The organism is Geoanaerobacter pelophilus (genome assembly GCF_018476885.1).
Lineage (GTDB): Bacteria > Desulfobacterota > Desulfuromonadia > Geobacterales > DSM-12255 > Geoanaerobacter > Geoanaerobacter pelophilus.
Genome location: NZ_JAHCVJ010000003.1, coordinates 345,658 through 403,328 on the forward strand (window position 1 = coordinate 345,658; position 57,671 = coordinate 403,328).

Genomic DNA, 57,671 nt, shown 5'->3' on the forward strand with positions numbered 1-57,671 from the left:
CCGTCGCGGGTAAAGGTGTCTCCTACCGGGATCACCGCACCGCCGGTCCAGCTGCTCACCTCGCCGTCCGGGGTAAAGGCAATCTTCAGCTTGCCAAGCAGATCGCCCCACTGCCATGCCTGCGGTACCAGCACCCGCTTGCCGTCCGGCGCCAGCACCTCCGTAGGATACAGACCGTCAGAGGCCAATCCGATGGAGGAGAGTCGAGGCGCATCACCTAGCAGAGTGTGGCTGTGCCCGCCGACTATGACATCCACCCCTGAGACCTGGGCAGCGAGCGCCATGTCCTGCCGGTACCCCAAATGCGAGAGCAGCACAATCTTGTTGATCCCTTGGGCAGTCAGTGACGCCACCTGCCGGCGGGTACTCGATACGGCATCCTTAAAAACTGCCTTGCCCGGATTGATGGTGGTTTGCGGCGTCGTCTCTGTGGTGACCCCAATGATCGCCACCTGTTCCCCGTTGATCTTCTTGAGCAGATACGGCTTTACCAGCGGTGCAATGCCCGGCTCCAGCGAAAAATCGATATTGGCCGAAAGCCAGGGAAACCGGCTGCGCTGTATCCAACCCGGAATTGCGGCAACGCCGCGATCGAATTCATGGTTGCCGAATGTCATGGCATCCACTCCCAGCAGGTTAAGAAAATCGTACTCCACCGTGCCGTTGAAACGGGTAAAGTAAAGGGTTCCCTGCACCGCATCACCAGCATGCAGCAGCAGGAGATCGGGCTCTTCGAGCCGCATCTGGTCAAGAGCTGTCTTGAGCCGGGCGAACCCACCCAGCTGTGCCGTAGTTTTCTCACCGCCTAGGGTCAGGTTGACCGCAGCCGGTTCGAGGTGCGAATGGGTATCATTCAGGTGGGCAATGGTGAGGTTGAAATTTGCGCTCTTGCTGTAGCAGGCCGGCGTCAGAAGCGATAGTAGCAGCAGAAATACCGGCATGGCCGACCGCTGCATTTTTCCGATCATTGTGCTCCCCTTCATCAAATGTCCTTACTGGAACCGCAATAAAATTGAATACGGGACTCTTGGCAAGGCCGGAGTCCTTTTCAAGCTAGTATCTCACATCCGGAGCAAATTACCATTCCTAAACAGCTCGGGTCTGCCCCCCATAAACTGTGCTCATCACGCTTTTACGGGGTTTTCCCGGCAATCAATCGATAATTAGACCTTCACAATAAACCGGGTTGCATTACAAAACTGCAGCGATACAATTTAATATAATTTCTTTAAATAGAAATAATTAATTAAATAATTTCACAAGGAGGCTGAATATGAGAAAAATATGCTGTCTCTGGATGCTCCTGCTTGTGTCAGGTTGCGGTGGAGGGGGGGGAGGTTCCCCCAGTCAGAATGTCGGAGTTGACACGACTAAGCCGGCAATAACATATGCCGCTCCTGCCAATCGCGATACCAGCGTGGGTACAAATAGTACCATTACCGTCAGTTTCAGCGAAGCGATGAATCCTGCGACCATCAATAGTAATACCTTTACCGTTTCGGCACCGGATGGCAGCAAAGTTTCCGCAGCCGTGGTCTATGACGCGGATAACCGGATTGCCCAATTTAAACCGGCTGCAGCCATGAATCCCAATACCGTTTATACGGTGGCTGTGGACCACGAAGTAACCGACCAGGCAGGCAATGCCATGGGCACCAGTTATTCATGGGCCTTTACTACCGAATCCGCAGCCGACACTACAGCCCCGATGGTTATTTCCCATAGTCCCCAGGGCAATGACGTGCCGGTAAACTCTCAGATTGCAGCAGTTTTAAGCGAGGCGGTAGACCCGGCAACGCTCACCGCTGCCACTTTTACCATCAGCGGCAATGGCAATGCCATCACAGGAAACGTCACCCTTGTAGGCACGACAGCCATATTTACTCCGGGATCAAGCCTGACTGCTAATACCAGCTACACAGCCACCTTGACGACTGGCGTAAAAGATCTCGCCGGAAACGGCATGACAGCTGGTTACTCCTGGAGCTTCACTACCAGAAGCAGCGCAGCCCCGGATACGGTGGCACCTCGAATCATATCGACCAATCCCGCCGATGATGCGCAGAACGTACCATTAAATGCCAGTATTGTCATTCTGTTCGACAAACCGATCTACCCGATCCTGCTCGGGCTGGTGGACGGTATCCCTACCAAAACGGTGATCACCTACAACCCTGACCTTACCACGGAAATTCGGATTATCCCCACTCAGGACCTTAGACCTGGTGGAACCTACAGATCGCGAATCGCGCCAAAAGACCTGTCCGGGAATCAGATAGCAACCTACACCTGGGAATTCTCAACCGTACCTTGAGAATTCAGCTGCCCCTGAACGCCCGCTGAAAGTGATTTGATGCGGTTCAGTTAGGCGCTCCAGCTGACCCGCTATTATAAAAGGTAAAGGCCACCACTCAATGGAGTGATGGCCTTTACCTTTGGTGCTTCCCGGCAATAGACTTCTAAGTCGTCATCATTGCTGCAAACCTGCAAATGCTATCCACTAACAATGGCCAACTGGATGTCAGTCCTTTACTCCGTGCAGCACAAGCTGTTTTCGCGTGAAATTTCTCGTTGCAGCCAGTTCTGCGGCAAAGTCGGCGGCACAAAGCGCCATTGCCTGCTGGATGCCGAACGCCGCAAGCGGGGTCAGATTAACGCCATCAGGGAGAGTAACACCGTACGCCCGAAGGAAAGCAGCTGCAAATGAAGACAACTGTTCGGCTAAAATCTGTACTGCTGCCTCCTCATTGTTACTAAGGGCAATGCCGTACTGAAGGGTCAGATGCCTGAAATCGGATTCCGTTCCTATAATGAAATCTGTTGCTTCTTTTTTGCTGATCCCGAATGTTGTTGCCAGTTCGCCGGCATATTCACTGTTTAAAAGCATGGCGAACTCCGGGCTTCTGAAAATAGCTGCGGCTGCCACCTTTTTGCCGATCTGCGGTTCCAGTTTCTTGACAAGGATATCGATCCCATATTCCACCATGGAATGGGACATCTCGAGCAGAACCGGATCAGGAAGATTCAAGGCGGCAAGTTCCGGCACCTGGATCAGAACCCCCTTCAGCAAATGAGCCTTGTCAACCACGTATCCCAGCCCTTGGCCAGAGGTAAGGCCATCGGTGTGCGCTGTGAGGTCTGCCCCCCATACCCCATTATGGCTGACAAACCCATAGCCAAGTGCTTTTGCATACGGAGTCCTGGCCTTTTCCCAGATGCCCATGAAGTCAGTGTGGGTCTTCTGATAGAGGTAGGCCATATACGAGGGGTGAGCAAAGGAAAAGTTGAAGACATCCGCAGCCATGCTGCCGTAGAGTTCCTGACTGTTAAAAACCATCCCGGAGCGACCGATTCGGTCGTCTAGGTAGGCGTGAGTTGCAGACCCCCAAGCAAGCGCCACCCCACTCCAGCAAACCGTTACCAAGCATGCCGCAGCAAACAAGCCGGAAATTCTTTTCATGATCTCCCTCCTTAATCTGTGCAGGCTGAACAGAACAATCCGTGAAAACATATATGAATTCTCTAACTATTCTTGTACATCATGTTTTGCAAATGGCAAGCGACTGCGTCCGGCTCACGGTAACAGCCTGTTCAGCAGACAAATTGAATAGGTAACGTCTTGGTATTTACTCTGTGGGAGATAGAGAATGAATGACGGCTCAAGAGCACAAGAATTTCCAAACAGTGAATCAAGTGGTAAACTGCACCAATGGCTCATTCCATTTCAGGAGGGATCATGTCAACACCGCTTATTATTCTGGCTGCCATTCTTGCGATTTTAGCATTCATCCTCATTCCTCTTATGATGTACAAGGGCGACAAACAAAACCAAGACCAGCATGCCCACGGCAATCAGGGCAAAAAACAACACAAGAAGAAAAAGAAGCGATGACCAGGTTCAAACTATATTTGATGAGCTACGCAGAACAGAGAGTCAAAGCAAAAATTGCCGCTACTCCGCCGTAAACTGCCGGCGCATAGCCATTACCCAAATGATTCTTCCGAAACGCGAAGCGCTTATTTCCCAACCTGCAACTCGCAAGGAAAGGTAAAACTGAAAGAACTGCTTTACCTTGCTCACTGGAAACACCCCTTTTATACTCAGTAGAGTTTTGGGGTTATTCAACCATTTTGTGCTAATTCTCATTGAACGCGATGACAACCATGAACCAGTCGTCATCTGTAGCAAAACGCACAGCAAGCTGCTTCGGATTATTACCCAATGCAATAAAATATTCCTTACCGAAGATCACTGAAGGTGTTGACAGCTGAATATCGAGGCCGCTTTTAGACAAACGAAGCTTGAACGACCCGGCTATCATATTTGCCATCTCGCCGATAGCATCGTTTACATCGTCATTAAGCTCAGTAATAGCAGTACCAAGCATGCTGCTCGTGGCCCTCATTGCCAGTTCCGTAGGCATATGGATGCTGGCCAGTCCATTATAGGTACCGGCCATTCCAACCATGCCGCTGATACAGTCCTTGAAATCCGAGACCGGATCCACTTTAATCGGCAGATGCAAGAGATTGTCAAGCCCTACCATGGTGCTGAAAATCTCTTTCACATCGTGCTTAAGCTGGTTGGTGAGCAGTTCTTCGCTGAGGTTTACTGTTTGTTCAAGGCTTGGTGAAATTGACATATGGCACTCCTCGTTAATGAATTTATCGATTTCTAACGGCAATCCCGCATTAACGTTCTAGTTACGCCTTATTGCATCATCAAGAGTGGCGCCGACATAGCTGAACAGCCTAAAATCCAGTTTTTCAAGATGCTCGAATTCCGGTGCCGAAAGCAGGTATCCTTCGCTGATGCAAGATTGTTCGATGCCGGCCTTGGCACGCTCTCGAAACCGTTCATCCGTGATGATCCTACCCAAGAACCGTTCAACTGCTTCCTGAGACATGGTGTACCTCGCGTATTATGTGACTTTTTGGAACAGTCCGCTTTAAGATCAACTACTGATACTGATTAAATTACAGGAAGGGTGCCAAAGATAATAATGCAATAATATCGAGGTGTTACCATAGAGGGGCGTTAAGACAGTGGGGCAAAATGGAACAGAGTGTGGCTGGATGGTACAGTGGGATTATCGATAGAAGCGCTTGCGGTCAACCTTGAGCAGGGCTGCGGCTTGTGATTTGTTGCCGCCGCAACGCTGGAGTGCCATTTGAAGCACCTGACCGGTTATGGCCTCCAGGGAGACCCCCTCTTCCGGAAGAGTGATATTGAAGTTGACTCCAGGCAACGGTGTGTCTGAAGGGTTGTTCTCTATTGCATTTATTCTGAGATGTTCCGGACGGATAAGCTCGTCAGACACGAGAATTGCGGCATATTCAAGAATATTACGCAGTTCTCGGATATTACCGGGCCAGTGATACGAGGTCAACTGCTCGATGGCTTTCCTGGATATGCCTGGCAATGACTTCCCGTGGTGCCGGCGGAACTGATCAAGAAAATGGTCGGTAAGCTGGGGGATATCGGCAAGACGCTCCCGCAAAGGCGGAACTAGGAGGGGTACAACATTGATCCTATGGTACAGGTCTTCGCGAAAGGTCCCTTTTCGGACCATCTCGGCAAGATCTCGGTGAGTGGCGACTATTACCCGGAAATCTGCCGGCAGCGAGCGGTTTGAGCCCACTTTCTCAAAAGTCCTTTCTTCCAAGACCCGTAGCAGCTTGGTCTGAAGCAGCAGAGGCATGTCGCCGATCTCGTCAAGAAAAAGCGTTCCACCGCAAGCAAGGGAAAATTTCCCCTCACGATCCTTGTCAGCACCGGTAAATGCGCCGCGAACATGGCCGAACAGTTCACTTTCCAGCAGTGATTCAGGGATCGCCGCACAATTGACCGCCACAAAGCCAGATGGCACCCCGGTGCTGGCAAAATGAATGGCCTTGGCAAGCACCTCTTTGCCAGTGCCGCTCTCGCCATAAATGGCCACGGTGGTCTGGTGCGATGCCGCCACTTTTGCCGCAATCTCAAGCGTCGCTTTCATGGCAGGGCAAACAGTAACGATATTCAGAGGGGTAAAATTCTCTTTCAGGTATTCCTTGATCTGACGATTTTCCGATAAGGCCCGGTGATGCTCGATGGCCCGATTGACGGTAAATTTAAGGGTCTCAGGATTGTATGGTTTTTCAAGATAGTCGCAGGCGCCTTTGCGCATGGCATCCACTGCACTGCCAATGCTGCCGCTGGCAGTAACGATAATGAACGGGGTATTCAGTTCGTGCCGGCGCATCTCTTCCAGCAGTTTAATCCCATCCATCTGCGGCATGTATAGATCTGATATAACAAGGTCGAATTTCCTCTGCCCCAGAAACTCAAGCGCTTGCTGGGCACCGGTTGCAGGGAATACCATGAACCCGATTTTCTTAAGAATGCGTTCGATTAAATGCAACGAAACCGGCTCATCATCGACGACAAGTACTGTCGCCGGTGAATTCTCTCGGTCTTCGGTGTTACTGCCTGGAATCATGAGTTTCCTTCATGAAATAAAAGGGGCTGATCAGTTGAAGTTGTATTACATTATGTTGTAAAAATCTTTATATGCAACCGGCTCCCCAATTCACCCCCCGCCAGCAATCTTTGCCGCAGATACTTTGGGCTCCATAATGCTCTCGCAAAAAACATTTGCTTAGCAAAAGTGTCGCTGCCCATGGGCATTGAAGCAGTCACTTTAAGCTGATGCCAGCTTCACCCAGGACGTAAACTTGAAGCGACAAGCGATCAGTAGCAACAAGAGCCTCACCAAGCTTCAGGGATTTCACAGTGCCGGAGAGGTCCACATGCTCGGCAAGCTTGATTCTGGCTAAAGCTGCCGACGCTTTAGCGCGGGCAGTTTCGAGCTGGTCAATGATTGTCGTATTGAGCTTTTCTTTAATGGCATTGCGGATAGTGCTGTTGAACAACCAACTGCCGACACCAACCAGTACACCGGCATTCCTGGTATCAAAATCAATATCGTCAAAGGTAAGAGAATTGCGTTGCGAGTCGTAGACCGGTTTGGCAATGAGCGTCAGCTCGCCGTCAAAGTCTCCGGTGGCAGCTAAATCGATAACAAGTCTACCTTCATCGCTTTTCAAACTGAAGCTGCGAACGGTTATTTTCTTGTCATCGCCGAAGGTTTTGTTAATCAGAATCGGATTCAGCGCAGTTATCAGGTCCGCAAAGTAAATATTGGTTGCTAGCTGAATATGGAACTGGTTATCGAAGGTTGCGAGTTGCTGCAGTTGCGGCAGCGGTCTGACCGGCGGGGCAACCGGTTTCGGCCCAATAACTATTTCTGCAGCTGTAATGAGCCCTATTGATAAGCGGAGCCGATTATTGCTTGCCGACAATGGACTCATGACTATCTTTTCCGGGGCCAATTTCAACCAGGCATTGAAGTTTTTATCGACCAGGACCGGGTTAAAGGCATTGCGCCACAATGGGGCAATTTTATCCCGGAGCTTCACAGCATCATTAATTTTACTATCGATGACCGGAGCCAGCAGTTTTTGCACCGGCTGCGTAACGCCTTCGACGAGACTTTTCGGCTTCAACGTAACCACCCCCAGTCGAACATTGTCAGCAAGCCCATCTGAAAGCCCGGTGTAGTAAAGCTCCGTTACCAGACGCCAGTCAGGGGAAACATTAACTTTTACCTTGAACCGCAGGTCAGTCTTGAGTGGCCCCGTAGTAAACATGCCATAACCGAATGTCAGCTGAACTGGGATTGACAGGTAAATTAGATCATTTGCAGCAGTTACTCCTACCGCCCCGGCACGTAAGATTTCCACGGAAGTCCCTAAACTCCCCTGGCCTTTATATAGCTCCTTTTTGATCGACTGGTTCAAAATGTTCCCAAGATCAGCTGCTGAAGTCTCAATTTTAAGATTGATCGTCGAGGGAGGTGCACCGTTAGCGGCAGCCTCGCAGATGGTTGCGGTCACCAGAAGTATTGCCAGCAAACTTAAAAAGCAACGAATCAGCCTCATATAATTCTAGACCTCCTGAAAGAAAATGGCCGATTTCTTGATGAAATCGGCCATTTTGATTTATGGCGTCCCCGAGACGATTCGAACGTCCGGCCCCTTCCTTAGGAGGGAAGTGCTCTATCCTGCTGAGCTACGGGGACAAGAAATTTGTTTATACCGTACAGAACCGTTAAATGCAAGATCCTTGTACTTAATCGGTCGTGCCTTAGAACTGGAGCAAAGAGAACACTTTTCCTTCCGGCAGCCGTTTCTTGCCGTCAAGAAACTCAAGCTCAACCATGAAACAGCACTCCACGATTTCGCCACCCATTTTCTGCACCATATCCACTACGGCAGCGGTAGTGCCGCCGGTGGCCAGCAGGTCGTCGGCAATGAGGATCTTCTCTCCCGGCTTGATCGCATCGGTATGTATTTCCAGGGTATCGGTACCATACTCAAGGTCGTAAGTCTTGCTGAAGGTCTCTGAAGGGAGCTTGCCCGGCTTGCGGACCAGCACCACCCCGGCGCCCAGTTTGTAGGCCAGGGCCGAGCCAATGATGAAACCGCGCGCTTCCACACCAACTACCTTGTCGATATGCTGCCCGACGTAGCGGTGCGAAATAAGATCTATCATCCGCTGGTACGACTTGGCGTCGGCCAGCAGTGTCGTTATATCCTTGAAGATGATCCCTTTTTTCGGGAAGTCAGGAATGTCCCTGATGATGCTCTTCAATTCATCCATTTGATCGGCTCCTTTAGGAATTACGCTTTATATTCAGTGGCTTCTGCCATCTTACGTAGCTTTTCCAGCGATTTTGCCTCAATCTGCCTGATCCGCTCCCTGGTGACACCGACACTCCTGCCGATGGTGTCCAGCGTCTCCGGCTCTTTGTCGTCAAGGCCGAACCGCTTGGCCAGGATGCTCTTTTCATTTTCGGAAAGGGTTTCGAACCATTCCAGCACCAGGGCGTGCTTGTTCTTGTCCTCAAGCAGGGCCGAAGGAGAGATGGTGGAAGTGTCTTCGATGGTGTCGATCAGGAAGTAATCACTATTCTCCCCCATGGGACGCTCGATCGAGTAGGTCTTCTTGAGCAGGACCATCAGCCGCCGGACATAGGCGGAATTGACTTCCATCACCGTGGCGACCTCTTTGACTGACGGTTCGCGGTTCATCTTCTGCATCAGCTCCCGGGTAATCCTGAGCATCTTGTTGATGTCGTCGGAGACGTGTACCGGAAGCCTGATGGTGCGCGACTGGTTCACCAGCGCCCGCTCGATCGACTGCCTGATCCACCAAGTGGCATAGGTGGAAAACCGGCACTCCTTGGAGAGCTTAAACCGCTCGACCGCCTTGATCAGACCCATGTTTCCCTCTTCAATGAGATCGAGAAACGGCAGTCCCCGGTTGATGTAACGCTTGGCGATTTTGACGACCAGCCGGAGATTCGATTCAATCATCCGGTCGCGGGCCGCCTTGTCACCCTTGGCAATACGTGCTGCCAACTCCTTCTCTTCGTCAGCAGTCAACAGCTTGGTCTTCTGAATTTCGCGCAAGTAAAGCTTGATGGCATCGTCAAAATGCTCAACCTCGGGGACTTTTATCTCCTCCTCAGCTTCTTCGGCCTCTTCAGCTTCCTCTGCCTCGAATTCCAGCGAGTCCGGCTCAGGTTCCAGAAATATGTCCGGAGTACCGGTTGTCTCGTCGTCTATATCTTTGATCATGTCATCTCTGTCCATGTCCCTACCTCCGATAAAGCCCGTGTCATGCAGATCTTTAGTCATCAATACCCCAACCTGCCCTTCCCACAAGCTTTACAAATCTGCAACCGACAGATTGCTCACTCTGAAACCCATCGGCAGTTCTGGTCACCCGCTTTAGCACTTGTTCAAACTGGGTTCCGACCGGAATCACCAGCCTGCCGCCAACAGCCAGTTGCTGAAGCAGCTGGGCCGGGACTTCAGGGGCCCCGGCAGTGACGATTATCGCATCAAACGGCGCTTCCTCCGGCCACCCTTCGCTGCCGTCACCGATCTTGAGGTTCACATTCAACAGGTGCAGGCTGTCCAGCACCCGCCTGGCCTGCAAGGCAAGCGGTCTGAACCGCTCTACCGTATAGACTCGATCTACCAGTGTTGCCAGGATGGCGGCCTGGTAGCCGGAACCGGTGCCGATTTCCAAGACCCGCTCTCTACCGGAAAGCTCCAGCAGTTCGGTCATCAGGGCAACCATGAAAGGCTGGGAAATGGTCTGTTTCTCTCCGATCGGCAGGGGGGTATCGCTGTAGGCATTGGCAGCCATGGCCTCCTGTACGAACAGGTGGCGCGGGACCTTGAGCATGGCATCAATGACTCGCTGGTCCTTGATCCCGCGGGCAAGAAGCTGGGATTCAACCATCCGCTTTCTGGCTATCTCGAAATTAATCACTAAGACACTCGCAAAATTCAAATTAAAAGAATGGCGCGGCAAAGGCACCATAGGCAAGGATTGCAAAACTTGACAGGCGAGTCATAGCCACTCCCAGCGCGGCCATTATATATCAGAGGCAGGGGAAAAAGTCCAGCAGAAGCGGGCTACAACAAGCATATTCGGTCAACCGGAGAACCAGGAAGCTATCTTCGGCATGGAAGAATGGTTGGTGAGGTCAAGGTGTAGCGGCGTTACCGAGACATGACCCCTGGAAACCGCATGAAAGTCGCTCCCCTCGATATCCTGAAATCGGAGATCCGCAGTCCCAATCCAGTAGTAATTGCGCCCCCTGGGATCAACCTTGTCCACGATGGTTCCTTCATAGCGCCGCTTCCCCTGGGTGGTGACCAGAGGCTTGCCGATCTGTTCCAACGGGAGGTCAGGAACATTGACATTGAGAAAGGTATCAACCGGCAGACCGTTGCCTATCAGATGGCGAGCCAGGTCAAGCGCCACCTGGGCGGCTGACCGGTAATGCTCGCCGTCGTTCATGGTCACTAACGATATTGCGATGGCCGGGATCCCCATGAGGGTCGCCTCCATGGCTGCAGAGACAGTGCCGGAATAGGTAACGTCATCGCCCAGGTTGCCGCCACGGTTGATCCCGGAGACCACCAGATCCGGCTTGAACCCGAGCAGGCTGTGAATCCCCAGGTTCACGCAGTCAGTGGGGGTGCCGTCCACAGCAAACCGCCTCTCGCCAACACAGGATGCCCGCAGCGGGTGATGCAGGGTAAGGGCATGGCCGACAGCGCTCATCTCGCGATCAGGGGCAACCACTGCCACCTCGCCCAACTCAGCCATCGCTTCTGCCAAACGAGCCAGACCGACGGCATTGATGCCGTCATCATTGGTTACGAGAATCTTCATGTCAATTGACAACCTCTCGAATTCGGAAAAAGCTCCATATGCAAGGCTTGCGAGTCCTGAGAAATGAGGCGTACCTGGAAGGTACGTGCAACGACGAGGGATGAGCGTAACGCCGCAGATGGACTTTTACCGGATTCGTCATGAGTACTGGATCAAGGCGACCATATCGCGAACAGCCCGATCCAAGCCGACCAGCACGGCCCTGGAGATTATCGAATGGCCGATATTGTATTCCTCGATGCCTCCGATTGCAGCAATCCGCTTGATATTTGAATAGTTGAGACCATGGCCGGCATTGATGCCGAGCCCCAGCTTCTGCCCGAGTTTGATGGCATTCTCGATCCTGGTCAGCTCCTGGTCCTCTTTTTTCCAATCAGGAGCGTCGGCATAGCTGCCGGTGTGGATCTCGATGTAATCGGCGCCGCATTTACTTGCCGCCTTTACCTGGTCCGGATCGGGATCGATGAACAGGCTGACCGTTATTCCCCCCTGCTGCAGCTTTTCTATCGCCTCGCTGATCTGGTCCATGGCGAGCCGCACGTCTAGCCCGCCTTCTGTAGTCAACTCCTGGCGTTTTTCCGGCACCAGGGTGCAACAGTCAGGCTTGACCGCAAGCGCTATCGACACCATCTCCTGAGTCACAGCCATCTCCATGTTGAGCCTGGTCTTGACCGTCTGACGGATGATCTTCAGGTCACGGTCCTGGATGTGCCGCCGGTCTTCCCGCAGGTGAATGGTGATGCCGTCGGCGCCGGCAAGTTCGGCAATGGCCGCTGCGGCCACCGGATCAGGCTCGATCCCCCCCCGTGCCTGGCGAATAGTCGCAACATGATCGATATTAACACCAAGACGCGCCATCTAATCAATTACCTCCGAGCTTTTTTTCCACCAGGGCAGCAATTTCCTTGGCCCAAGAGGTTATCTGATACTTATCCTGACCTTCCATCATGATCCGGAGCAGCGGTTCGGTGCCGGAATAGCGGATCAGGATCCGCCCTTCTTCACCCAGCTTTGCCTCGATGCCATTGACCAGGGCAGCGATTTCCGGGATGGTCATGATGTCTTTTCTTTCGGCAACCCTGACATTCACCAGCACCTGCGGTAACGGAATCATGACCTGGGCCAGTTCGGAAAGGGTTTTTTCGGTGCGTCTCATGATCGCCAGTACCTGCAGCGCTGTCAGTGTGCCGTCGCCGGTGGTATTGTGGTCAAGGAAGATCATATGCCCGGACTGCTCGCCGCCGAGGTTATAGCCACCTTTGCGCATCTCCTCCACCACGTAGCGGTCGCCGACCGCGGTCTTGACGATCTTGCCCCCCGCCTTTTTCACGGCGATATCCAGCCCCATGTTGCTCATGACCGTAGCAACAACTGTAGACTTTCTCAGCTTTTTCTGCTTCAGCATGTCGCTAGCGCAGATGGCCATGATATGATCGCCATCGACCTCGTTGCCGAATTCGTCAACGAAAATAACCCGGTCGGCATCGCCGTCCAAGGCAATGCCCAGATCGGCGCGATGCTCCTTGACTGCCTCGCTGATGATCTCCGGGTGCAGCGAGCCGCAGCCGTCATTGATGTTGGTGCCGTTCGGCTTGACCCCGAACGGGATCACTTCTGCCCCAAGTTCACTCAGCACGGCCGGCGCCACCTTGTAGGCCGCCCCGTTGGCGCAGTCGAGAACGATCTTCATGCCGGCCAGATCAAGTTCTTTGGGAAAGGTGCTTTTCAGAAAAACCACGTAGCGCCCGATGGCATCCTCGATCCGGTAAGCCTTGCCGACCTCGGTGGCAATCGGGCGCAGCGAGTCGATCTTCTTGGAAAATATCAGCTCTTCCATCTTCAGCTCCATGGCATCCGGGAGCTTGAAGCCATCCTTGAAAAAGAACTTGATGCCGTTGTCCTGAAACGGGTTGTGCGAGGCAGAGATGACAACCCCGGCATCGGCCCTCATCGAAGAGGTGATATAGGCAATGCCGGGAGTCGGCAACGGTCCGACCTGCAGCACGTCAACCCCCATTGAGCAGATCCCGGCCATCAGGGCGTTCTCAATCATATAGCCGGAGAGCCTGGTATCCTTGCCGATCACGATCCGGTGCCGGCGCTGGCCGTTCTTAAAGATATAAGCCGCTGCCCGTCCCAGTTGCATGGCCATTTCCGATGTCATGGGATAGACATTGGCAACTCCCCGCACGCCATCAGTACCGAATAGCTTTTTCATCGTGATACCTCCAGTTGGAAAACCTGGCGCAGGTCAGTCGGCGACCTTTGCCAGGGTTAATTCTATGTGCGCCGGAGAGATGCGGGTAACCCGTACTCTGCTATCGGCAATCAGGGCTTTGTCCAGGTTGGAAAACGAAACGCTCCCCTCCTTGACCCCATCCATATCGAGAACCAGGCGTAACGACTCTTTCCTTAAAGCCAACAAGGCCAGCCTGCTGCCGTGAAGCTCCACGTCAAGTGAGACAGGGGGCTTGTCGACAATGGTCAGGTTATTGCCAAGATTGACCAGGACCACCGGCACCTGCACTCTGAGCTCCGCATCCTTGCCGGCCATTACATAGAGCCAGAACAGCGATGCCATCACTACCGAGACGATCTTTAACAACAGGTTATTGGCTATGAACGGAGGAAGATTCATAGTGCCCGCCTGGATGTCAGATGACGCTTGAGTTCCTTGCGAATTGTGGCGAGGGGGATATCCTCATGAATCTTGCCATTGCCGGCAATGGCGATCCGGCCGGTTTCCTCGGAAACGATTATGACCACGGCATCGACAATCTCGGTAAGCCCGATTGCCGCCCGGTGCCTGGTGCCCAGGCTCTTGCCGAGCTCATGATTCTGGGAAAGAGGCAGAAAACAGCCGGCCTTGGTCAGCTTCCCTCCCTGGATGATGACGGCGCCATCATGAATCGGTGAATACGGAAGAAATATCGAAGTGATCAGTTCGCTGGTAACCTTTGCGTCAATGTCGGTCCCCACGGCCAGGAAATTATCCAGGGACATCCCCCGCTCAAGCACGATCAGGGCGCCGATCTGCCTGGCGGAGAGCGAGTCCACGGCAGTGACCAGCTCGTCAATCAGCTCGCTGGTATCATCCTCCCGGGACAACTGGCGATCACGGTCACGGCTGAGACTGACCAGAGCCCGCCTGATATCATGCTGGAAAATGATTGCCACAATCAGCAGCGATACAGAGAAAAAATTGTCTAGCAGCCACCCCAGAGACTCAAGGCCGATGAAGCTGGCGCCGAGGTAGACTAAAAAAGCGACCGCAAGCCACAAAAGAAGACGAAGCGCCATCCCTCCGCCGCGGAGCAGCAGGAGGAAATGGTAAATCAAAACCGATACGAGCATTATGTCAAGGAGGTGCAGCAACCAGCTGAAGCCTCCCAGGGTCTCGGTCATAGAGCCCTCAATAATGGGTATTGCATAAGAATCTACAAACGAAGATAACTGTGGTTAGGCTGCCTGCGGAGGGGCGTATCCGTCACGTATCGCCTGTGCCATGATCGCAACATCACGCATCTGACTGACGTCATGAACCCGTATGATTGATGCTCCATGCAAAACTGCAGCGGCAACCGTAGCGGCAGTCCCGAAGATACGCGCATCAACCTTCCGGTCAAGAACAGCTCCGATGAACGATTTCCGGGAGGTGCCCACCAACAGGGGGCAGTCAAATCCAGAGAACTCGGCGAGGCGTCGCAAAATTTCCAGATTCCCCTGGATATCCTTGCCAAAACCGATGCCGGGATCCAGGGCAACTCTGGCACGGGCTATCCCTGCCTTATCACAACGCTCCAGGGCATCCTCAAAAAAAACGGTAATTTCTTTAACCAGGTCGGCGTAGACAGTATTGGTCTGCATTGCATCGGGTCTGCCCCGGGTGTGCATCAACACGACCCCGGCATCGGCAGCGGCAACTACCCCGGCCATCTCAGGGTCAAAGGTCAGGGAACTGATGTCGTTGACGATCTCAGCACCGGCATCCAAGGCTGCTCGTGCCACGCCAGCCTTGTAGGTATCAACGGAAATCGGCACTGACAACCGGGGTGCCAACTTCTCGATAACCGGCAGCACCCGGCTTAGTTCATCTGCTTCCGACAGCGCCTCGGCAAAGGGGCGAGTGCTCTCGCCACCGATGTCGATAATGCCGGCGCCTTCATCGACCATGGCCAAGGCACGATCAACGGCGCGATCGATTGCGAGAAAACTCCCGCCATCCGAGAACGAATCCGGAGTTATATTCAGCACCCCCATGATGCATGGGGGTGCCAGCTCAATAGAGCGGCCAGCAAGTCTCCAGCTTTGCTGAATACCGGAGATCATGCCTCTTGGGGAGCCTCGTCTGCCGGAGCCGCCGGCTGGGTCAGTGGCGTAATCACCGGATTGACGATCTTTTCGACCTCGTCTCCAGTCAGATTCTCTTTCTCGATCAGCTCTTTCGACAGCTTGTGCAGCAGATCGACATGCTCGCTGAGCATCTTCACCACGCGGGAGTAGTTCTCGTCAACGATGCGCCTGATCTCGTTGTCGATCTCCACGGCAGTGGCCTCGCTGAAGTTCTTGTGCATCGCCATGTCGCGGCCGAGGAAAATCGATTCGTCTTTCTTGCCAAAGGTGACCGGCCCCATCTTATCGCTCATCCCCCACTCGCACACCATCTTCCGGGCGATCTCGGTGGCACGTTCAATATCGTTGCCAGCGCCGGTGGTCTTGCTGTTGAAGATGATCTCCTCGGCAGCGCGCCCGCCCATAAGCACGGCGATGCGGTCCAGGAGCGACTCCTTGGTGTAGCTGTGCTTGTCTTCTATCGGCAGCTGCATGGTGACGCCCAGCGCCCTGCCACGCGGAATGATCGAGACCTTGTGGACCGGGTCGGTCCCGGGAATCAGCTTGGCTACAAGGGTGTGGCCGGCCTCGTGATAGGCAGTGTTCTTCTTTTCTTCATCGGAGATCACCATACTGCGGCGCTCCACGCCCATCAGGACCTTGTCCTTGGCATCGTCGAAGTCGATCATCTCGACCACGGTCTTGTTCTTGCGTGCCGCCAGCAGTGCAGCCTCATTGACCACGTTCGAAAGGTCGGCGCCGGAAAATCCGGGGGTTCCCCTGGCGATCACCTCAAGATTTACCTCAGGTGACAGCGGAACTTTTTTGGCGTGTACCTTGAGAATCATCTCGCGCCCCTTGACATCGGGGCGGGGCACGACAACCTGGCGATCAAAACGACCGGGCCGCAGCAGTGCCGGATCCAAAACATCGGGACGGTTGGTTGCCGCTATCAGGATAACCCCTTCGTTGGATTCAAAACCGTCCATCTCTACCAGAAGCTGGTTCAGGGTCTGTTCGCGCTCGTCATGGCCGCCGCCTAAGCCGGCGCCACGATGGCGACCGACCGCATCGATCTCGTCAATGAAGATAATGCAGGGTGCGCTCTTTTTCCCCTGGACAAACAGGTCACGAACCCGGCTGGCGCCGACCCCGACAAACATCTCGACAAAATCGGAACCTGAGATGGAAAAGAACGGCACACCGGCTTCGCCGGCGATTGCCCGGGCCAGCAAGGTCTTACCGGTACCCGGAGGTCCCATCAGCAGCACCCCTTTAGGGATGCGCCCTCCAAGCTTGGTGAACTTCTTGGGATCTTTGAGGAAAGATATGATCTCTTCCAGCTCTTCCTTGGCCTCTTCAATACCGGCAACATCCTCAAAGGTAATCTTTCCCTGGGCCTCGGTCAGCAGCTTTGCCCGGCTCTTGCCGAACGACATCGCCTTGCCGCCGCCGGCCTGCATCTGGCGCATGAAAAATATCCATACCCCGACCAGGAGAATAAGAGGAAACCAGGAGATAAAGATTGAAAACCAGGAAAATTTCTCTTCATCGGGCCGCGCCGAAACAGCGATCTTCTTTTCCAGAAGCTTCGGTGTCAGGTTGGCATCGGCCGGCTTGAAGCTTCTAAACTCCTTGCCATCCGAGAACTTGCCGATAATATCATTCCCCTGGATAATGACCGACGCCACCTTACCGGCATCAACGGCAGTCACAAACTCGCTGTAGTTGAGCCTTTCCTGTGCCGGCTTGGGCTTGTTGAACAGGTTGAAGAGAAGAATCATCATCAAGCTGATAACCAACCAGAGTGCAAGGTTCTTGTAGAACTGGTTCAAGTGCAACCCCCTGTTTAAGTAACGTACGCAGCCGAAGAGATTCGGAAAGCGCCGTGTTTATTGATAAAAACGAGTGGTGAAAAGTACCACAACGGCCATACGTTGACAAGCGTTTAGGCAAGCATAGCAGCATCCGGCGGAAATTCAAGCAGCCGCACCCTCACTGCAAGCCTTTCCGGTATATGCTGCGGAACTGAGCCCCCTTTTCTGAGTCCGGCAACCCAGAAAAGTCTTGCCCCTGAGAAAAACAAGGGAATTCTCTGCCGCGCCGGTCTGGGCACCTTGGCATCGATAAAGATGTCTTTGACCTTCTTGCGCCCCTTCATCCCGCGCGGTTCCAGGCGGTCGCCGGGCAGGAAGCTCCTGACAAGCCATGGGAACGGCAGCTCGGCAAGATTTACGATCAGCTCCAGTCTGCCGTCTTCGCTCGCCGCGACCTGGCCGTCACAGCACTCAACCGCTACCCTGCCGCCGGACGGCAAATCGTAGACACCTTCAGCCATTATCCTTAGTTCACCCGGGACATCCCTGGCAAGCGGCTGCAAGCTGAAGGTCAATACCCGGTAGCAGCGAGTAACGACAAGCCCGCCCGGCAGGTTCAGGCTGCCGTTCGGCGGCCCCTGGAGGAGCAGGCGATCTATCCCCTGGAGATGCCGATATGATATCCGGCGCAGATTGCCGACCAGAAGCTCGATCGCATAACGATAAAGGCGTAACCGCTCCCCTTGGGAATCCTTGCTCACTGCCTCTCCATCGAGAACAGCCTCGTGGTCCGAGCTGCTGCCGACCTCCTGCCATCGTTTGGCAATAGCTGCCGAGAGTATGGCCTCATCCGCAGCCATGATCCCTGCGGTTTCAGCCAGCCGCCGGGCAATGGCCGGGTTGTATTCAGTCAGCAGCGGGAGCAGCTCCAAGCGCACCCTGTTCCGGAGAAATGAGCTGTCACTGTTGCTGCTGTCGGTGCGGAAACCCAGCTTGCGAGAAGTGACAAAACGCTCGATCTCGGAACGCTCCACATCAAGCAGCGGCCGGATATACCTACCGTCAGCTGAACGATGGGACATGCCGGCCAGCCCAGTGGTGCCGCTGCCACGGATCAGCCTGAGGAGTACCGTCTCCGCCTGATCGTCCAGGTGGTGGGCAATGGCAACCACATCTGCCCCGGAAATCCGGGCCACGTCGCTAAAAAAAGCGTAGCGCGCCTCTCGACCTGCCTCTTCCAAGGACAAACCGGTGCGCGCAGCGCGAGCAACAATATCTTCACGGCGGCACTCAAAGGGCACCCCGTACCCCTGGGCCAACAAACTGACAAACGCCTCATCGCCATCAGACTCGTTGCCGCGCAGGGAATGATTCAGGTGTGCCACAATCAGCGAGAGTCCGAGGCTGGTACGTCTCGACACAAGGTAATCAAGCAGCACAATAGAATCAACCCCGCCGGAGACAGCTACGACAACCGTCTGCCCTGGCGAGAGGAGACCATGCGCCTGCACTGTCCGGTCAATCTTTCTGAACAGGGAAGTGTTTGTTTGGTCCATAAATCCGTCTTTATGAAAAAAATTTCGTCGCAACATAGCATATTCGGGCTGCCATGCCTATAGTATCAATTATGGAAACTAACTCGCACCTTGATACGGCAGAACCGGTTGAATGGCTCGCCCTGCCGCCGCTGTCCGACAGATGGCACTCGTTGCCGGCACTTTCTCGAAAACGAGCTGAATCATGGGCTTTGGTTCTGGAATCTCAAGGCATTCCTGGCAGGCTCGAGCGCTACGGCATCCGCTGGAACCTCATGGTCCCTTCAGATCATCTTGAGCATGCCATAAATCAACTCTCGCTCTTTGAAGCGGAAAATATCGGTTGGCCGCCACCGCCGCCAAAACCGAACCCGTTGGTGGAGAACACCCTGGCGTCAGTCTCTGTGCTGCTCCTGTTGGCAACGTTTCACAACTTCACCCTGCTTAACATCCCGATCTTCGGTCATCCACCGCCGGAGTGGTCGCAAATCGGCAGTGCCCAGGCAGCGAGGATTCTTGATGGCGAATGGTGGCGCCTGATCACCGCATTGACCCTTCATGCAAGTTGGCTGCACCTGCTGAGCAACCTGGCCATCGGCGGGGTGTTCATCATCTTTCTCTGCCGGGAACTGGGATCAGGGCTTGCCTGGACCTTGTTGCTGGCATCAGGGGCCATGGGCAACCTCGCCAATGCCCATTTCCACTTGCCAACACACACATCTATCGGCGCCTCAACCCTGGTATTCGGAGGCGTCGGCTTGTTGTCGGCGATAAGCATGATCCGTTACCGGCACCACTTGAAAAGACGCTGGTATGCTCCTGTCGCCGGTGCCATGGCGTTGCTGGCATCACTAGGCACGGAAGGCAACAATACGGACCTGGGCGCTCATTTTTTCGGCTTTTTGTTCGGTTTGCTATTCGGCGTGTTCAGCGGTTACCTGATAGAAAGATATGATCGCCCTGGAAGGAGAGTAAACCAGGGACTTGCTCTGCTGGCTATTGTTACTGTAATCATGTCATGGTGGGCAGCAATCAGGTTTGCAATTTGAAACTAATATAATTGCTGCATTAAACATTTGTTGCTCAACAACAACATGACACAATTTAATTCTATCTGCTACTGTCTCTGTGGCATCGATATTCCACTCCGCATTTTTCAGCAATAACGACAACAAATCATATTAATCGCCGACTATTCAATCAATCGACAACATGTATACTGTCGATAACTGAAAATTATTGACTATCAATCGTTGTTTTGCTACTTGACATACGGTTAATAACCTGTTTAATAAGCGGTATTCAACTCTATCAAAGGAGAATAAATTAATGGCATCAACAATCATCGAAATGGCAGCCGAAATTGTGGCAGCTCATGCCTCAACTACTACGATGAGCTCTGAAGAATTGATTGCAGAACTGCAAAAAGTTCATGCTGCTCTACAGTCTCTTGAAGCTGGCAAAGAGGTTGTCGTGCCTGGAGAAGAAGTAAAACCGGCCATAACAGTAAAAGAAGCCTTCAAGAAGAATGAAGTTATCTGTCTTGTTTGTGGTAAAGGCGGTTTCAAGACACTTACCAGACACCTCAACAGCGCTCATAATATAAAACCAAAAGATTATAAAAAGCAGTTCGGCATTCCGAGCAAGCAACCTCTTTCCGCCAAGAGCCTTACTGACGCAAGAAGAAAAGTCGCTCAGGATCGGGGCTTAGCAAGCAATCTTGCCAAAGCGCGGCAGGTCAGAGCAGCAAATGCAGCTGCGAAAAATGCGAAACCGGCCAAGGCAGCACCAAAGGCAAAAGTAGCCAAACCCAAGAAGTAATATAATTAGCTTTGAGATAAAAGACCGGTGACGCAGGCAATAAGCCCGCTACCACCTACAGGTAAGCCACAATAAACGACAGCCCCCTTTACCGGGGGCTTTATTGTTTCATCATCAACAGGACGTTTTCCGGACCCCATTCAGAACAGAAAACGGCAAAATCCGTGGCCGGCAGCGGTTTGCTGAACAGGAACCCCTGAATGATCCCGCACTGCTTTTCGTAGAGATAATCAAGCTGTTCCTTGCTCTCCACCCCTTCCGCAACCAGATCCATACCCAGCCCGTGGCCCATGGCAATGATCGTGTTTACCACAGCAGCGTCGTTCTTGGTATTGGACATCCGGCGGACAAAGGATTGGTCGATTTTGAGTTCATGTATCGGCAGTCTGCCGAGGTATTCCAGAGAGGAATAGCCGGTTCCGAAATCGTCAAGCGACAGGGTTATGCCCAGACTGGTCAGCGACTCCAGCTTTTCCATGGTTCTGGAACTATCGATCATGATCATGCTTTCGGTCAATTCGAGGCAGAGTTTCCTAGGATCAAGCCCTGACTGCTGCAGTACATGCTGCACGGTGACATCAAGGTCACTGCGCATGAACTGAAGTGCCGAGATATTAACCGATACCCGTAAATCTTTGAGCCCATTTTTCTCCCAGGCCACAGACTGGTTGCAAGCCTCATGCAGCACCCACTCGCCGACTTCCAGAATAAGCCCGGTCTCTTCAAGTACCGGAATAAACTGCGCCGGCGATACAAAGCCATCTGATCCGGTTTTCCACCTGAGCAGCGCTTCCATGCCGATTATTGAGCCAGTATTCAGGCTGATCTGTGGCTGGTAATGAAGTGAAAACTCACCTCGGCTCAAGGCCTTGTGCAGCCGGGTTTCCATGGAAAGCCGGTTTTCCACCTGGATATTCAGTTCACTGGTATAGAATGCAACCGTATTCTTCCCCTGTTTCTTCGCCTCATACATGGCAACTTCGGCATTTTTCAGCAGGTTCTCTACAGACTCCCCGTCCTCCGGATAAGACACCACCCCGACACTGGCGGTTGCCAGAACCTCGGTGCCTTTGACCAGATAGACTTCATTCATCGCCTTCCTGAGAATTTCCGCTTGCTGACGCATATTGTCTGCCACAGATGCAACCTCAGGGATGATCACAAACTGGTTGCCGACAAAGCGGGCGACAAAACTCCCCTCCCCATACAGTTTCTTCAAACGCGCGGCGATCTCCCTGAGCAGAAGATCACCGAATGCGTGACCAAAGGTATCATTGATGAACTTCATGTTATCGATGTCCAGCATCATCAGGGTCGCATAGAGTGATTCAAAGTTCAGCCGGCTCAGATGGGCTTCCAGATAACCCTGGAGATAGTAGCGATTGGGGAGCCCGGTCAGCAGATCGTAATTGGCCTGATAGGCAAGCTGGTCTTCATAGCGTTTGCGTTCGGTTACATCCTCTTTGATGGCCACATAGTCTGTGATGATACCCTTTTCATCTCTGATCGGCGCGATGCTGCACATTTCCCAGAAGAGTTCACCGTTCTTGCGTTTATTGCAGAGCTCGCCCCGCCACTCTTTGCCTTCCTTGATTATGCGCCACAGTTCCTTGTAAAAAGTTTCCGGCTGAACCCCTGACTTGAGGATACTCGGCTTCTGCCCGACCACCTCATCCATTGCATAACCGGTAGTCTCGGTGAATTTCGGATTAACGTATTCAATGGTGCCATTGGTATCGGTTATGATGACAGCGTTCGCACTCTGCTCGACCGCCTTGAACAGCTTGCGGATCTCCGCAGAGCGCTGGGCAACCAGCTGTTCGAGATTCTCATGATACTCCCTGTTCTCGCTGATCAACCGGGCACGCTCCAGACAACGACCGACAATCAGTTCCAGCTCAGCCAGGTCCTGTATCGGTTTGGTGATGTAATCCCAGGCACCAAGCCTGAGTGCTTCAATGGCATCACCGATGATACCTGTGCCTGAAACAACAACTACCGGGAGGTTGTCGTCGATCATGCGCAACGCCTCGATGAACTCGTGCCCCCCCATTCTCGGCATGCGCAGATCGGTAACGACAATATCGGGCCGTTGTTGCCTGATGACATCAAGCCCTTGAACTCCGTCAGCCGCTTCATCAATCAGGAAACCGCAATCCTCGAAATAAACCGCAATGCTGTTGCGGATTGAAGCCTCATCATCGATTGTCAGGAGCCGTAAAGGTTTGCCGCTCATTCCGATTCACCCGCTTTTCCTGCAAGCTTTTTGATTTTTTCCGAGAGAAGTTCCAACCGGATTATCGGTTTGGACATCACATTATCCTGTGAAAACCCGATTTGCAAAAGTTCATCGGACGGTGCGAAGCTCACGCCGCTATGCATTATGAACCGGGTTGCAGGACTTGCCTCATTGGCACGGAGGATCAAGCTTTCGCCATCCATACCGGGCAAACTATAGTCGGTCAGGCAAAGATCATAATTGGCTGTCTCGAGCTTGGTCAGTGCCTCTTCAGCTGAAGCTGCCGACTCGACCCAAAAACCGTCATCTTCAAGGAATGCCGAGATGCTTTCCCGGACCAGCTCATCATCATCAATTATCAGGACCCGAATCGGTGCGTTCATGAACCGCTCTTTTCCACAGGAAGTGAGATAGTGAATCTGGCACCGGCTCCAGGTTCCGACCAGACATCGATAAAACCGTTATGGTTAGAGGTAATTATAGTATACGATACCGACATGCCAAGACCAGTACCCCTGCCGACCTCACGAGTAGTGAAAAATGGCTCGAAGACCCTGCGGCGCACAATTTCCGTCATTCCCGCACCATTGTCCTCGATCTCAACCACGGCAAATCCTTCTTTAAGGCGCGTTCTCATGGTAATGCACGGGTCCGGCTGCTTCGATTCGGATAAGGACTGCGCCGCGTTTTTAATGACACTCAGGATAACCTGTTCGATTTCCGAAACAGTTATCGAAAGTAAGGGCAGGCCAGGGTAAAAATCTTTCTCTACTCTTATTTGTTTAAAATCATAACGTTTTCTCAGGTCGTAATCACTTGCTGCCAACTCCAAAGACTGTTCAAGCACCGTATTCAGGTCCGACAGCTCCTTACGAGACTCGCTCTTGCGGCTAAACTGCAGCATATTGGCAATTATCTTCGAGGCCCGCACGCCACCCTCGCGAATGCTTGAGACAAACCCGATAACACCTCTTTTTTCCAGGTACGTCCTGAGCAACGCCAGATCAATACCAATCTCACTGGCTACCTGCAGATTGGCCGGGATATCCGGAGAGATCCTCCGTTCAATGTTCTGAGCATTTTGCAGAATTGCAGCCAGGGGATTGTTGATCTCATGGGCCGTCCCAGCAGCAAGCCCACCCACCATCAGCATCTTTTCAGACTGCAGCAAAGCCTCCTGAATCCTGGCCTTATCAGTAACATCCTCAAAACGGATGACCGCCCGAGAAGTCTCTCGCGACTTCATGGGGTATATCTGAAAATCGAAAAACCTGTTTTCAAAACCACAGGCAACTGCCAGACGTTCCTTGGCATAAGGCTCTTTCCCGGAAATTACCTGGGAAACAAGTTGCAGTTCGCTTTCAAAGGCCGGCAGTACCTGAATTACCGAAACCCCTTTTGCCTGACTCAGCAAAAAACCGCAGAACTCCTCGGCCAAGCGATTCATCAACTCGATATGCAGCTCGCCGTCAACAACGATGATAGCTGAAGGCAGTGTCTCGATGATTTCCGCAAAAGAACTTTTGAGCTGCGATATCTCGTCGAAAGCGCGCATTCGATCAGAGATATCGCGAAGCGTTCCCTCAACCCCAGCGATTTCGCCCTGCTCGTCATAATAAAGATGGGAGTTGACCGACACCGTAATAATCCGGCTATCCTTATGTCTAAGCAGAAGGTCATAATCCTCCACCGACCCTTTTCTGGAGACTTCGGAAAACAACAGATCTCTTGAGCCTTTTAGAATGCAAAACTCGTCCAAATGCTTGCCAACCACCTCTTCCTGGGAATAACCGAGCATTTTCACCACTGAAGGAGATACCAGACCGACCACCCCTGCCCTGTTTTCCCGGTAAAAAACGTCCTGTATAGATTCAAAAAGATAACGGTATTTTTTCTCGGCATCGGCAAGCTGCCCGATTTCATCCTCAATCCGGTCAGCCATCCGGTTGAATATGTTTGCCAGCGAACCAATTTCATTCTCAGAATTAATCTGTATTCTGGTTGTAAAATTACCTGCGCTGAAATCACGGGCCATCGCAAAGATCGAGGAAAGAGGCTCCAACAACAGACGTGACAGCCCAATGTAAAGCACCAGACAAACAATGAGAATCGGGATTAACGCCTGGAAAAACTCTTCCAAAAGAGCAATTCGCAATTTCTTTACGATCTCTTCATCGTTTAGCAGCAGTTCCACGCTACCGAGTGTCTTGCCCTCTCTGATGACGGCATGAGTATCTATACAGCTGGAGTCATAAACAGGGATATCCTCTTCTTTAAGAATATCGGCTACTTCGTGCTGCGCCCCATCTAACTTGCGCTTGCCGATAATGATAGTACCGTCTGCACTTTTCACGACAATGGCATTGACATCCTCGTCAACCACATTCTGCAACAGCAACTCATTGAGAGAAATCCGGTTCAAATTGCCGAAAGACGCTGAGACCGCACTGGCAATCCGCTCCACCCGTACCTTGGCATAGCGTCTCTGCTCATCAATCAACTGCTTTTGTTCATAAATCAATACCAAGATGCCGCTAAGGATGAGATAAGAGGCAAGACAGACCACCAAGAGAGTGATTATTTCTCTGCTGATCGATCTGGGAGATTCTGAGGTAATGGGCAAGCGAGTCGGTTCCTCGATTAAAGGATCATGAAATGATTAACAGTTTATCAGGCCCCCGGGAATAATCAATGTCAGCACAGATGCAAATCTGCCAGGCTCTTATATAATTGGCAAAGGGACTTGCCGTTTGCATGTCGCTTCTGCCGGGGCCTCAGCTGATACCGGGACTTTCGCACGAGATGAGCATTCGTCCCCGCTAACGGCCTGCCTGAAAAGACTACGAAACAACGAGATGAAATGGAAATCATGACCTGGCATCAGCTGACTACAGAAGAAGCTTTGCTCAAGCTGAATAGCTCACCAACCGGGCTTTCAGCTGAAGAAGCAGCCATCAGGCTTACGCAGTACGGCGCCAACATCATACCTGAGAAAAGCGGTCGCTCCGCCTTCGCAATACTCTTGGCCCAGTTCACCGACCTGTTGATCATCATCCTGATAGTTTCGGCAATCGTAGCGGCATGCATCGGCGATCTCAAGGATGCAATCCCGATTATCGCCATTGTGTTGATAAATGCGGCAATCGGTTTTACCCAGGAGTTCCGGGCAGAGCAGTCCTTGATAGCCCTGAAAAAAATGGCAGGGCAGACGGCAAGGGTTGTCAGGGAGGGCACCCTCAGAAACATCCCGGCAAGGGACCTTGTTCCCGGAGATCTGGTGCTGGTCGAAGCAGGAAGCGTGGTCCCTGCCGATCTGAGGCTGCTTGACACGGCACGCCTGCAAATAGACGAAGCGGCTCTCACCGGCGAATCCGCTCCGGTGGAGAAGACATCACGGGTCCTCACCGACCGGGAACTCCCCCTGGGAGACCGCGTCAACATGGCCTGGCGGGGGACAGTAACCGTTTATGGCCGGGGAACCGGGGTAGTTACCGCAACCGGCACCAAAACCGAGCTGGGCGCAATTGCCACCCTTCTGTCAGAAGGGGTGGAGCCGAAAACTCCGCTGCAGATCCGGTTGGCGCAGTTCGGCAAACGACTGTCCGCTGCGATCCTGATAATCTGCGTCATCCTCTTTGGCGTCGGCATCCAGCGCGGCGAGCCGCTGGTCTTGATGCTCCTTACGGCAATATCTCTTGCGGTAGCGGCAATCCCGGAAGCCCTGCCAGCCGTTGTCACCATTGCCCTCGCCTTTGGAGCACGAAAGATGGCGAACCGGAATGCGCTTGTCCGCCGTCTGCCGGCAGTAGAAACCCTGGGATCGGTCACCTGCATCTGTACCGACAAAACCGGGACCCTGACCATGAACCGCATGGAAGTAACTGAGGTCTGTGTTGACGGCAACCGGCTACCTGCTTCCGCAATCAGTGTTGTCATGCCCGAGCCTGCTGCCCTCCGGCTCAACGACAAACTGACAATTCTCATTACCGCCGCCGTCCTAAACAACGACACTCGCCCCGGGGAAAGCGGAAGCCTGTCCGGCGACCCCACAGAAATTGCCCTGACAACCCTTGCCGAATCCTGCGGTTTTCCGAAAGAAGTACTGGAACAGCGGTTTCCGCGCATTGCCGAACTCCCGTTCGACTCCGACCGAAAACTCATGACCACCTTTCACCGCTGCGGCACAGGCATAGTTTCCTTGACCAAAGGATCGCTGGAAGCAATTGCCGGGCGCAGCCAACCGGAGCAGACATCAGTTGCCGCTGCCGAAGCAATGGCAGCTCAAGGGCTGCGTACCATAGGCTTTGCCGTTCGCTACTGGGACAAACTGCCGGAGCAGATTACCTCGGAGACAGCCGAAGCCGGACTTGCCTTTTTAGGCGTTGCCGGAATCATGGACCCGCCCCGGCCAGAAGCGGCCGAGGCAGTACAACTCTGCAAGAGCGCCGGAATAACCGTGATCATGATTACCGGCGACCATGCCTCGACCGCCACTGCCATTGCCGAAAGTCTCGGCATTGCATCCGCAGACGACCCACCGGCCATCACCGGCAAAGAGCTGGAACAGCTTGCCACCGGCTCACTTGCCGAACTTGCCGCCAGGACAAGGGTCTACGCCAGGGTAGCCCCTTCGCAGAAACTGCAAATCGTAACAGCTTTGCAAGGTCGGGGAGAGTTTGTGGCGATGACCGGCGACGGCGTCAACGATGCCCCTGCGCTGCAGAGAGCCGAGATCGGCATTGCCATGGGGATAACCGGCACCGATGTCGCCAAAGGCGCCGCCGCCATGGTGCTGCTTGACGACAACTTCGCAACCATCGTCGGCGCCATAGAGGAAGGACGGCGCATCTACAGAAACATCCTGCGCTTCATCGTTTATTCACTTACCTCCAATGCCGGCACTATCTGGCTGGTCTTCCTGGCCCCTGTTCTCGGACTGCCACTCCCCCTGCTCCCGGTCCAGATCTTATGGCTGAACCTGCTCTGCGACAGCCTTCCCGGACTTGCCTTGACTGCTGAGCCAGCAACGGAGAACCTGATGCGCCAACCGCCGATCCCTCGCAATGAAGGGATTTTCAGCTGTGGTCGGGGGAGATGGATCATCCTGAACGGCTTAGTCCTCGGCATTACCGGTCTGTGCCTGCAAAAATACGGCATTGCAACAGGCCTCCCCTGGCAGAGCATGGTTTTCACCTATCTTATTCTGTCCCGCATGGCAATGGCGCTGCAGGTCAGGTCCAGACATGAATCTCTGCTCAAAATCGGTATCTTCTCCAATAAACCGTTGATTGCCGCCATTGCAGCAACCGTCATGCTCCAGCTTGTCGTAATCTACCTGCCGTTCATGCAGGAGATTTTCCGTACCGAGGCCCTGGATTGGCGGGCTCTGGCAGCGGTGCTGGCAGGGGCAACCCTTATCCTGGTCACGGGCGAACTGGCCAAATTGGTGCAAAGATGGCTTCATAAAGAAAGAGTCTGATCTATTCCCCTGCCTCCTGATTTCAGTGGCATATTCTAGGTTTTTTTCGTAGATTGAACCAACCAAGAACTCAAGCAAGCAGATAACAGGAGAGCGTCATGACTCAGTGTGCAGGAAAAATTTTCGCGATTTTAGGGGCTACCGTGGCCCTGGTATTATTCGGGCTGGTGCTTCAGTTTGATGCTGCGGCAAACGCAGTAGCCGTATTCCAGATCCAGGGGATCGAATCTGCGCGTTCAGCTGCAGCAGTAAATAAGGCGCTAAGCGAAACCGGAGGGATCTCGTCGGTCAGGATTGATCCGACCAAGGGAATCGCCTTGGCTGTTTTCGACGCCAGGGCAGTCGACCCAAGGAGCGTTGCCGAAGCCATGAACAGAAGAGGCTTTCCATGCCAGATCGTGGACCTGATGACCATGAAAGAGTATAAAACACTGGCTTCAGGCGGTGCAGGATGCAGTACCGGCGGCTGCGGCGACTGCTCCAAGAGCAAGTGACGCAATAAGTTTTGTGTGAATATTGCCTGATAAGTGAAAAAAATATTGACTCGGGTTTCATGCTTTGCTATAAAACGAAACTCGTTGAGCGGGAATAACTCAGTGGTAGAGTGCAACCTTGCCAAGGTTGAAGTCGCGGGTTCGAATCCCGTTTCCCGCTCCATTAAAAACTCAACAATGTTGATTGACTAGAAAGATCAACATGGCGACTGTGCCCGGTACTGTATCTAAACGGTATCGGGTTTTCCTTTTTCCGGGGTGTTAAAAAGTCCTGGCCAAAGTAATTGTAAATCGCTTCAGCATCCTCTTCCAACCCTTCAACGTAGTTCCCGTATACCTCATACACCATCTGCTTTGATGCATGACCCATGAGCTTTACAAGTCGCAGCGGATTAACTCCAATGGTTAGACTCCAGGCGGCGAATGAATGCCGCGCAATGTAGGAGGTCATTGGAGAGATGTTTGCCTGATCTACCGCTTTCTTCCAGACTTTTGCAAAGTCGGTGCTGTGTAGTCTGGTTCCCCTGGAGCTTGTAACAAGGTACGGTGTCGTTGCCCTTTCCGTCAGAATGTCGAGCCGCTTTCTGATTGCCTCGGTGATGTAGATATCACGCTTGCGAAAGGCGGTCTTCATGCTGGTTTTCTCTGCCTTGAGAACATAGGAGGAAGTCAGTCTCAGATATTCACCCTGAATGCTGTCTTTGGTCAGGGCGGAAAGTTCTGAAACAATCATCCCAGTCAGGATCATAAGTTCTGCAATGGGGCGGTAATGATCTTCGAGGTTTTCAAGGAACAGTTGCCAATCATTGAATCTCAGGGCAAGACGTTCTTTCTTCTCTGTCTTTGGCAGCTTCTTGTGGATACCGTCACAAGGGCTTTTGATTACCCACCGGTAATGATCACAGGCATCATTCCAGATTGCGCGGAAGGGAATCAGGATATTGACCTTGCGTGACCGTGAAACCGGTTTACCTTTGTTTGCGCCGGTTTTCCATTTCAACGACTCAGTGAATCGAAACAACTCCTGGCCGGTGATCTGATGGAAGGTCATGTTTCGGAAATATGGCAGAATCCTTTTAATTGATTCTTGATAGTCCCGGTGCTTGGTCGGTGATCCAAAGGTTGGGAAGATGGTCTTCATCCACTCTTTGACGTAATCACCAAAAAGCACTTGATGCGGTTCCGGTCGGTACTCCCTACCCTCCAGGCTTGTGAAGAATGCCTTTTCCTTCTTGGTTGCTCCTGGGAACGCTTCGGCAAATTTGAAGGTCCCTGTTTCGATCCGCTCCATGATCCGGTTGAGGAAATCACGGACTCTTATTTCATTGGCCAGGGTGTCATCAAGTTCGGTTGATCTGATGATCCGGTGGCCGAAGTAGTAAAAATCCACATAGAGCTTTTTTGAATCCTTGCGACGTTTAACACTGCCAATCTCTTTAGCCGGTGTTTCAAGGGCCAGCGTCCCTTTCTTCATCTTCATTTTTTCACCTCATAGGCATTACCCTCCCTCCGGTGCGTCTTAAGTCCAGGAGGGAGAATAACGACATTGCATCACATTATCAATAGTCCAGATTGATACCTGACGAAGCTCCCCGTTTTGCTTTCGGTTTTTTGCTCTTGGGGAATTCCTTCAAGCCAGGTTCAATTCTCTTCCGCGGAGACCGCTTGGGGATCATGAAAGCAAGCGGCCAGTGAAAACGAATAACTCTCCCCAGGCGAAAGTAATGTAACCCTTCATTGAGAGTGCCGGACTTCAGCCAGGAGAAAATAGTGGTCCGTGACACCTGGAGCCTTAGTGCAAGCTGTTCGATGGTCAAGAGGTCGTCTGCTTCATTCATGGTCATCCCCTCCGAACGAGCCACGAAAACTCAAGCGGATAACCCGCTTCTGATACTCACTGGCAAATTTCTCGTCACTGCTCTTTTCAAAGATCATCTGGAAGAGGTCAACAATTGCCTTTTTTCTATCATTTATCCCCCGGTATGCGGCAACGCTCACCATCCTTCCCATGATATGCGCCAGGATGTTTTGAATCGGTTCCACCTCGTCGTTTTTATAGATACGTTTGATGCCTATGGAATCCCCGAACTCTCCACGGCAATTCTGGACAGACAGCCACCAGGGGTGAATAGTGCGGCGTTCTGCCTTGTCATTGTCAGGTAGGCGCAGCGAGAACCATTCACCGGCAAGATACTCCCATACAGAGCCGATCTTTTGCCAGAGGTCATCAAGGGTCATGATGCGGAACTGTTTCAAGACAGGGCGCCGAAGTTGAAACTCTACCCGCCAAACAATAGCATCCTGATCGACTTCCCAGAGGTTGCGAAACCATTGCTTGTTGTTCTTGGCAATCTCTTTTGATTTGTCATAAATGCGTAATCGAATCGGACAGGAAGGAGAGCCGCAATAATAGGTTTCCAGAACGGGGCCGGTATGAATGGAATTGATCTTGTGACTTCTGGAAACTCGGTGTTGTTCCAGGAAGGGGAAAGACAAACCGGCATCCATTCTGAAATCGGCGCAAAGGTCAACACGGCTTGGCTGTATCCGGTCTATTGTCCCGCCGTAACTGGAAAGGTCATACTCCAGAAGTTCAAGGATCGTTTCAAGCTCGACGTGCCAGAGTGTTGAAGCATTGATGGACACATAGACGTTTGGAGATTTGCCAGGAGAGGCAGATTTGCCGAGAAAGATATGGTATTCGGGGAATTGAAGGTGAAAGCGGTAATTGGGAGCTTTACCGCCAGGGAGAATAAGGAACGAGCGGCCAAGGTCTGTTTGTTCGGTTATGCCGGTTGTACCCTGGGCCATTTCCTTTTTGCTGTTGAAGAAAGGGAGGGTGACCTTTTCCCAGAGAGCATCCCAGGTGACATAAAGACCCAAATCAAGAGAATCTATCCCACATAGAAGGAACTTGGAATTTCCATCAAATGGGTTTTGAGCATGGCGTGTTACAGACTCCGCCATGCTCGTGACAACAGGCTCCGCAGCCGCGGAACCGGCAGAGCCGGAAACCGTGGCCGCTCCGCCTGTCGTTTCCAGGGTTACAGTTGAACCTTCTTTATCCGGTAATGTTGAATTGCTTGTGTTGGTGCTTTTCGATTTCATGTGATCCTCCAGAGATTTGATTTTCTCTAAAGTCACATGAAGTCAGCGGGAGGGATCGGACACGAAAGTCAGATTTAATTGTCCGACACAAAAACATTTCGCCATAAGTTTCGATCTGGGGAAAGTGCACGGGCGAGTGCGTCAGGTGTTTTGGGGAGGTCTTCGAACAGCTTACCTTTACTATCGAAGTCGAATGCTTCGATCAGTTCAAATAAATCCTGTGGGGTTAGCGGTTTTTCTGTTAAATGAGAAAGTGTTGAAATTAAGCCGACTTGTGAAAGAAGGATGTTTTTTCGGGAGTTGTGACCTTTTGGGGGTGAGGTCGCAGCAGTCAACAATTTTCGGTATTTGGAAGAAGAGTGGTTGAACCGATAAGCGATTATCTGTTTACCAATCATTGGATCATGCAGCATTAGTTGATCGAGGCGAAGTAGATTTTCTAAAGCAGAAAAATCTCCCTGCCTGGCTCTCCGATATAAGTAAGTCGGTGACGTTCTGTAAAGAGCCCAGCAAGGAACCGCAACGAATAGATAAAATGCAAGTTCAAGCGGAGATTCGGTGAGAAGCTTGGACATTCTTCTTTTCACAGCTTGTTTGAGTGGGAGTTGATTGAATTCATCCTCAAGGTCTTTCTCTGATGCAGTGAGAACCATGTCAAGTAAGTTCTTGGCTTGCTCAATTTCTTCTGGTGACGGTGGATTAGGCCTCTTATGTTTTGATTGATTCTTCTGATTTGATAGTTCTTTGAGCAGTTCGGAAAAGGATTGAATAATATTTTTCCCATAGACTGCCGACCAGATATCTTTTACCAACTGAATGTTTTTCTTATGGGAACGATAAAGAGCAAACCAATATTTTAGACGAGGCATGGGAAACTTTTGACTTGCGAACCGACGAAGCTTGATTGAGTGAAAGTCATCTGACATATCTTGAACGGTTGACACAAGGTGTGCAGCAAATATTCTGATGATGTATGGTTTGTCTTTCCCCCAATTATGAACTGCAAGCATACGGACTCCTTGAATGAAATCAAGGATAGTATAACTTGCCAGGGGGATATTGCACCCCGCCCACAGGAAAACGGGGGAGCCGAGCGCTCCACTTTGGCGCGCTCCCCCTACTCGCTGCGCTCGTTTTCATGTGGACGGTTCAGTTGATAATGAACTTGCAGGGGAATGAGAAAGAATGTAAAAAGTAATTAATGTATTTTCAAGCCCCTGTATTACTGAAACGGGGAAAACAGACAGAAGCAGATAATTGCAATGGAGTTTTGAGCATTTTCTGCTAATTGTCGTGTGATAATAGTATAATGGAGGTATATAACGTGAAAAAACTTCTTAGAATTGCATTTGTTGTTATGGCGTTATTTGTCTTTTTTTGCGGAACTTCTTACGGTGGGGCTGACGAATTGATGAAACTGGTAGAAAATAGGTCGTTTTGGTCAACCTACAAGTGGGGAACTTTGGAAGAAAGTGAATTGTATCAGTTAACAAAGTGGTCATTAAGAGGAATGACTAAAAGTGGGGATTATATATTTCATAAATACATCACAGACGAAAATATTCCTTATTTTAATACAAGAATGAGCATATTTGTGAATAGTAATAATAATCAGATAATATCATATGATATTTATCCTGATTTTAATGAAACTACAACTCCAGATGATTACAATAGGTTGGTAAATTGGTGTAATGAAAAATATGGAAATGCAAGTGGTGAAAAGAAATATACAAGAACAAATAATGGACTAACTCTCAATAAAACTACTTCAGACTGGGTATTGGATAACACAACAATAACAGTCTCGATTCAAAACAATCTAAGCCAAGGTAAAGATTCAATAGGATTCATTACTACTCTATCTTTTAAAAAGAATGAAAGTAATTAAATGGGTTGGCTTGGAATCAAGATACAAAAAAGCAAAATTTCAACAAGAAAATTAGATGGGAAGAAAAGCCAGCCAGGTCAACTTCTGCACCACTATAGTAAATGATACTCTTCCCAGTGACCAAATTTGTCCGCGACGGGGAGCCATAACATATTTTAACCGTACCCATGCCGTTGCTTTTCCGGTTGAATCACCGTTTATCAGGATGTACTTAATTGGACTTAAGACGCACTCGTAAGGGCTTGCAATATTTTGAATTTAGCTTGTTTTACAGCCTGTTATCCATTTGACTTTATTAGTCTTTTAGCCGTTCGAATCCCGTTTCCCGCTCCAAAATTTGAAACCCCGGTAGCTTTTCAGCTACCGGGGTTTTGTTATTCTGGGCAACAAGGAATGGGCGGCACTTGAGCTTCGCTTCGACACCGTTCATTCCAAGGTATTCAGTCCTGTGACCAGATTTATATCCGATGGAAACCCAACATTTTTTCAACCCCTCTCATGTTTTTTACCGAATTGCAGATATAATCAACATTAATAAAATCATAAGGAGGGCAGTTAATGAAAAAGGTATTGTTCGCTATTTTATTATTGAGCGCAGGCACAGGTTGTCAACCAGCTAATATTTCTTCAGTAATGAGAGGATCAGACCACGAGAACGCATCAATGGAAACTCGGTGCGAACCTAGCGACATGAGGGATGCATCCGAAATGAAACAGGTGCTTTCAAAATATGATGGTTGGAGAATGGTTTATCTTTCAGAATATACAACTGGAAACAGATTTGGGACCGTCGGGGTCATGTGTTTTGAACGGCCAAAGAAATAGAAGCCATTTTATCTTAGCTCAAATTTGGGGAATCGAAAATATAACCGTTCCCAGACCGTTGCTATTCAGGTTGCATTGCAATTAATCAGGGTGTACTTAATTGGACTTAAGACGCACTCGCAAAGGATTGTAATATTTTGAGAATTTAGCTTAGTGCACAGGCTATTATCCACTCAATTTTATTGGACTTTTAGCCACTTGAATCCCGTTTCCCACTCCAAAGATTAAAGAAGGCTCCGGTACATTGCCGGAGCCTTCTGAGTATTACCTCTGCTGCAGATGCCAATGAAGCTGTTACGGATGCTAGTCGGAGTTAACCTGTCGAAGTAAACTGGAGTTAGCAGCAACTGGAGAGAATCATTCGGTTGCGTGTAAAACTGACGGTCCCATATGGGGGTTATTGCCAGGAAAACGCAGTCATGGCAATAGCCCCGAAGGTGTAGGCATCATGTAACACCCGGCCCACCCCGCCACCACCCAGTGAAACAAAGAACGGCAGAAAGTGTTCCGGGGTGGGATGGTTCTGCAAAGCATGGGGGCCACGGTTTGTATAGTCAAGCAGGTCATCAGTACGCCCCTCGATAACACAGGTCTTCAACCAGGTGGTAAACTCCTGAGCGTATGGTAATAGCGTCGCATCCAGTTTTCGGCCAAAGAAATCCCGGAGATTGTGGGTTGCCGATCCACTGGCAATTATAAGCACCTCATCATCCAATAACGGTTGTAGTGCCTTACCCATTGCCAGGTGGTGCTCCGGTTCCAGGTGTGGTTGGACAGAAAGTTGCACCAATGGGATATCGGCCTCCGGGTACATCAACATGAGTGGCACCCAGGCGCCGTGGTCATAACCGCGGGACATATCCGTCTCGCCCGGTATCCCCTGAGAATGAAGCAGAGCCAGCACCCGCTTTGCCAGAGCCGGATCGCCGGGCGCAGGATACTTCAGGGAGTATAGTTCGTCAGGGAACCCGCCAAAATCATAGATTGTGGACGGTTGCGGATGCATGGTCACCCGTGGTTCTTGCGTTGTCCAATGGGCAGATACGCAGACAATCCCTTTTGGGTGGCCGATATCCTTACCCAATCTCTGCAAAAAGTCTCGTGTCGGGCAATTTTCTATGATCAAGCTCGGTGCACCATGCGATACAAAAAGCGTTGGGAATTTTTTTGTCATGTGCGTTCCTCCATTAACCTGGCACCGGCCCTGTCTGCGGCAATCAACTCTTCCGGGCTAGTGTCGATCCTGCTCTCGAAGCTGGTTCCGGTAACGCTGCCGGGTCAAGATTCCAAGCCACACTGCAGGTAGTCACGTCCCCATTCGCACATCTGCTCAAGGATTGGGTAAATGCTTCTCCCCTTTTCAGTAAGTGAATATTCAACCTTTGGCGGAACCTGGGGATACACCTCCCGATGAACAAGCCCATCGGCTTCCAACTCACGAAGCTGCTGGGTCAGCATCTTTCGGGTAGTATCGGAAAACTGGCGTTGCAAGTCGGAAAAGCGCATCGTTTCCTGCGCCAGATGCCATAAAATTGATGCCTTCCATTTGCCCCCTACAACCGCAAGAGTCACATCGATGCCGCACTTATACTCTTTCTCCCTGTACAGCATAAGGTCTGTTGTGTTTTGATTCGATTGCATAATCATTCCTTGCGCACACAGTTCCCATTTGGTAACTATGTACTTTATAAGGTACTACGTTTCATAAAAGTACGTTATTGACGTTTAAGCGCCTATGAATAAATATAGCGCAAATGATTACCAAAGAAAAGTGTACCGTTGCATAGAATCTTATTAAGGAGGAGTTCATATGAAAGTAGTGGCTTTTAACGGTAGCCCCAATAAAGAAGGCAATACCTGGCATGCGCTGAAAATGGTAACTGCCGAACTGGAAAAAGAAGGGATTGAGACCGAAATCATCCATGTCGGCAACAAGGCTATCAGAGGCTGTGTCGCCTGCTATCAGTGCGTAAAGAACAAGAACGAGCAGTGTGTGCTGCCGGGTGATGCAGTCAACGAGTGGATCCAGAAGATGAAGCAGGCGGACGGAATCATCCTGGGTTCCCCGGTGCATTACTCAGCCATCGGGGGAACCATGAAATCCTTTCTGGACCGTGCCTTCTTCGTTACCGGTGTCAATGACGCAATGCTCCGCCACAAGGTAGGCACATCGGTGGTTGCGGTGAGGCGATCCGGTGGCTTGCCTACCTTTGACCAGTTGAACAACTTCCTGAATTATGCAGAAATGCTGCTACCGACCTCAAACTATTGGAACGTGATTCACGGCAGAGCACCAGGTGAAGTTACCCAAGACCTTGAGGGAGTCCAGATCATGCGGGTGCTGGGAAAGAATATGGCTTGGCTTCTGAAGCTGGTTGAACACGGCAAAGGGGCTATCACCCCACCAGAGCGCGAAGCAAAGACGTTCTTTAGCTTTATTCACTAGAAAGGAGTTTCAGGTGATTGATTTTCAAGTCAACCAGCAGCAATGTATCAAGTGCGGCAAGTGTGTCACTGATTGTCCGGCACGAATCATCTCGAAGGAAGGTGGGTGCCCTTTTATCGCCCAGGAAAAGGAAGCGCGGTGTTACCGATGCCAGCACTGCTTTACCGTCTGCCCGACCGGAGCAATATCCATCCTGGGGCTTGCCCCGGAAAAGAGTCTGTCATTGACCGGCAATATGCCAGATGCTGACCAGCTTGAGCTGCTGATCAAAGGGCGCAGGGCTGTAAGGCAATACAAGCCGGAGAATCTGGAACCGGAGCTGCTGCAACGGTTGCTTGACGTGGCCTGTTACGCGCCATCCGGCATGAATGCCCGGCAGGTGCATTTTACCGTCGTTGATGACCGCGAAAAACTGGCAAAGCTGCGCAATGAGGTAATGGCCGGACTGGGCAAGATCGTTAAGGAAAACAGGCTACCGGAAGGAATGGAGTTCTTTGCCGAGTTTTATCGTGCGTGGGATGAACACGGCATAGATATCCTCTTTCGTGGTGCCCCGCATCTTCTGCTGGCATCGGCCCCACAAAACATTGTGACCCCGGTTCAGGACTGCCTGATAGCGCTAACCACATTCGAGATATTTGCCCAGACGCTTGGCGTTGGTACTGTCTGGGATGGTCTGGCAAAATGGGCAATCAATGACTTAATGCCTGAGTTCCGCACCAGCCTGGGGATTCCTGACGGCCATGTGGTAGGGTATGCAATGGCATTCGGCAAACCGGCAGTACAGTATGCCCGGACAGCCCAGCACGGCCCTCCACCTATTCATCGTTATGTTGGGTAATGGTTGTTACCATTATCGGGGCTAATGGCCCGCTTCCAAACCTAGAAATCCCGGCAGCTTTAAGCTACCGGGATTTTGTTATTTCTGGGGATTATTAGAACTGGGCATTGCCTGGAGTTTGCTCTGCCAGGTGCCCTGCACTGTTGCGTATCAAGGTGCGTAAGCCGGCGGGTACCTAGTCATCCTTAATTCAGGGAGGTAAGCCCTTCTCTTATGGCATATTTTGTCAGTTCGGCAACACTGTAGAGGTTCAGTTTCTTCATAATGGCGTGCCGGTGGACTTCGATGGTCTTGATACTGACCACAAATTGCGATGCGATGTCCTTAGTGCTCTTGCCATCGGCTATCAACTGAATGATTTCCCGTTCACGGTTGGTGAGGGACTCGAAGGTCAAAGGGAGTCTGTCCGGAATCCTCTGCAAATAATCCTTGATGATCAGCTCGGTAATCCTTGGCCCGAGATAGGTCTCATTGTCGGCCACGATCCTTACAGCATCGGCAAGTTCGCTGAACGGGGCATCCTTAAGAATGTAGCCATTGGCCCCGGAATCAAGCACCTCCACGATGAACCGTCGGTCTGACTCCATGGAAAGAGCCAGTACTTTAACGTCTCCTCTAGCTTCCCGGATTTGCTTCGTCGCTTCGATTCCGTTCATCTCGGGCATCGATATATCCATGATCACGACATCAGGCGACAGCTCCCGGGCAAGACGGATCGCTTCGATCCCGTTTCCCGCCTCGCCGACAACGGTCATATCGGCTTCTTTTTCGATAAGTGAACGCAACCCTTCACGGAATATGGCATGGTCATCCACCAGCAGTATTTTGATTCTCATCAGATCAATTCTCCTCTGTTCAGGCGATTGGGGCTGCTATTGTTACAATAGTACCAGCTCCGGGAGCAGAAACAATGGTAAGCGTCCCCCCCAGAAACTCTATTCTCTTCTGCGAGTTGAAGATCCCGAATCCTCCGGATTTTGGCTGCAACAGGGTTGATTTGGCTAGTTCAAACCCTTTGCCATTGTCTTCTACAGTTACCACGATCATCTGGTCTTTTCTTGCAATTGTGATACTGGCCTGTTTCGTGCCGGCATGCTTTGTAATGTTCAGCAGCAGTTCTCTCACGATCTGGAAGATCGTGGAGCGTGTTTCGTAGGTCAGCGGGATCGGGCTGGTGTCATTAGTTATGGCTGTTTTCAGGCCGTAATTCCCCTCAAACTCTTCGCCAAGCCACTTCAAGGCAGCCTCAAGACCGGCGTTTGCAAGTATCGGCGGCCGCATCTGGAAAGTAAGCGACCTGATATCCTGAACCGCCCGGTCTATCAACGCCTCAACTTCCACAGTTGTCGGTTCGCATTCGCATGAACCATTAGCCGCTATCATCGAGTTCAGTTTCATCTTTCCCAGCAGCAGGGTCGGCGCAACCTGATCATGGAGCTCACCGGCAATCCGGCATCTCTCCCGCTCCTCGGCAATGGACAGTTCAGCCGCCATCGCTGAAATTATGTCTCTCTGCGTTATTAATCCTTGCTCAAGCGCCTTCCGCTCGGAGATGTCCCTCATAAAGCATTGCAGACTGCCGTCGGGCATCTGCTTGATCCGCATCTCCACAAAGGCGGTCGATCCGCCCTTTCTGGGCAGAGGGCTTTCGAGCGTGACGGTATTCCCTTCTGTTGGCAGAGCAAACGAAAACGGAGGGTTTTCGTTATTCGGGCTCAATAATTGATACAAGGTCATCTGTTCCATCTCGCTACCGGCAAGTCCGGTAATTTCGCAGGCCCTGTCGTTAAAACTGAGGATGCGCCCGTTGTTGTCCAGAATGAATATTCCATCAACGGCGAGATCGATTATGGCTTGCAGCCGCTCACTGCTCAGTTTCTCAGCGTAATGAGCGGCGTCAAGTCGCTTTTTAGCCAGCAAATAATAGCTAATCACCAGTGACAGGGAGGTGCCGCAGATGATTATGAACAGCCAGGTGGCCAGTTTCGCCTGGCTGATTAACTTTCTTGATTTCTTCACCAGCAGTATCCCGGCGTCCTTACCGAAGATATCGGGCACTAACGCGTAGCCGGTAATGGAGTCACTGTCGTCAATGGTAATCTGAATCGCGTCCTTGTTAGCCAGCTTGGCCCTTAATCGTGAATAATTATCTCCTGCCTGAGCTGCAGAGTTGATAAAAGTGAGGTTGTGCTGGATCAGAGAGCCTAGCCGCTTGATCTCTGGTTTGTCCAGAAAACGGCCGATAACCAGCGCCCCGTTAACCGGTCCTTTGTATTCGCTGGTAAGGATCGGGCGGGACACAATCAGCAGAGTGCCTTCAGGTATTGACAGCAGACCGGTAACAGTATGCTCTGGCGAGTTATGAGTTAGAAGAGTGGACCCTGGTGACAGGTATTTCAGCAGGCTATCAGGGACAGGCTTTTGGCTATTGGCATGGAAGTCGTGCCCTCGAGAGAAGAGCATTTTACCGTCTTTGTTGAAGATGAAAAAGAAATTGAAGCGGAGTTTTGAATAAAACGACTCGCCAAGCCCGTTTTTAACAAACTGACTATTTTCGTCTTGAGCAAACTTGTATGTTTCGTCCCATCCTGAATAATCCCCTGCCGTTGTGCTCAACTGCTGAGTTTCGGCATTCAGGATGTTAAGCGATTGCCGAAGGTCATTTATCAGCTCCTCCCGCTCAATAAGGGCAAAGCTTTTAAAGGCTATTACCGGCAACCCAATACAGAGAATTGCAATGATGCAGACAACACCAAACACTGACCCGACACGAATCTTCATGCGCCCTTTCCACTGCCCTGGGTAGAGTCTTGCCCTACTCAGATTTTACTAGCACATAGCTTCCCCTTTGTGAAGGGCAATCAGCTCTGATGTTGTCCTACGTTAGTAAAATTCAGTTAATAGTTGTGCATGAGCCAGACGAGATCCGATTTTTCCATCAGAAGCATCGTCAATATGCACAGATATTGCAAAAACCTTTATTTTCTAGCTATAACATACGTCAATTCGCACAGATGGCGTTGTTTTCTCTTATTCAAAAAAACTTTCGCTAAACAATTTAAACCAGTTAAGCACCACATGCCTTAGACGGCATATGACGTTATAAAACCTTCAAAAATGTAATCCGGCTACTAATTAGCCATGAAATTTGTGGAGAGATTATGAAATACCATCCAGTGATCATCAATGGAAAAAACCTGTCAGTAATTGAGGATACCTATCTGCTTGCCGCGCTCATGACCTTTGAACCCTCGATAACATGCACCCCATTCTGGAACGAGAAAGGCAAAGTAGCCTTTGAGGTTGCAGGGCCGATATCCGAGGGGATGCGGCGTTATTTTTCAGGTGAGCAGGCCTCACTCGCAATATATACCAGCAAGCTTAAATATCTGCGGGCCTCTATTTTTGCCATGAAGCAATCATCCGTGTCTTATCAGGCCGGATTGCACGGATCCCTTAACAGTAGTTTTGCCTGACCTGTCAGTTCCTGGCAGACACTTAAACTAACAAACTGCATTCGGCAAGACACTGTCTGCGACACCACTGCCTGAAAAAAATCAAAACAGGGACTTTCACAAAACAAAATAGATAAAGTCCCTCATGAAACTGTCGATAACCTGTGTATAGCCCACCACTGCGAGGTTTTACACATGAAACAGCTTCAAGCACAGTTAAAAACCGGCATACAGACGCTAGTTACGATCAACACTCCTTGCGGATTCGCCATGGTAGAGAGTGCAGTGATCGCAAATGTTTCGGGCCAGTATATCAAGATTATCCTGCCTGCCGCGACAAGCCCTAAAATGGATCATCTGCCAGTCGGAACCAAAGTTTCCCTATCGCTGGAAACCGATAGCGGCGGACAGCTTGCTTGTAGTGCAGAGATAAACAATCTTGACGAGCGCCCGTTTGTCTGGGTCAAGGTCCTTGAGATGCTGCCGGCACTTGCCAAGAGGCGCCATCAACGCATTTCCGTAAACCTGCCGATGTTCTGCTCCGTGATTGACGAGGACGGCTCAATAACCATTATTTATGATGGCAAAAAAGATAACGGGGCTTACGAACCGGTTGATCTTTCGTTAAGCGCCGGGGGGTTCAAACTAAAAACGCCGTTCAAAGTAAAGGATGAAACAACAGCGATCGCAGTCTTTTTTTCCACCGACGAAACAGAATGGATGGTGCCGGTCTTTTCAAAAGCGGTCTATTCCTATCCGTCAACCGCAACTGATAAGTTCCTGACCGGGTTCAGGTTTTCCATGATCAATTCGCTTGACAAGAAAAAGATAGCAACCCTGGTCAGGGAGCATCTCCACCCCACCACTCCGGGCAGCAAAATCAGAAAGTACCCTTCGTGTATCCTGCGCATGCGCAACGACAACTTGCAACAGTCAGATCCGATAAGCAAGTAACGACAGTCCCGGAACAACTCACCTTTAATCCCAGCCAGCACCATGGGCATAGCTGCGATTCGTCAACTGCCATTACCCCCCTGCCACTTTCAACTAACTCTTTAAAATAATTAATCAAAACTGAATATTTAACTCACTTCATCGGCAATCAGCAATTTCCCCGCTTACTCCAGCCTCCAAAATGCAATGTTCCTTGCTTGATAAACTTTTGTTTATTAACAGATGATTACATTGTTTATGGCAGGTTACATCGAAACAGGAGAAATAACCCCATCGAAAACATTGCTTTCGAGTATTGCCAGCGCGACGCAACCATTTTGCAACTATCCGTAATTACACAGCAAACAACTACTCGCAACGTACTACACCTTGGCATAAAGGCTGCTATTTCCCATTACTAGATATTTCTAATACACAACAATCTATATGCAACGCAGCGAGATCCATGAACTTGACAAAGTCTTACTATAATCAGTTCTTGCGAATGCTTATCGTCACCATTGCCTCGGGGTTGGTCGCCGGGCAAGTCATAGCCACGGATAGCAGTCTCCAGAACAAAGAGAAAAGTGCCCCGGATCTGGAAACCCGGCAAATGGTTACTGTTTATCCCGGACATAATGACGCGGAGGGGCAGGAGCAGACCCCCTCACCGGAAATGCTGAGGCTGGGGGCACGAATGTATCGTGAAGGTATCCTGCCGTCAGGAGAACCAATGAAGGCCTCCAACAAAGAGGAAATTCAGAGCAACAGCACGGCCTTCTCCTGCGTAAGTTGCCACATGCGCGGTGGGCTTGGTTCTATAGAGGGAGGTATTACAACACCTCCCGCAGCCGGCATCAAACTGTTCCAACCAGCCTATACCGGCACAATTCTGTCACCATCCTCTAAGCGGCCACGCAAACATTTCGTAATTAACCCAACACGGAGGCCCGCCTATACCGAGGAAAGCCTGGCAGTTGCCCTTAGAGACGGGTTGAATCCCACCGGCCGAAAACTAGATGATGTCATGCCCAGATATAACCTGCAGGACAAGGATATGGCCATCTTGATAAGCTACCTGAAATCATTGTCAGCCAATGTCTCGCCCGGAGTGGACGAGACAACCCTGAGGCTTGGAACCATCATTGCCGATGACGTAAGCCCGGAAACCAGAAAAGCCATACTTGATCCTCTGGATAATTTTATCGCCGCAAGAAACAACCAGGACAAGGTTTACGAGGCACGTACAAAATACATGCGTAACGGCGGCTTCTTTGAAGAGGGCAATCTGGCTTACCGGAAACTGTCATTGGCCCGCTGGGAGCTAAAAGGGCCTCCGGCAACCTGGCGTAATCAACTGGAGGAATGGAACCGTAAGGAACCGGTGTTTGCCTTCATCGGTGGGATAACGACCGGGGAATGGCAACCGATCCATGACTTCTGCGAAGCGCATCAGATCCCTTGCCTGTTTCCATTTACCGACTTTCCCGTTATTTCAGCCACAGACTGGTACACCATGTATTTTTCCAAGGGGCTCTATCAGGAGGGAGAGGCAGCGGCACGCTTTCTGGATAGTGCCAAGGGATCATCCCATGAAAGCAGGGTTGTCCAGGTAGTTAGCAATTCCCGTGAAGGGCAGGTTCTTGCAGCAGGGTTCACCGAGACCTGGCTCGAACTGGGCAACCCCCCGCCGGTAACCATTCCACTGCAAAACAATGAAACTGTCAGCAGCGATGCGCTGCAGCAGTTGTTGGCCGGACACAACCCTTCGGCCATCCTGTTCTGGACTGGTCCCGAGATCTTGCCGGGCTTACAGGCCATGGCACAAAAGCCTCAAACGCCACAGATGCTGGTCGTCTCTTCAGGATACCTGAAAAGTGCGCTCTGGAGTCTTCCTGATCAGGCCAGAGCCATAACCTTCATTACCTACCCATATCGACTCCCCGACAAGCCTTCGGCAGATTCCGATAGTTTGCCAATAGCTGCTCTCAAGGCCAAGGCCATTACAGAGGTTTTGCAATTGGGATTAAGCATGATGAATCGGAATTTCTACCGTGACACCTTTTTCGATGTGATCAGCATGATCCAGGACCAGACACCGCAGGCTTATGAACGGCTCAACTTTGCCCCAGGCCAGCGTTACGCCTCAAAAGAATGCAATATCGTGCAACTAACCCAAGGGAAAAACCCGGTGCTGGTAAAGAAAAATGTCGGGATCAGCTTTTAAGCCGGAATTGCTAACAAGCTGTCGAACGCACGGAAATCATCCTGGCACCATTGAGTTGCGATAATCACAGACATGTCGGTAGTAAAACCAGTTGACAGAAATTGCGTCATATTATCTGCAAGATCGGAGGCTGTTATGACACAGACACTAAGAAAATACTGCAAAAGGATGGGAACGACACTAGCATTGTTTCTGCTGGTAATGTCGCTAGCTGTTGGTGGGGCAAGTGCTGCTCCGATTGCTGATCCCGATTTTTTGGCAACAACGCCGATTGTTAATCCGGCCGACGTACAGAAATACGTCAGTCCTCTGCCCAACGCCTACCAGCTGCATATAGCGCCGGACACAACCACCTTTCCGGGTGAGGATTACTACAAGGTCGACATGGGGCAGTTCAACCATGACATGAAACTGCATCTGCTTTCGACAACAGGCTACCTGAATACTGTGGCTCCCGACCCAGGTGTTGCCGCACCGGTTGTGGGAAAGATGGCCCCGACGCCCACCTGGGGATACAGCCTGGTTCCACCGACAGCCACCACTCCCGGCACCTACTACTTTCCCGGTCCGACCATTATCAACACCCAGGGTCGGCCATCGCGTGTAACCTGGACCAACAGTCTGCCAGCCAAACACGTGGTGGGACTTGACCCGACTCTGGTCTGCGGCCCCCCAACCACTGCAGGAAATGTTAACGGTCCGACTACCACCACAGTCAATAAAGCCCCCAACTGCGCTCCGGAAAACCGGGTTGTTCCGCATGCCCACGGCGCTCATGTCTGGGCTGACAGCGATGGCGACCCATTGGCCTGGTTCAGTAACAACTTCGCCGTAACCGGCGAGACCTGGGAACCAAACACCCAGCATGGACCGGTCGGCACCTATCGGTACATCAACGATCAGGAAGCAGGGACCATCTGGTATCACGACCACGCCATGGGACTGACCCACCTGAACGTTTACGCCGGTCTGGCCGGGTTCTTCCTGATTACCGATGCCAATGAAAAGAGCATGCAAGCCTATACCCCGGGGGTCACTGCTCCGGTGCTCCCCTCATACACTGCTACGGCTCCTTACGAAATCCCGATCGCTTTGCAGGACCGCAAGTTCTACCCGAACGGCACCCTGGCTGCGCCGAACAACCCGGTGCTTAATGATACCGCCACCATTGGCCCGAATGTCCCCTGCGATGCAACTGTCGGTGCTGTGGTCCCTTATGCCTGCCTGCCGGCGGTAGGAGGGGTAATCCCGAATGCCATTTTGCCGGCAACCACCCTGTGTGACCCGGCCGCAGTCATTAATGCCTATATGTGTCCGGCTGCCCAGTTTTCCAAGGCTGCTGACGGTTCCCTGATCCCCTACAACCCGACCATCGTCGACCCTTTGCTGAGAGGGCCCTTTACCGCCCCCTCCATCACTCCGGAGTTTTTCGGCAATATATCCATTGCCAACGGAATCGTCTGGCCCAAGCAGGTTGCCGAACAGCGCAAATACCGGATCCGGCTGCTGAACGGCTGCGATTCCCGTACCTATTTCCTCAAGTTTGACAACCCACTGGTAAAGGTCTGGCAGATCGGCACCGAGCAGGCCTTCCTGGACAAGCCGGTGGACCGGAGCACCCAGTTCATCATCCTCATGCCGGGCGAGCGGATCGACCTGATTGTCGATTTTGCTGCCGTGCCAATCGGCACGCGGGTGACCTGGCAGAACTACGGGCCAATGGCTACGGTCAATGGCCTGCCGGCAAGTCCTACCAATCCGCTGTTGGACATACCTTATGACGGTGTTATGCCGCTGGCCGGTCAGCCCCTCAATACGGTTATCCCTGATGTATTGGCCTTTGACGTAGTCGCCATGAATCCGGCCGTACCTGATGCAACAATCACTCTGACCACTCCGCTTCGTCCTGTACCGGCGTTCGCAACCTTTCCAAACCTCACCCCTACTCCCGGCGCCCCAGGTTCCACCGGGGTACCGGTGCGCAAACTGGCGCTGATCGAGCGTCAGGGAACCCACGGTCGGTTCATGCTCACCCTGGATGGCCGCGATTTCATGGATCCGAATTCCCCTATTACTGATCTACCCAAACTGAATGATACCGAGATCTGGGAGATCGCCAATTTCACCCCTGACGCCCATCCAATACATGTCCACCTGGTGGCATTCCAGATTCTCAACCGGCAGGAATTCAGCGTTGATCCAGCCAGCCCTACCAAGATCTATGACCCTACGCCGGGAGTGCCTCCGTTTACCAGATTGCCTCTCATGCCTTATTCGGCGCCACCGTCATACCTTTTTGTACAGCAGATCCCCGGTGACCTCAATTATGCGCCACTGCCGGGCGGGGTAGCCACTGTCCCGCTACCGCCGGACCCCTGGGAAATTGCTCCGAAAGACACCATCCAGGCCCTGCCCGGAACCGTCACCCGGCTCATCGCCAAGTTCGACCTGCCGGGCCTGTATGTATGGCATTGCCACATCCTCTCCCACGAAGAGAACGACATGATGAGGCCGCTCATCGTCACTACCCCTCCGAGCACGGTCACGACGACTCTTTCACGCAACGGCGTGGCGATCGCCACCTCTGAGCCGGCAGCGCTGGCGGCCCCATTCACCATCACGGCCCAAGGGCTGACCGGGCTTCTCGGTCCTGCAATCCTGTCGCCATCACAAAGCAACGGTTTTGAATACCAGTTTTCCGTGACCAATCCCGCAGGAGTCACCACTGTTGTCCAGCCTTTCATGGCGTGGATGTATCCGATGCTTAACAGCTATACCTGGACTCCTCCCAAGAATGCCCCCGGAACTTACACCATCCGGGTTGACGCCCGTCAGGCTTCGGCCACAACTGCCGGTGCCAGCCAGGCGTTCGGTACAGCGACCTACACCATCACCGGTCCTGCGGTTGCCGGCGCCACGTCAAGCACCCTTGCCGGCACTTATGGTATAGGCACCCCGATAAATGTGACCGTGACCTTCAATGAGCCGATCAGTTCGCCCGGCTTGACCATAGGTCTAAACAGCGGCGCCACCATCGCCACCGGCCCACTGACCAACGTCTCCAGCTTCACCGGGACTTACACCGTTGCCGCAGGGAATAGCGCTACGGCCCTGAACGTCGCGACCATTACCGGCACGGTCACTGATGCCGCCGGCAACAGTACCGCTAACCCTGTAATGCCCGCCGGATTCAACATCTCGAACACTGCGCCCATAGTCATTGACGCCATCGTGCCGGTTACCACGGCATCTCCAGTGGCAGGCAACTATACCGGGCCGCTGACCGTCACTCTCACGACCAGCAAAGCAGGTGCAACCATACATTACACCACAGACGGCACCATTCCGAATGCCACATCACCAGTCTATACCGCGCCGTTCATTCTCAACCCGGCGGCCACTACCACCTATACCGTGCAGTTCTTTGCAAGTGACGCTTTCGGTAACATTGAACCGGTGAAAAGCGCGATCTACAACGTCCATGTCACCGATCTGACCAATGCCACCGTCAGCATCAACAACAATGCCCTGTTCACCAATTCGACCCTGGTGACCCTTTCGCTGACCGCCACTGACCCGATGGGCGTACCCAGCATGCAGGTGGCATGTGACGGCATCACCTTCGGGGCAGTCGAGCCGTTTGCCTTGACCAGGGCCTGTACGCTCACCACTGGCGACGGCCTGAAGACCGTGGCAGTTAAATACATTGATGCTGTCGGCACCGTGTACAATCCAGTCACTGCCCAGATAACTCTCGACACCGTGGCGCCGGTAACCACAGTCTCCCCGGCTGCCGGGACCTATAACGGTGCCATTAACGCCGTGCTTGCCACTGAGGCAGGTGCCACCATCTACTTCACGACAAACGGCACCATGCCGACCATCGATCCGGCGCTCCGTTACACCGCACCAATAACCATCTCAACCACCAGCACCCTGAAATTCTTTGCCGTTGACCAAGCCGGGAATCAGGAAGTAATGAAGAGCGCGCTGTACACCATAGCAGCCAGTGACCTTACCGGCAGCGTATCGATCAACGGCAATGCCTTGTTTACCAAAAACGCCAACGTCACCCTGGCGCTCACTGCCGCCGATCCTTTCGGGGTTGGCCAATACCTGATTTCCAATGACGGCGTTACCTATCAAACCGTCACCATCAATCCGGCGGTGGCAAACTTCAGCGCCACAATTCCATGGGTGTTGACACCTGGCGACGGGCTGAAGACGATCTATGTCAAATATGTCGATACCCCGACACCGAACAACGTCTATGGCCCTTTCACCGCCCAGATCACCCTCGATACCACGCCACCGGTAACCACAGTCTCTTCGGCTGCCGGGACCTATAACGGCGCCATTAACGCCGTGCTTGCCTCTGAGGCAGGTGCCACCATCTACTTCACGACAAACGGTACCATGCCGACCATCGATCCGGCGCTCCGTTACACAGCACCAATAACCATCCCGACCACCAGCACCCTGAAATTCTTTGCCGTTGACCAGGCCGGGAATCAAGAAGTAATGCAGAGCGCGCTGTACACCATAGCTGCCAGTGACCTTACCGGCAGCGTATCGATCAACGGCAATGCCCTGTTTACCAAAAACGCCAAAGTCACCCTGGCCCTCACTGCCGCCGATCCTTTCGGGGTTGGCCAATACCTGATTTCCAATGACGGCGTTACCTATCAAACCGTCACCATCAATCCGGCGGTGGCAAACTTCAGCGCCACAATTCCATGGGTGTTGACACCTGGCGACGGGCTGAAGACGGTCTATGTCAAATATGTCGATACCCCGACACCGAACAACGTCTATGGGCCTTTCACCGCCCAGATTACCCTCGACACCGTGCCACCGGTACTGGCGGTGACAACTCCAGCAGCGAACTCAATCGGCAACACCGCAATCATAACAGTGAGCGGTACAGTTACTGATGCCGGCGGCGGAACTTCGACACTCACCATCAATGGCGTCGGATCAAACGTAGGGGCTGGCGGTGCCTTTAGCAGCCAAGTCGCACTGACTTCCGGCGCAAACACCATCACAGTGGTTGCCACCGACCCGATCGGCAATACCACCACCATAGTGCGGACCGTGACCCTTGACACCAACGTACCGGTTACCACGGCATCTCCTGCAGCCGGCAATTATACCGGGCCGCTGACCGTCACCCTTACCACCAGTAAAGCAAACGCCACCATCCACTACACTACGGACGGAACCACTCCAGGACCTGCCTCTCAGTCATTCGTCGGCACCGGCTGGTTTGTGATCAATCCGGCGACCACTTCAACCGTCACCGTGAAGTTCTCGGCCACCGACCCGGCCGGCAACGTTGAACCCCTGAAAAGCGTGGCCTACAGCATCCATGTCTCAGACCTGACTAATGCCACAGTGAGCATCAATAAGGGGGCACAATTTAGCAAATCACAAAATGTGACCCTGTCTCTAACCGCCACTGACCCTCTGGGCGTCCCGAACATGCAGGTGGCATGTGACGGAGTCAACTTCGCAGCCATTGAGCCATTTGCCGCAACCAGGGCCTGCATACTTCCAAGCGGTGACGGACTCAAAACCGTGGCTGTCAAATACATCGACGGCAGCGGCAACGTCTATGCCCCGGTCACTGCCCAGATCGTCCTCGATACCGTAGCACCGGTCACAACTGCCGCTCCGCCGGCCGGCACCTATGCCGGGTCAGTGACAGTAACACTTACTGCCAGCGAGACCGCCACAATCTACTACACCATTGACGGCAGTGTTCCGACAACAGCATCAAGCATTTACATAAACCCGATCACCCTGTCGTCGCCGACCGTAACCTCTAAAACGCTGAAATATTTCGCCGTTGACAAGGCCGGCAATGCGGAAGCATCGGTAAATACCGGCGTCTATAACCTCCATACTTCCGATCTCATCGCCAAAGTGACCATCAATAAAGGGAATACCTTCACCAATTCCATCTATGCCAAGCTGTCACTATCCGCCAGCGACCCGATCGGTGTTGCCGCGTATGCCATCTCAACGGACAACATCACCTACCTGCCGACCATAACCATCAAACCGGCAGTCAATATCTTCTCCGCCAGCAACGTGCCGGTAACTCTGCCGGCTGGCGACGGGCTGAAGACCGTTTACGTAAGATTCACTGATGGCATGGGTGTCGTCTATCCTCCGGTATCGGCACAGATCACCCTCGAAACCACTCCGGTAGTTGTTGAAGTATCGCCGGCCCCCGGCGACTACAGCAACAAAGTGACTGTTTCCATGACAACGCCCAATGAGCCTGAGGGTGCCACCATCTACTACACCACTAACGGCGCTACCCCCACCACCTCCTCAAAGAAATACAGTAAGCCGTTCACCATCAACGAGCCGGGCACCACAGTAACCGTAAAGTATTTTGCCGTTGACCAGGCAGGCAATGTTTCAGCAGTCCAAAGCGCTGCTTACAACTTCACGGCAAACCCCGGTATGACTGCCAATGTCAGCATCAACAACAATGCCCCTTACACCAATTCGAGAAATGTGCTGCTGCAGATCAGCGCCCAGGACCCAACCGGCGGAGGTGTTGCCACCATGTCGTTCTCCAACGACGGGGTCAACTATACGACTCCAGCCCCTTATGCGGCAACAACAGCAATGCCTTGGACCCTTACCGCCGGTGATAGTCTCAAAACGGTTTATTTCCGCTTCACCAATGCCGGATCGGTCAGTTACACATTTACCTCAAAGATCTTCCTGGCAGACGGAGTACAACTGGCCACAGGAGATACCAATGGTGATGGGAAGGTTGATATAGTAGATGCCTTCCTGGCGTTAAGGGGAAGTTTGAACATCAAGAAGCTCACTATTGCCGAACAGGCGCGATGCGACGTAGCTCCATTGGTTAACAACATGCCGCTTCCGGACGGCAAGACCGATTCCGGAGATGTCCTGGTGATATTCAAGAAAATTATCGGTCTGGTGTCATTCTAACCGGCAAACAGAGAATCCGGCCCGCTAGCTGGCGGGCCGGAAAACTACCAAAAAATGGAGATCATTATGAAGTTCCTATCTTTCAAATACTTGATACCAATGGCACTGTTGATCGCTAGCCTCGCCGGTTGCGGCGGTGGCGGAGGCAGCCCTGCCGGTAGCACTGCGATCTCCGGTACGGCATCCGCAGGGATCATTTATCCCGGCGTGGTCAACGTATACGCGGTAAATAGCAATGGAGTGAAAGGGACCCTGTTGAAATCCACTGCGACGGACATCAACGGAAAGTACACCCTGTCACTGGGAGACTATAGCGGTGCAATCCTGGTAGAGGTCAGCGGCACCTATACCGACGAGGCCACCGGCAATACAGTGACCATCCCGACAACCAACCCGCTGCACGCCCTGGTTGATTCGGTGAACTCTTCGACCAGCAACAATCGGGTGGTATCAGTCACGCCCCTTACCGATCTGGCCTGGCGCAAAGCAAGTAGCAACGGCACTTCCGCAACCCCTCCAGCAGTCATTGCAACTGCCAACAACCTGATGGATGACCTTTTCAAGATAAGTGACATCATCGGCATTGAACCGGTTCGGCCAGACATCGCCTCAGTTGGTCACAGCAGCACCAGTCAGGAATCCCAGGCTTATACTCTCGCTCTGGCGGCACTTTCCAAAATGGCTTCGACTGCCACCGGCACCACTGACTACGACAAAATGAATACAATCCTCTCGAGAATTGAAACAGAGATTGAAACCGACGGAGCCATGAGCACCACCGCCGCTGAATTCTCCGCTGCACTGGGTACTGCTCTGCTGAGCTCTGATTCAACAACGCGAGCCGCCGACGATTTCCCCTCAGCAGCGACCCAGCTTGCTGCAGTCGGCAAAAAGTCGCAACTTCTGACCCTTAGCATAACCGGCACACTGCCGGCAGGAACCAAGATCCACGCCATCGAGGGTGCCATAACCTTGCCTGCAACTGTGTCACTCCGTGCAGAGAGCACCGGCAAGACATTGTCCGATGTGCTCCTTTTGGCAGGCGTAGCTACAGGGATGGGAAGCGAGCCTATTGCCAATTATCTGTCACTGCAGGTGCCAAAGGAGGTGGATTTTAACGTCGTACTTAACACGGGAATCGGTACCGGCGATTTTGCCGTTCTGTCCTATGATGTCTCGACTGGGGCTACGGTAACTGCGGCTGACTTTTCCCTGGTCAGCGGCACTGTTTTTGTCAAGGATTCAAATGGTGCTGATATCCCAGGCCTGACTTTAACAATCAGGTAAGTCGCAATTGAAACAGTGGTATCTCTAATGGGAACCGGGCGCTGCCGCCTTCATGGCGCACCCGGTTCCCAGGCTGGCAATTTTTCCAACAAATATTTAACCAATTTTGCGCTAAAATTTATCCACTAGGTTTTTGCGCCCAAATCCATGTAAAGCATTCTGCAGGAGGAGACATGAGAATTCTTTTGCTTTGTGGGGTGCTCGCTCTAAGCCTGGGCTTTACGGCTATCAATGTTAGAGCCGTAACTCCTGCCAATACCAAATCCGACTATAAGTCGCTCCCGAAACCAGGGGAAAAGGTTTTGATCGGCGCCGGCCACTACTTCATATATGGCTTCACCAAACCTCCCAAACTAGGAACTCCTATCATGAAAGTTGAAATATTCACCAGTGACGGAAAACGTGACACGTCCTTCACTGTCAAGGGAGATGCGGACATGCCTTCAATGCGGGGCGCCCATAGCACTGGCAGTAAAGAGTTCTCACTCTCCGCCAAAGGTGTCTATCTGCTGCCGGTGTGGCTTTCGATGCCCGGGGCATGGGAATTCAGGTTTACCCTGCTGAAGAAAGGCAATGAGCAGTTCCGCGGTGCCTATCTATTCAGTATCTAGTTCCTAAAAGGATACAGTGTTGTGCTATGAGGGAATTGTGATGATTGTTTTTGGCGTGAGCCGAACATTTGTAAACTGCTTCAACTATCTTTTAGCGCAGTTGTTTCTGCTTTTCTGTGCCGTCACGGCAATGGCTGCCGTCAGTTGCGAATTAAATAATCCAGCCAGCGATGTGCCTAGACTCTTCCCCGGATCTACCAGTTTCTCGACCAGCTATTTCTCCTTTGCCCAGAGCGGAGGGGAGCCTTTGCTGCGAAAAGTCGAATCCCGCCTCGGCAAGAGTCCGGCGCTCTATGCCCCTCTCAACGTTCCATACACGCTCTATGAAATCTACCGGGACAAAAAGAAGATAGGCTATGTTCACGGGGTAAATCAGAAGGGCCAGTTCGGAGTACTTGAAGTCTTTGTCTCTCTGGATATGGAAGGGACGATCAAGGTGTTCTATATCCAGAGGATTGCAGGGAAGTGGGCCAGTAAATTTACCTCCCCCAGATTCGGCAGGCAGTTCGTCGGCCTGACCCTCAAGGATTTTGAGCAGTATGACCCGGTCAGCGGTAAAGGCTCCGGTAAAGTATCTTTAATCAACAATCCGGCACCCGAGGCAGTAACCGATTTTTTCGGCCTGCTGCGGGCAGTGAAGAAGAACCTGGTATTGATGGACGAATTTTTCTACTCAAAGAACCGCTAACAACATGATCAACAGATTCCAGATCGCCTATAAGAATCTCCTGCGAAAAAAAATGCGTACCCTGCTCACCATGGTCGGGATCATGCTTTCGTCATGGGTTCTGGTAAGCCTGCTCGGCTTTAACCACGGTTATGAAACCGCGCTGAATCGTGATATCGACAACATGGGGTATCAGCTCATGGTCATGGCCAAGGGGTGCCCCTACGAGGCAGCCACCATGATGCTGCAGGGGGGAACAGGGCTGCGTTACATAGAGCAGTCAGTGGCCGAAGCAATCGCCAAGAGACCCGATGTGAACAAGGTCACCCCGATGCTGATGCAGGCCTTTTTTGATCCGAATAAGGGGGACGGCGGCGGGATTGCCGGGTATTTCGGTGTCGAAGCCGCTACTTTCCCGGAGATGAAGCCGTTTTTCCGTTTTCATAAAGGGGGCTGGTTTCGTGGCGAGACTGCTGAAGAAGCGGTTATGGGCTATGAGGCAGCAGAACTGGAGATGCGGGAAGTGGGGGACATGATTATTGTCCCCGAAAAGAATGTCCAACTCAAGGTGGTGGGGATTCTGGAGCGGACCGGTACCCAGGATGACGGCACCATCTTTGTCCCCCTTAAGACCCTGCAGAAGATCTCGGCGACCGACAAGATCACCACTATCGGCATCAAGACAACCAAAGATGCAGACATTGCCAAGCTGGAAACCGACCTGTTTCAGCTCCCTGACGTACAGGTGGTGAGTCTCAGCCAGGTAAAGCAGACGATCATGAAGCTCATTGCCACGGCCAGACTCATGGTGCTCTCCATTGCCGTCATCGCACTGCTGATCGCCATGGTCGGTGTTGTCAATACCATCCTCATGTCGGTGCTTGAACGAAAACAGGAGATAGGGATATTAAAGACCATGGGGGCCATGCCGTCCGATATCTTTTTCCTGGTCTGGATCGAAACATTCATCATCTGTGCTATTGGCGGCATCGCAGGAATCGGCATAGCCTTCGGCCTTGCCAGGCTCTCCGACATGCTCTTCAGGATGGTTCTGCCCTATGCCCCTGGCGGAGAACTCGTAGCCATTGACATGAAGCTCGCATCTCTGACCTTGGCGATTATTGTTGTCATCGGGCTGCTAAGCGGTATTTACCCTGCGTGGAAAGCCGGTCGGGTACGCCCCCTGGAAACGATAAGGAGTTAGCGATCATGGCTGAGAATTCCGTATTCCTTGAGGCACGGCGCCTGACACGGGTATATCGCCGAGGCAGTGAAGAAATTCGCGCTCTGGACGGGGTATCGCTCACGATCAGGCATGGAGAATTTGTGTCATTCACCGGTCCCTCAGGATCAGGCAAAACAACCCTGATCAACCTTCTCGGCTGTCTCGACAACCCGTCTACAGGAGAAATGGACCTGGGAGGCAAAGTCATTTACGGTAGCGGTAACGACCTGAAAGAGAAGGCCCTGACCAGGATTCGGAGAGAGGTTTTCGGCTATATCTTCCAGAACTTCTACCTGATCCCGACCTTAACGGTTCGGGAAAATGTTGCCCTGCCGCTTGCATTTTATAAAAAACCGGGTGCGGAAGGAGAAGTGGACAGACTTCTTGAGATGCTCGGCATGGGGCATCGCATGAATCATCTGCCAGGGCAGATTTCCGGAGGGGAAATGCAGCGGGTGGCTATTGCCAGAGCTCTCGTCAATCGCCCGTCAATACTGCTCGCCGACGAACCGACGGGTAATCTTGACACCAAGCGTTCCGCCGAGATCGGCGAAATTTTGCAGGACCTGAACAGAAACGAAGGACTGACCATAGTAATGGTCACCCATAACTCCGCACTCGCCGGGCTTGGAGGAAGAAAGATCGAGATGCGCGACGGACAGGCATATGAATGCTAAAAACAGCAATAATTCATTATCCTCTACCCCGCAGCCCCTTTGCAGAGTTACTCCCCAGTGCTCGCCGGCCAGCCTACCTTGCGGCAATCACAATTAAGGCAATTGCACTTTCCGCACATCAAGATAAAATTAACACATTCTCACTTTATCCATTAAATAGCGGATACTGGTTGGCATCTTTCCTTCGATAATCAACAGGATGACGATGACGACACCGGCAAAGACCATAAATTCGAGCAAACGATTCAGAATTCCTTGCATGATTGCCCTGATCGCTGCAGGTCTGGCAGGCAATTATTTCAAATTCTCCCTGTTCCTCAATGTTGATTTCCTGTTCGGCAGCATCTGCGGCATGCTGGTATTGCAGTTGTTCGGACTTGGTCAGGCAGTTGTGGCCAGCGCCATAATTGCCGGCTATACCTACATCCTCTGGAATCACCCATACGCTATCATCATCATGACCGCTGAAGTGGCGGTTGTCGGCTGGCTGATCAATCGCCGCAAAATGGGGATGGTGGTAGCCGATACCATCTACTGGCTTATCATCGGCATGCCGCTGGTCTACCTGTTTTACCACCTCGTGATGCATGTCCCTCTGAGCAATTCCAATATCGTAATGGTCAAGCAGGCAATGAACGGCATTACCAACGCACTTGTTGCCAGGCTGGTTTTTGCCGGTTATAGCCTCCGGTCACAGACCACACTGATATCATATCGGGAAATCATCTACAATTTCATGGCCTTTTTTGTTATCTGCCCGACGATGATCATGCTCTCGATTGAGAGCAGGTCAGACTTCAGCAAAACCGACCTGCAGATTCGTTCCGGACTCCTGCAGGACAGCACCCGTATCGATCAATATTTCAAAACATGGGTGACCAACAGAAAATCCGCGGTTCTCAATCTTGCAGAAATGGCTGCAGCAAAAACACCACTGCAGATGCAGCCTTATCTGGAAGTGACGCACAAGTCCGATTCCAATTATAAACGGATCGGGCTACTGGACAAGGAAGCGGTCAGTGTCGCCTTTTCTCCGCTGATCGATGAATCTGGGCAAAAGAATCTCGGCAAGAGTTTTGCCGATCGTCCATTCATTCCCACTCTCAAACAAAAACTCCAGCCAATGCTTTCGGAGGTGGTTATTGCCAAAGTTGGCCCGTCAATGCCAATGGTGGCAATGCTTGCGCCGGTAATGACCCAAGGCTTGTACAACGGCTATGTCGCCGGCATTCTGAGTCTGGAACAGTTGAATAATTATCTTAAAGTAAGCTCGTCTCGACATACCTCGTTCTATACACTGCTCGATAAAAACGGCAATGTTATCATGACCAACCGTCCCCAGCAGAACGTCATGACTCAGTTCAAGCGCGACAAAGGGACAATCAAGCGTCTTGACGATAAAGGGATCAGCCAGTGGATGCCGGAACTGCCGCCCAATACCCCGCCTACCGAGCGCTGGAAAAAATCGTTCTATGTTGCGGAAACCA

48 protein-coding genes and 2 tRNA genes (2 of these 50 only partly in view) are annotated in these 57,671 nt (G+C 51.9%); 21 read left to right on the forward strand and 29 right to left on the reverse strand.

The genetic code is table 11. From position 1 onward, the window contains the following. Positions 1-968: the 5' portion of a bifunctional metallophosphatase/5'-nucleotidase gene (locus tag KI809_RS09730; RefSeq protein ID WP_214171345.1), read on the reverse strand. Its footprint begins 829 nt before the window's first position; 968 of the gene's 1,797 nt are visible here — the first part of the coding sequence; it begins with the start codon at positions 966-968; its stop codon lies off the left edge, out of view. A 305-nt stretch (positions 969-1,273) separates the two neighbouring features. Between KI809_RS09730 and KI809_RS09735 the strand changes: the two genes are divergently transcribed. Then, positions 1,274-2,314, forward strand: a complete 1,041-nt coding sequence (locus KI809_RS09735; protein ID WP_214171346.1) for an Ig-like domain-containing domain — start codon at positions 1,274-1,276, stop codon at positions 2,312-2,314. 207 nt (positions 2,315-2,521) lie between these two features. Here the strand turns inward: KI809_RS09735 and KI809_RS09740 are convergent, their stop codons facing one another. Then, a complete protein-coding gene (locus KI809_RS09740) occupies positions 2,522-3,460 on the reverse strand; it encodes a hypothetical protein (RefSeq protein WP_214171347.1) in 939 nt (312 codons plus the stop codon). A 276-nt stretch (positions 3,461-3,736) separates the two neighbouring features. On the opposite strand from KI809_RS09740, the gene KI809_RS09745 reads away from it, so the two are divergent. Next, positions 3,737-3,892 carry a hypothetical protein gene (locus KI809_RS09745; protein WP_214171348.1) on the forward strand — a complete coding sequence of 52 codons (156 nt, stop codon included), beginning with the start codon at positions 3,737-3,739 and terminating at the stop codon, positions 3,890-3,892. 244 nt (positions 3,893-4,136) lie between these two features. Here the strand turns inward: KI809_RS09745 and KI809_RS09750 are convergent, their stop codons facing one another. The 16 genes from KI809_RS09750 to tilS all read right to left on the reverse strand — a co-directional run bounded on the left by KI809_RS09750 (position 4,137) and on the right by tilS (position 19,001). Beyond that, complete coding sequence (locus KI809_RS09750; protein WP_214171349.1) at positions 4,137-4,643, reverse strand: chemotaxis protein CheX; 507 nt, start codon at positions 4,641-4,643, stop codon at positions 4,137-4,139. 57 nt (positions 4,644-4,700) lie between these two features. Beyond that, complete coding sequence (locus KI809_RS09755; RefSeq protein WP_214171350.1) at positions 4,701-4,907, reverse strand: Os1348 family NHLP clan protein; 207 nt, start codon at positions 4,905-4,907, stop codon at positions 4,701-4,703. Positions 4,908-5,090: 183 nt separating this feature from the next. Then, positions 5,091-6,479 carry a sigma-54-dependent transcriptional regulator gene (locus KI809_RS09760; protein ID WP_214171351.1) on the reverse strand — a complete coding sequence of 463 codons (1,389 nt, stop codon included), beginning with the start codon at positions 6,477-6,479 and terminating at the stop codon, positions 5,091-5,093. 196 nt (positions 6,480-6,675) lie between these two features. Further along, the gene (locus tag KI809_RS09765) at positions 6,676-7,980 is read right to left on the reverse strand and encodes a DUF4403 family protein (RefSeq protein WP_246559332.1); all 1,305 of its coding nucleotides are present in this window, start codon (positions 7,978-7,980) and stop codon (positions 6,676-6,678) included. Positions 7,981-8,043: 63 nt separating this feature from the next. Beyond that, a tRNA-Arg gene (locus tag KI809_RS09770) sits at positions 8,044-8,120 on the reverse strand. A gap of 65 nt (positions 8,121-8,185) precedes the next feature. Then, positions 8,186-8,701, reverse strand: a complete 516-nt coding sequence (locus KI809_RS09775; protein WP_214171352.1) for an adenine phosphoribosyltransferase — start codon at positions 8,699-8,701, stop codon at positions 8,186-8,188. A 20-nt stretch (positions 8,702-8,721) separates the two neighbouring features. Then, positions 8,722-9,681, reverse strand: a complete 960-nt coding sequence (locus tag KI809_RS09780; RefSeq protein WP_435052251.1) for a sigma-70 family RNA polymerase sigma factor — start codon at positions 9,679-9,681, stop codon at positions 8,722-8,724. Between the two features lie 52 nt (positions 9,682-9,733). Further along, positions 9,734-10,381, reverse strand: a complete 648-nt coding sequence (locus KI809_RS09785; protein ID WP_214171505.1) for a protein-L-isoaspartate(D-aspartate) O-methyltransferase — start codon at positions 10,379-10,381, stop codon at positions 9,734-9,736. A gap of 168 nt (positions 10,382-10,549) precedes the next feature. Next, positions 10,550-11,296 carry a 5'/3'-nucleotidase SurE gene (gene surE / locus KI809_RS09790; RefSeq protein ID WP_214171354.1) on the reverse strand — a complete coding sequence of 249 codons (747 nt, stop codon included), beginning with the start codon at positions 11,294-11,296 and terminating at the stop codon, positions 10,550-10,552. Positions 11,297-11,434: 138 nt separating this feature from the next. Continuing rightward, a complete protein-coding gene (locus KI809_RS09795) occupies positions 11,435-12,154 on the reverse strand; it encodes a pyridoxine 5'-phosphate synthase (protein ID WP_214171355.1) in 720 nt (239 codons plus the stop codon). A 4-nt stretch (positions 12,155-12,158) separates the two neighbouring features. Further along, positions 12,159-13,514 carry a phosphoglucosamine mutase gene (gene glmM / locus KI809_RS09800; RefSeq protein WP_214171356.1) on the reverse strand — a complete coding sequence of 452 codons (1,356 nt, stop codon included), beginning with the start codon at positions 13,512-13,514 and terminating at the stop codon, positions 12,159-12,161. Positions 13,515-13,547: 33 nt separating this feature from the next. After that, positions 13,548-13,934 (reverse strand): YbbR-like domain-containing protein, encoded by a 387-nt coding sequence (locus KI809_RS09805; protein ID WP_214171357.1) that lies wholly within the window; start codon positions 13,932-13,934, stop codon positions 13,548-13,550. Beyond that, positions 13,931-14,701 carry a diadenylate cyclase CdaA gene (gene cdaA, locus KI809_RS09810; RefSeq protein ID WP_214171358.1) on the reverse strand — a complete coding sequence of 257 codons (771 nt, stop codon included), beginning with the start codon at positions 14,699-14,701 and terminating at the stop codon, positions 13,931-13,933. Before cdaA ends, KI809_RS09805 begins: the two co-directional genes overlap by 4 nt. Positions 14,702-14,755: 54 nt before the next feature. Continuing rightward, positions 14,756-15,625 carry a dihydropteroate synthase gene (gene folP / locus KI809_RS09815; RefSeq protein ID WP_214171359.1) on the reverse strand — a complete coding sequence of 290 codons (870 nt, stop codon included), beginning with the start codon at positions 15,623-15,625 and terminating at the stop codon, positions 14,756-14,758. Continuing rightward, a complete protein-coding gene (gene ftsH, locus KI809_RS09820; protein ID WP_214171360.1) occupies positions 15,622-17,463 on the reverse strand; it encodes an ATP-dependent zinc metalloprotease FtsH in 1,842 nt (613 codons plus the stop codon). The genes folP and ftsH overlap by 4 nt, the downstream gene beginning before the upstream one ends. A gap of 113 nt (positions 17,464-17,576) precedes the next feature. After that, positions 17,577-19,001 carry a tRNA lysidine(34) synthetase TilS gene (tilS, locus tag KI809_RS09825; RefSeq protein ID WP_214171361.1) on the reverse strand — a complete coding sequence of 475 codons (1,425 nt, stop codon included), beginning with the start codon at positions 18,999-19,001 and terminating at the stop codon, positions 17,577-17,579. 53 nt (positions 19,002-19,054) lie between these two features. On the opposite strand from tilS, the gene KI809_RS09830 reads away from it, so the two are divergent. Both KI809_RS09830 and KI809_RS09835 read left to right on the forward strand, forming a co-directional pair. After that, positions 19,055-20,029 (forward strand): rhomboid family intramembrane serine protease, encoded by a 975-nt coding sequence (locus tag KI809_RS09830; RefSeq protein WP_246559333.1) that lies wholly within the window; start codon positions 19,055-19,057, stop codon positions 20,027-20,029. A 280-nt stretch (positions 20,030-20,309) separates the two neighbouring features. Beyond that, the gene (locus tag KI809_RS09835; RefSeq protein WP_214171362.1) at positions 20,310-20,801 is read left to right on the forward strand and encodes a Ros/MucR family transcriptional regulator; all 492 of its coding nucleotides are present in this window, start codon (positions 20,310-20,312) and stop codon (positions 20,799-20,801) included. A 100-nt stretch (positions 20,802-20,901) separates the two neighbouring features. Here the strand turns inward: KI809_RS09835 and KI809_RS09840 are convergent, their stop codons facing one another. Genes KI809_RS09840 through KI809_RS09850 form a run of 3 tightly spaced genes read right to left on the reverse strand, consistent with a single transcriptional unit; the run spans position 20,902 to position 25,663 of the window. Next, positions 20,902-23,037 (reverse strand): putative bifunctional diguanylate cyclase/phosphodiesterase, encoded by a 2,136-nt coding sequence (locus tag KI809_RS09840; RefSeq protein ID WP_214171363.1) that lies wholly within the window; start codon positions 23,035-23,037, stop codon positions 20,902-20,904. Continuing rightward, positions 23,034-23,423, reverse strand: a complete 390-nt coding sequence (locus KI809_RS09845) for a response regulator (RefSeq protein ID WP_214171364.1) — start codon at positions 23,421-23,423, stop codon at positions 23,034-23,036. Before KI809_RS09845 ends, KI809_RS09840 begins: the two co-directional genes overlap by 4 nt. Then, positions 23,420-25,663: a PAS domain S-box protein gene (locus tag KI809_RS09850; protein WP_214171365.1), complete on the reverse strand. Its 2,244-nt coding sequence runs from the start codon at positions 25,661-25,663 to the stop codon at positions 23,420-23,422. The genes KI809_RS09845 and KI809_RS09850 overlap by 4 nt, the downstream gene beginning before the upstream one ends. Positions 25,664-25,900: 237 nt before the next feature. On the opposite strand from KI809_RS09850, the gene KI809_RS09855 reads away from it, so the two are divergent. The 3 genes from KI809_RS09855 to KI809_RS09865 all read left to right on the forward strand — a co-directional run bounded on the left by KI809_RS09855 (position 25,901) and on the right by KI809_RS09865 (position 29,176). Next, positions 25,901-28,519 (forward strand): cation-translocating P-type ATPase, encoded by a 2,619-nt coding sequence (locus KI809_RS09855; RefSeq protein ID WP_246559334.1) that lies wholly within the window; start codon positions 25,901-25,903, stop codon positions 28,517-28,519. Positions 28,520-28,617: 98 nt separating this feature from the next. Further along, positions 28,618-29,013 (forward strand): heavy-metal-associated domain-containing protein, encoded by a 396-nt coding sequence (locus KI809_RS09860; RefSeq protein ID WP_214171366.1) that lies wholly within the window; start codon positions 28,618-28,620, stop codon positions 29,011-29,013. An 88-nt stretch (positions 29,014-29,101) separates the two neighbouring features. Further along, positions 29,102-29,176 (forward strand) — tRNA-Gly (locus KI809_RS09865). Here KI809_RS09865 and KI809_RS09870 read toward each other — a convergent pair. The 4 genes from KI809_RS09870 to KI809_RS09885 form a co-directional block, all read right to left on the reverse strand. Beyond that, on the reverse strand, positions 29,177-30,493 hold the full coding sequence (locus KI809_RS09870) for an Arm DNA-binding domain-containing protein (RefSeq protein ID WP_214171367.1): 1,317 nt from the start codon (positions 30,491-30,493) through the stop codon (positions 29,177-29,179). 79 nt (positions 30,494-30,572) lie between these two features. Next, positions 30,573-30,851: a helix-turn-helix domain-containing protein gene (locus KI809_RS09875; protein ID WP_214171368.1), complete on the reverse strand. Its 279-nt coding sequence runs from the start codon at positions 30,849-30,851 to the stop codon at positions 30,573-30,575. Beyond that, the gene (locus tag KI809_RS09880; protein WP_246559335.1) at positions 30,844-32,121 is read right to left on the reverse strand and encodes a plasmid replication initiation factor; all 1,278 of its coding nucleotides are present in this window, start codon (positions 32,119-32,121) and stop codon (positions 30,844-30,846) included. Before KI809_RS09880 ends, KI809_RS09875 begins: the two co-directional genes overlap by 8 nt. 74 nt (positions 32,122-32,195) lie before the next feature. Beyond that, complete coding sequence (locus KI809_RS09885) at positions 32,196-33,131, reverse strand: hypothetical protein (protein WP_214171369.1); 936 nt, start codon at positions 33,129-33,131, stop codon at positions 32,196-32,198. Between the two features lie 314 nt (positions 33,132-33,445). Here KI809_RS09885 and KI809_RS09890 point away from each other — a divergent pair, with 314 nt between their 5' ends. Then, on the forward strand, positions 33,446-34,012 hold the full coding sequence (locus KI809_RS09890; RefSeq protein ID WP_214171370.1) for a hypothetical protein: 567 nt from the start codon (positions 33,446-33,448) through the stop codon (positions 34,010-34,012). Between the two features lie 558 nt (positions 34,013-34,570). Continuing rightward, positions 34,571-34,837 carry a hypothetical protein gene (locus KI809_RS09895; protein WP_214171371.1) on the forward strand — a complete coding sequence of 89 codons (267 nt, stop codon included), beginning with the start codon at positions 34,571-34,573 and terminating at the stop codon, positions 34,835-34,837. Positions 34,838-35,234: 397 nt separating this feature from the next. On the opposite strand, the gene KI809_RS09900 is transcribed toward KI809_RS09895, so the two are convergent. Together KI809_RS09900 and KI809_RS09905 are read right to left on the reverse strand one after the other, a co-directional pair. Continuing rightward, entirely contained in the window at positions 35,235-36,011 is a 777-nt protein-coding gene (locus KI809_RS09900) for a DODA-type extradiol aromatic ring-opening family dioxygenase (protein ID WP_214171372.1), read from the reverse strand. A gap of 104 nt (positions 36,012-36,115) precedes the next feature. Further along, complete coding sequence (locus KI809_RS09905; protein ID WP_281416889.1) at positions 36,116-36,478, reverse strand: winged helix-turn-helix transcriptional regulator; 363 nt, start codon at positions 36,476-36,478, stop codon at positions 36,116-36,118. A gap of 169 nt (positions 36,479-36,647) precedes the next feature. Between KI809_RS09905 and KI809_RS09910 the strand changes: the two genes are divergently transcribed. Beyond that, positions 36,648-37,283 (forward strand): flavodoxin family protein, encoded by a 636-nt coding sequence (locus KI809_RS09910; RefSeq protein ID WP_214171373.1) that lies wholly within the window; start codon positions 36,648-36,650, stop codon positions 37,281-37,283. 13 nt (positions 37,284-37,296) lie between these two features. Continuing rightward, the gene (locus tag KI809_RS09915; protein ID WP_214171374.1) at positions 37,297-38,124 is read left to right on the forward strand and encodes a nitroreductase family protein; all 828 of its coding nucleotides are present in this window, start codon (positions 37,297-37,299) and stop codon (positions 38,122-38,124) included. A gap of 185 nt (positions 38,125-38,309) precedes the next feature. Here KI809_RS09915 and KI809_RS09920 read toward each other — a convergent pair whose 3' ends face one another. Next, the gene (locus KI809_RS09920) at positions 38,310-38,960 is read right to left on the reverse strand and encodes a response regulator (protein ID WP_214171375.1); all 651 of its coding nucleotides are present in this window, start codon (positions 38,958-38,960) and stop codon (positions 38,310-38,312) included. A gap of 19 nt (positions 38,961-38,979) precedes the next feature. Beyond that, positions 38,980-40,905, reverse strand: coding sequence for a CHASE4 domain-containing protein (locus KI809_RS09925; RefSeq protein ID WP_214171376.1), 1,926 nt, complete (start codon positions 40,903-40,905; stop codon positions 38,980-38,982). A 380-nt stretch (positions 40,906-41,285) separates the two neighbouring features. Here KI809_RS09925 and KI809_RS09930 point away from each other — a divergent pair, with 380 nt between their 5' ends. The 10 genes from KI809_RS09930 to KI809_RS09975 all read left to right on the forward strand — a co-directional run. Beyond that, the gene (locus KI809_RS09930; protein ID WP_214171377.1) at positions 41,286-41,600 is read left to right on the forward strand and encodes a hypothetical protein; all 315 of its coding nucleotides are present in this window, start codon (positions 41,286-41,288) and stop codon (positions 41,598-41,600) included. A gap of 174 nt (positions 41,601-41,774) precedes the next feature. Next, complete coding sequence (locus tag KI809_RS09935) at positions 41,775-42,533, forward strand: PilZ domain-containing protein (RefSeq protein WP_214171378.1); 759 nt, start codon at positions 41,775-41,777, stop codon at positions 42,531-42,533. Between the two features lie 445 nt (positions 42,534-42,978). Beyond that, positions 42,979-44,739: an ABC transporter substrate-binding protein gene (locus KI809_RS09940; protein WP_214171379.1), complete on the forward strand. Its 1,761-nt coding sequence runs from the start codon at positions 42,979-42,981 to the stop codon at positions 44,737-44,739. A gap of 135 nt (positions 44,740-44,874) precedes the next feature. Continuing rightward, entirely contained in the window at positions 44,875-51,717 is a 6,843-nt protein-coding gene (locus KI809_RS21030) for a chitobiase/beta-hexosaminidase C-terminal domain-containing protein (protein ID WP_214171380.1), read from the forward strand. Between the two features lie 66 nt (positions 51,718-51,783). After that, entirely contained in the window at positions 51,784-53,004 is a 1,221-nt protein-coding gene (locus tag KI809_RS09950; protein WP_214171381.1) for an autotransporter outer membrane beta-barrel domain-containing protein, read from the forward strand. A gap of 173 nt (positions 53,005-53,177) precedes the next feature. After that, positions 53,178-53,615 (forward strand): hypothetical protein, encoded by a 438-nt coding sequence (locus KI809_RS09955; RefSeq protein WP_214171382.1) that lies wholly within the window; start codon positions 53,178-53,180, stop codon positions 53,613-53,615. Between the two features lie 37 nt (positions 53,616-53,652). Further along, on the forward strand, positions 53,653-54,303 hold the full coding sequence (locus KI809_RS09960; protein WP_214171383.1) for a hypothetical protein: 651 nt from the start codon (positions 53,653-53,655) through the stop codon (positions 54,301-54,303). Between the two features lie 4 nt (positions 54,304-54,307). Further along, positions 54,308-55,486 (forward strand): ABC transporter permease, encoded by a 1,179-nt coding sequence (locus KI809_RS09965; RefSeq protein ID WP_214171384.1) that lies wholly within the window; start codon positions 54,308-54,310, stop codon positions 55,484-55,486. A 5-nt stretch (positions 55,487-55,491) separates the two neighbouring features. Continuing rightward, a complete protein-coding gene (locus KI809_RS09970) occupies positions 55,492-56,184 on the forward strand; it encodes an ABC transporter ATP-binding protein (protein WP_214171385.1) in 693 nt (230 codons plus the stop codon). Between the two features lie 205 nt (positions 56,185-56,389). Continuing rightward, on the forward strand, positions 56,390-57,671 hold the start of the coding sequence (locus KI809_RS09975) for a PAS domain S-box protein (protein WP_214171386.1). It continues 1,862 nt past the right edge of the window; the window shows 1,282 of its 3,144 coding nt (coding positions 1-1,282); its start codon is at positions 56,390-56,392; its stop codon lies off the right edge, out of view.

Coding starts and splice junctions, on each gene's coding strand:
- KI809_RS09775 (WP_214171352.1), bottom strand. CDS start 8,701: ATGGATGAATTGAAGAGCATCATCAGGGACATTCCTGACTTCCCGAAA.
- KI809_RS21030 (WP_214171380.1), top strand. CDS start 44,875: ATGACACAGACACTAAGAAAATACTGCAAAAGGATGGGAACGACACTA.
- KI809_RS09950 (WP_214171381.1), top strand. CDS start 51,784: ATGAAGTTCCTATCTTTCAAATACTTGATACCAATGGCACTGTTGATC.
- KI809_RS09755 (WP_214171350.1), bottom strand. CDS start 4,907: ATGTCTCAGGAAGCAGTTGAACGGTTCTTGGGTAGGATCATCACGGAT.
- KI809_RS09930 (WP_214171377.1), top strand. CDS start 41,286: ATGAAATACCATCCAGTGATCATCAATGGAAAAAACCTGTCAGTAATT.
- KI809_RS09740 (WP_214171347.1), bottom strand. CDS start 3,460: ATGAAAAGAATTTCCGGCTTGTTTGCTGCGGCATGCTTGGTAACGGTT.
- KI809_RS09835 (WP_214171362.1), top strand. CDS start 20,310: ATGGCATCAACAATCATCGAAATGGCAGCCGAAATTGTGGCAGCTCAT.
- tilS (WP_214171361.1), bottom strand. CDS start 19,001: ATGGACCAAACAAACACTTCCCTGTTCAGAAAGATTGACCGGACAGTG.
- KI809_RS09880 (WP_246559335.1), bottom strand. CDS start 32,121: ATGAAATCGAAAAGCACCAACACAAGCAATTCAACATTACCGGATAAA.
- glmM (WP_214171356.1), bottom strand. CDS start 13,514: ATGAAAAAGCTATTCGGTACTGATGGCGTGCGGGGAGTTGCCAATGTC.
- KI809_RS09885 (WP_214171369.1), bottom strand. CDS start 33,131: ATGCTTGCAGTTCATAATTGGGGGAAAGACAAACCATACATCATCAGA.
- KI809_RS09870 (WP_214171367.1), bottom strand. CDS start 30,493: ATGAAGATGAAGAAAGGGACGCTGGCCCTTGAAACACCGGCTAAAGAG.
- KI809_RS09965 (WP_214171384.1), top strand. CDS start 54,308: ATGATCAACAGATTCCAGATCGCCTATAAGAATCTCCTGCGAAAAAAA.
- KI809_RS09955 (WP_214171382.1), top strand. CDS start 53,178: ATGAGAATTCTTTTGCTTTGTGGGGTGCTCGCTCTAAGCCTGGGCTTT.
- KI809_RS09855 (WP_246559334.1), top strand. CDS start 25,901: ATGGAAATCATGACCTGGCATCAGCTGACTACAGAAGAAGCTTTGCTC.
- KI809_RS09840 (WP_214171363.1), bottom strand. CDS start 23,037: ATGAGCGGCAAACCTTTACGGCTCCTGACAATCGATGATGAGGCTTCA.
- KI809_RS09805 (WP_214171357.1), bottom strand. CDS start 13,934: ATGAATCTTCCTCCGTTCATAGCCAATAACCTGTTGTTAAAGATCGTC.
- KI809_RS09860 (WP_214171366.1), top strand. CDS start 28,618: ATGACTCAGTGTGCAGGAAAAATTTTCGCGATTTTAGGGGCTACCGTG.
- KI809_RS09760 (WP_214171351.1), bottom strand. CDS start 6,479: ATGATTCCAGGCAGTAACACCGAAGACCGAGAGAATTCACCGGCGACA.
- KI809_RS09765 (WP_246559332.1), bottom strand. CDS start 7,980: ATGAGGCTGATTCGTTGCTTTTTAAGTTTGCTGGCAATACTTCTGGTG.
- KI809_RS09910 (WP_214171373.1), top strand. CDS start 36,648: ATGAAAGTAGTGGCTTTTAACGGTAGCCCCAATAAAGAAGGCAATACC.
- KI809_RS09795 (WP_214171355.1), bottom strand. CDS start 12,154: ATGGCGCGTCTTGGTGTTAATATCGATCATGTTGCGACTATTCGCCAG.
- KI809_RS09900 (WP_214171372.1), bottom strand. CDS start 36,011: ATGACAAAAAAATTCCCAACGCTTTTTGTATCGCATGGTGCACCGAGC.
- folP (WP_214171359.1), bottom strand. CDS start 15,625: ATGATCTCCGGTATTCAGCAAAGCTGGAGACTTGCTGGCCGCTCTATT.
- KI809_RS09895 (WP_214171371.1), top strand. CDS start 34,571: ATGAAAAAGGTATTGTTCGCTATTTTATTATTGAGCGCAGGCACAGGT.
- KI809_RS09745 (WP_214171348.1), top strand. CDS start 3,737: ATGTCAACACCGCTTATTATTCTGGCTGCCATTCTTGCGATTTTAGCA.
- KI809_RS09750 (WP_214171349.1), bottom strand. CDS start 4,643: ATGTCAATTTCACCAAGCCTTGAACAAACAGTAAACCTCAGCGAAGAA.
- cdaA (WP_214171358.1), bottom strand. CDS start 14,701: ATGACCGAGACCCTGGGAGGCTTCAGCTGGTTGCTGCACCTCCTTGAC.
- KI809_RS09940 (WP_214171379.1), top strand. CDS start 42,979: ATGAACTTGACAAAGTCTTACTATAATCAGTTCTTGCGAATGCTTATC.
- KI809_RS09920 (WP_214171375.1), bottom strand. CDS start 38,960: ATGAGAATCAAAATACTGCTGGTGGATGACCATGCCATATTCCGTGAA.
- KI809_RS09935 (WP_214171378.1), top strand. CDS start 41,775: ATGAAACAGCTTCAAGCACAGTTAAAAACCGGCATACAGACGCTAGTT.
- KI809_RS09780 (WP_435052251.1), bottom strand. CDS start 9,681: ATGATCAAAGATATAGACGACGAGACAACCGGTACTCCGGACATATTT.
- KI809_RS09735 (WP_214171346.1), top strand. CDS start 1,274: ATGAGAAAAATATGCTGTCTCTGGATGCTCCTGCTTGTGTCAGGTTGC.
- KI809_RS09845 (WP_214171364.1), bottom strand. CDS start 23,423: ATGAACGCACCGATTCGGGTCCTGATAATTGATGATGATGAGCTGGTC.
- KI809_RS09875 (WP_214171368.1), bottom strand. CDS start 30,851: ATGAATGAAGCAGACGACCTCTTGACCATCGAACAGCTTGCACTAAGG.
- KI809_RS09925 (WP_214171376.1), bottom strand. CDS start 40,905: ATGAAGATTCGTGTCGGGTCAGTGTTTGGTGTTGTCTGCATCATTGCA.
- KI809_RS09830 (WP_246559333.1), top strand. CDS start 19,055: ATGCCTATAGTATCAATTATGGAAACTAACTCGCACCTTGATACGGCA.
- KI809_RS09970 (WP_214171385.1), top strand. CDS start 55,492: ATGGCTGAGAATTCCGTATTCCTTGAGGCACGGCGCCTGACACGGGTA.
- surE (WP_214171354.1), bottom strand. CDS start 11,296: ATGAAGATTCTCGTAACCAATGATGACGGCATCAATGCCGTCGGTCTG.
- KI809_RS09905 (WP_281416889.1), bottom strand. CDS start 36,478: ATGCAATCGAATCAAAACACAACAGACCTTATGCTGTACAGGGAGAAA.